Here is a 57017-nt window from a genome sequence, read left to right as displayed (position 1 = left end):
CGTGAAGATGCTGCTCGCCAGCGAGAACGCGAACATCGTCTACGGGGGACTCGTCGAGGTCGTCGACGCCGCCGAGTTCGACGCCACCAGGGAGCGGCACCCCGAGGTGGACCGGCACTTGGGCCTCGCCGATCTCGTCGTGGTCAACAAGGCCGACCGGGTGCCCCCGGAGGAGTACGAGCGCGTGCTCGGTGTCGTCCGCGGGCTCGCGGGCCGCGCGGCCGTCGTCCCCGCCTCCTTCGGCCGTGTCGACGTGGAGCTGTTCTTCGACCGCGCGCCCGTGGGGGAGCGGGTCGGGCAGCTCTCCTTCGACGACCTCCGGGACGACGAGGCGGGCGATGCGGAGGGCGGTTCGCGGGACTGTTCGGACCGAGGGCACCAGGGGCACGGCCACTCCCACGACCACCTGCACTCCGCCTACGAAAGTCTTTCCTTCACCTCCGACGTGCCCCTGGGGCCCCGCCCCTTGATGGCCCTGCTCGACAGCAGGCCCGAAGGGCTCTATCGCATCAAGGGGTACGTCGATTTCGGCCCCGCCGACCCGCGCAACCGCTACGAGGTGCACGCCGTGGGGCGGTTCCTGCGTTTCTACCCGGAGCCGTGGGCGCCCGACGCGCCTCGGCTGACCCAGCTCGTGCTCATCGGGTCGGGCGTGGACGTACCGGCCCTGGAGAAGGAGCTCGCGGCCTGTCGCGACTACGCCCCACAAGCCGATGAACGCGGCATGTGGGGCGTACTGCGGTACGTCCAGGAGCCGGACGTTCAGGAACCGGTGCGGGAGTCGGAGCGGGAGTGGGAGCTGGAGTCTGGCGTTCCGGAGCCGGACGAGAACGCCGGCTCCGGAGACTGAGCCCGGTTACACCGGGCCGGCCACCGCCGCCACCGGCTTGGCCAACGACACGCCCGAGCCGTCCCGGCGCGGGTCGATCTCCGGCAGCTCGGCGGGTGCGCCGTTGCGCTGGGCCGCGTGCGGCGGCGTCGGACCCGTCCAGGCGAAGCTCAGGCAGTCCTCGCCCTTCAGGAACCGTTGGACGCGCACACCACCCGTCGCGCGCCCCTTGCGCGGGTACTGGTCGAACGGTGTGAGCTTCGCCGTCGTCTGCACCGAGTCGTCCAGCGTGCCGCGCGAGCCCGCCACCGTGAAGACGACCGCGTCCACCGCGGGGTCCACCGCCGCGAAGGAGATCACCTTCGCGCCGTCGGTGAGCTTGATGCCCGCCATGCCGCCCGCGGGGCGGCCCTGGGGGCGGACCTGCGACGCCTGGTAGCGCAGCAGCTGTGCGTCGTCCGTGATGAAGACCAGGTCCTCCTCGCCGGTGCGCAGCTCGGCCGCCCCGACGATCCGATCACCGTCCCTGAGGGTGATGACCTCCAGCTCTTCCTTGTTCGACGGATAGTCGGGGACCACGCGCTTGACGACACCCTGCTCGGTGCCGAGCGCGAGCCCCGGGGACGACTCGTCGAGCGTCATCAGGCAGATCAGCTTCTCGTCCTTCTCCAGGGGGAGCAGTTCCGAGACGGGCGCCCCTCCGGAGAGGTTGGGCGCGCCCGCCGTCTCCGGCAGCTGGGGGAGGTCCACTACGGAGAGGCGCAGCAGACGCCCCTCGGAGGTGACCGCGCCCACCTCGCCGCGTGCCGTCGCGGGCACCGCGGAGACGATCGCGTCGTGCTTGACGCGCTTGGCGTCACCGTCGGCGAAAGGCTCGCCGTTGGCCGTGCGCGCCAACAGGCCCGTCGAGGACAGGAGCACCCGGCACGGGTCGTCCGCGACCTGCAGCGAGACCGTGGCGGCCGGTGTGCCGGACGACTCCAGGAGCACCGTGCGCCGGTCCGTGCCGAACTTCTTGGCGACCGCGGCCAGTTCGGCGGAGACCAGCTTGCGCAGCTCCGCGTCCGAGTCCAGGATCCCGGTCAGCTCGTCGATCTCGCCGTTGAGCTTGTCGCGCTCGGACTCCAGCTCGATGCGGTCGTACTTGGTGAGGCGGCGCAGCGGCGTGTCCAGGATGTACTGCGTCTGGATGTCGCTCAGCGAGAAGCGCTCCATCAGGCGCTCCTTGGCCTGCGCGGAGTTGTCGCTGGAACGGATGAGGCGGATGACCTCGTCGATGTCCAGGAGGGCCACCAGGAGGCCCTCGACCAGGTGCAGGCGGTCGCGCTTCTTGCCGCGGCGGAACTCGCTGCGGCGGCGCACCACGGTGAACCGGTGGTCGAGATAGACCTCCAGGAGCTCCTTGAGGCCGAGGGTGAGGGGCTGGCCGTCCACCAGGGCCACGTTGTTGATGCCGAAGGACTCCTCCATCGGCGTCAGCTTGTAGAGCTGCTCCAGGACGGCCTCGGGGACGAAGCCGTTCTTGATCTCGATGACCAGGCGCAGGCCGTGCGCGCGGTCGGTGAGGTCCTTGACGTCGGCGATGCCCTGCAGCTTCTTCGAGCCGACCAGGTCCTTGATCTTGGAGATGACCTTCTCGGGGCCGACCGTGAAGGGCAGTTCGGTGACGACGAGGCCCTTGCGGCGCGCCGTCACGTTCTCCACGGAGACCGTCGCGCGGGTCTTGAAGGTGCCGCGGCCCGTCTCGTAGGCGTCCTTGATGCCGTTCAGGCCGACGATTCGGCCGCCCGTGGGCAGGTCGGGGCCCGGAACGTACTTCATCAGCGTCTCGAGGTCGGCCCCCGGGTGCTTGATCAGGTGCCGGGCGGCGGCGATGACCTCGCCGAGGTTGTGCGGGGGCATGTTCGTCGCCATGCCGACCGCGATGCCCGACGCGCCGTTGACCAGGAGGTTCGGATAGGCCGCCGGGAGGGCGGACGGCTCCGTCTCCTGGCCGTCGTAGTTCGGCTCGAAGTCGACGGTGTTCTCGTCGATCGACTCCGTCATCAGCGAGGTGGCGTCGGCCATCTTGCACTCGGTGTAGCGCATGGCGGCCGGCGGGTCGTCGTTGCCGAGCGAGCCGAAGTTGCCGTGGCCGTCCACCAGCGGCAGGCGCATCGAGAAGGGCTGGGCCATGCGCACCAGGGCGTCGTAGATCGACGCGTCGCCGTGCGGGTGCAACTTACCCATGACCTCGCCGACGACACGGGCACACTTCACGTAGCCGCGGTCGGGGCGCAGGCCCATCTCGTTCATCTGGTAGACGATCCGGCGATGCACCGGCTTCATGCCGTCGCGGGCGTCCGGCAGGGCGCGGGAGTAGATGACCGAATACGCGTACTCGAGGAAGGAGCCCTGCATCTCGTCGACGACGTCGATGTCGAGGATCTTCTCCTCGTACGAGTCGTCGGGCGGCGGGGTCTTCGTGCTGCGGCGGGCCATCGCTGCTGCGGCTCCTTCACCAACAAGTGCGGGATCTGACGCCGACCATTGTGGACTGTCCCACTGACAACGCCGACCACGACCCGTGCGACGGCGGTGTCGCGCGACTACGCCGAGGGCGGAGCGGGAACTTCGTCAGGTGTCTGCACGCTTGCATACAGTGGCAGGACTGGCAGCAATTGTTCTGATCCAGCGATGATCCAGCGATCGAAGGGACGTACATGCCCATGGGTCACACGGCCACAGCCGAGGCCGGCTCCGGCGGCCTGACAGCGACCGAGCACCGGCTGGCCAACGGCCTGCGCGTGGTGCTCTCCGAGGACCACCTGACCCCGGTCGCCGCGGTCTGCCTCTGGTACGACGTCGGCTCGCGCCACGAGGTCAAGGGGCTTACCGGCCTTGCCCACCTTTTCGAGCACCTCATGTTCCAGGGCTCGAAGCAGGTGCACGGGAACGGCCACTTCGAGCTGGTCCAGGGCGCGGGCGGCTCCCTCAACGGCACGACGAGCTTCGAGCGCACCAACTATTTCGAGACCATGCCCGCCCACCAGTTGGAGCTCGCCCTCTGGCTCGAGGCCGACCGGATGGGCTCGCTGCTCTCCGCGCTCGACGACGAGTCCATGGAGAACCAGCGCGACGTCGTCAAGAACGAGCGCCGCCAGCGCTACGACAACGTGCCCTACGGCACGGCGTTCGAGAAGCTGACGGCCCTCTCGTACCCGGAGGGCCACCCCTACCACCACACGCCGATCGGCTCCATGGCCGACCTGGACGCGGCCACCCTGGAGGACGCGCGCGCGTTCTTCCGCACGTACTACGCGCCCAACAACGCCGTCCTGTCGGTCGTCGGCGACATCGACCCGCAGGAGACGCTCGCCTGGGTCGAGAAGTACTTCGGGTCGATCCCCGGGCACGACGGCAAGCAGCCGCCGCGCGACGGCTCCCTGCCCGAGCGCATCGGCAAGGAGCTGCGCGAGGTCATCGAGGAGGACGTGCCGGCCCGCGCCCTGATGGCCGCCTACCGCCTCCCGGAGGACGGCACGCGCGCGTGCGACGCGGCCGACCTCGCCCTCACCGTCCTCGGCAGCGGCGAGTCCTCCCGGCTCTACAACCGCCTCGTGCGCCGGGACCGCACCGCGGTCGCCGCCGGGTTCGGCCTGCTCCGCCTCGCCGGTGCGCCCTCGCTCGGCTGGCTCGACGTGAAGACGTCCGGCGACGTCGAGGTTCCCGTCATCGAGGCCGCCGTCGACGAGGAACTGGCCCGCTTCGCCGCGGAGGGTCCCACTCCGGAGGAGATGGAGCGCGCTCAGGCACAGTTGGAGCGCGAGTGGCTCGACCGGCTCGGCACGGTCGCGGGCCGCGCCGACGAACTGTGCCGGTACGCGGTCCTGTTCGGCGACCCGCAGCTCGCCCTGACCGCCGTCGGGCGGGTCCTCGACGTCACCGCACAGGAGGTGCAGGAGGTCGCCAAGGCCCGTCTGCGCCCCGACAACCGCGCGGTGCTCGTGTACGAGCCCGTGGCTCCCGAAGAGGGCGCCGAGGGCACGGCAACCGCCGAGGACACCGCGGACGCAGACGAAGAGGAGGCGGCGAAGTGACCGAGGCCGCGACGATGCAGTTCCACTCCATGCCGCAGGCCGGCACGGCCAAGCCGTGGGCCTTCCCCGCGCCCGAGCGCGGCACCCTGCCCAACGGCCTCACCGTGCTGCGCTGCCACCGCCCCGGCCAGCAGGTCGTCGCCGTCGAGATCCATCTCGAAGCGCCCCTGGACGCCGAGCCCGAGGGCCTCGACGGCGTCGCCACCATCATGGCGAGGGCCTTCAACGAAGGCACCGACAAGCACTCCGCCGAGGAGTTCGCCGCCGAGCTCGACCGGTGCGGCGCGACGCTCGACGCGCACGCCGACCACCCCGGTGTGCGGGTCTCCCTGGAGGTCCCGGTCTCCCGGCTCCCGAAGGCGATGGGCCTGCTCGCCGACGCCCTGCGGGCCCCCGCCTTCTCGGACAGCGAGATCGAGCGGCTCGTACGCAACCGCCTGGACGAGATCCCGCACGAGGCGGCGAGCCCGGCGCGGCGCGCCGCCAAGGAGCTCTCCAAGCAGCTCTTCCCGCCGACCGCGCGCATGTCCCGGCCGCGTCAGGGCACCGAGGAGACGGTCACGGCCATCGACTCGGCGGCGGTGCGTGCCTTCTATGAGAAGTACGTCCGGCCCGCCACGGCCACCCTCGTCGTGGTCGGCGACCTGACCGGCACCGACCTGGACGCCGTCCTCGCGGACACCGTCGGAGCCTGGACGGGCTCCCCGGGCGAGCCGCGCCCGGTGCCGCAGGTGACCGCGGACGACCACGGCCGTGTCGTCATCGTGGACCGTCCCGGAGCGGTCCAGACGCAGCTGCTGATCGGCCGCGTGGGGGCCGACCGGCACGACCGGGTGTGGCCGGCGCAGGTCCTCGGCACGTACTGCCTGGGAGGCACCCTCACGTCCCGTCTGGACCGTGTCCTGCGGGAGGAGAAGGGTTACACCTACGGCGTACGGGCGTTCAGCCAGGTGCTGCGTTCGGCGCCGGACGGGACGGGCGCCGCGATGCTCGCCATCAGCGGCTCCGTGGACACCCCGAACACCGGACCGGCGCTCGACGACCTCTGGAAGGTCCTGCGCACCCTCGCCGCCGAGGGCCTGACCGACGCCGAGCGCGACGTCGCCGTGCAGAACCTGGTGGGCGTGGCCCCGCTCAAGTACGAGATGGCCGCGTCCGTGGCGGCCACCCTCGCCGACCAGGTCGAGCAGAACCTGCCGGACGACTTCCAGGCGCAGCTGTACCGGCAGCTGGCGGCCACCGGCACCGTGGAGGCCACCGCGGCCGTCGTGAACGCCTTCCCGGAGGACCGCCTGGTGACGGTCCTGGTCGGGGACGCAGCGCAGATCGAGGAGCCCGTCAGGGCGCTCGGGATCGGTGACGTGAGTGTCGTCACGGGCTGAGTGAACGTCAGGACATGAGGGGACCCCGGTGGCCGATGTGGCCACCGGGGTCCCCATATGTCCGAATTCATATGGACGTTGCCCGTCTGCCCTGTGGCGTGCGCTACAAAAGTCGCGTTCTGTTTGTCGATTGAAAGACGCCCCGTTTAGCGTCGGTCCGGCTGTCCGTCACGCAGTACGTCGCATCCGCGGCACCGGGCAGTCATCGCCGAGTCCCCGTACGGCGCGAGCCAGGGGAGCCGGGGACCCACATGTCCCCTGGGGTGAATCGGGCACCTTGCCTTCAGGTGAGGGACCCGTAGGAGACCTTCCTGCTCCGAACCCGTCAGCTAACCCGGTAGGCGAGAAGGAAGGAAAGGAACACCCGCCACATGGCGTTCACCCGTGCCACCGGGAAGCACCGTCGTCCGAGCCGCATCACGCGGACCACCGCGAACGTCGCGGGCGTCGCGGCGCTCACCACCACCGGTGTCATCGGAGGCCTTGCCGCCCCCGCCCTCGCCGCCGCCGACGAAGCGGCCGTCGAGCACACCGGCTTCACCCAGGCCGTCTCCGTAGGCGACTCCCTCGCCGAGAGCATCGACGCCCAGGCCGCCGCGCAGCGCCAGGCCGCCGACGACGCCGCCGCGGCCAAGAAGGCCGAAGAGGCCGCCAAGAAGAAGGCCGCCGAGGAGAAGCGCAAGGCCGAGGCCGAGGCCAAGGCGAAGGCCAAGAAGGAGCGCGAGGCCAAGGAGCGTGCCGCCCGCGAGGCCGAGCGCAAGCGCCTGAACACCTACGTCGCGCCGGTCTCCGGCTCGTACGTCTCCACGGGCTACCAGACCGGCGGCGCCATGTGGTCCTCCGGCAGTCACACCGGCATCGACTTCCACGCCGCGTCCGGCACCTCGGTCCACGCGGTCGGCTCCGGCACCGTCGTCGAGGCCGGCTGGGGCGGCGCCTACGGCAACAACGTGGTCATCAAGATGAACGACGGCACGTACACCCAGTACGGCCACATGTCGTCCCTCGGCGTCACCGTCGGCCAGACGGTCACCCCGGGCCAGCAGATAGGCCTGTCCGGCTCCACCGGCAACTCCAGCGGCCCGCACCTCCACTTCGAGGCCCGCTCCGGCGAGCAGTACGGCTCGGACATGGACCCGATCGCCTACCTGCGCGGCCACGGCGTCAACGTCTGACCCGCCCGGTCCGCGCGGACCCCGCAGCACTTCACCGAAAGCCCCGGCTCACCGCGAGCCGGGGCTTTCGCCGCGCTTGGCCAAAAGATATCCATGGATTCCGGTCCGCCGTCGGAAATTCCCGCGCTCTGCAATAGAGTCACCGAACGAGCGTCGGTCGACCGCGTTTCGCGGGGATTAAGGCGGAGGTCCGATCATGCGCATTCCCGCGCACTCGGTATGCACGGCCATCCGGGACGACATTGTCGCGGGTGTCTACGAAAGGGGCGGCCGGCTCACCGAGGACCTCCTCGCGCGGCGCTACGGCGTCTCGCGCGTCCCCGTGCGCGAGGCCCTGCGCACCTTGGAGGCCGAGGGCTTCGTCGTCACCCGCAGGCACGCGGGCGCGTGCGTGGCCGAGCCGACCGAGCAGGAGGCCGCGGACCTCCTGGAGGTCCGGGCGCTGCTCGAGCCGCTCGCTGCCGCACGGGCCGCACAGCGCCGCACGGACGCGCACCTCAAGGTCCTGCGCGGCCTCGTCAGACTGGGCCAGGAGCGCGTCAGGAACGGCCGGGGGGAGGATGTGCGCTCCCTGGGCGGCTGGTTCCACGAGACGCTCGCCCAGGCGTCCGGCAGCCCGGGCCTCAGTGCGCTGCTCACCCAGCTCCGGCACAAGATCGCCTGGATGTACGTCGTGGACTCCCCGGCGGCGCCCGCCGAGTCCTGGTCCGAGCACGCCGCGATCGTCGACGCGGTGGCCCGCGGGGACGCGGAACGGGCCAGGACGCTCACCGCCGCGCACGCGGAACGGGCGACGGCCGCCCATCGACTGCGCCGGCCGCGGCGGGGCGAGCGCGTGAGGGAATCGCAACATGCCGTAAACACGGTGAGCCTGCGGAATTAACGGAGACGCCGTATACAAAGAGAAGCTATTCCTTGCCCGCCCCCGGGAATTCATGCATTTCTTTTCGGGGTGCGTTCACGCACATACGCCGATGGGGCCACCCGTCATTACGGATGACCCCATCGAGGTACTGCTGTACTGCTGAAGAACGTGTCCCAGAAGGGGAACGTGTCCTAGACCGTCTCCGGGAGCTCCTCGAGCCCCTCCGCGACGAGCTTCGCCAGACGGTCGAGGGCGGCGTCCGCGCCCTCGGCGTCGGAGGCGAGCACGATCTCTTCGCCGCCCTGGGCGCCCAGGCCGAGCACCGCGAGCATCGAGGCGGCGTTGACCGGGTTGCCGTCGGCCTTGGCGATCGTCACGGGGACGCCGGCGGCCGTGGCCGCACGGACGAAGATGGAGGCGGGTCGGGCGTGAAGGCCCTCGGCCCAGCCGACGTTGACGCGGCGCTCAGCCATGTGTTGCTGCCCTTCCAGGTGTCTCACACTTGTCTAGACCAGTGTCTCATGCCGTCACGGGTGCTCTGCCGGACGTACGTCCCGCTCCCGGGCGCCTTTCGACCTGTCCTAGCCTGCCCCGGCCCGGGCGGCCGCGCGACCCGTACCCTGGCCCCATGCAGACCCCGTCGGATCAGCACGATCGGCACGGCTACCCCGCCCACTGGGAGGCCGACGTGGTGCTGCGTGACGGAGGCACCGCCCGGATCAGGCCGATCACGGCCGAGGACGCGGACCGCCTGGTCAGCTTCTACGAGCAGGTCTCGGACGAGTCGAAGTACTACCGCTTCTTCGCGCCCTACCCCCGCCTGTCCGCCAAGGACGTGCACCGTTTCACCCACCACGACCAGGTGGACCGGGTGGGGCTCGCGGTCACCGTGGGCGGCGAGTTCATCGCCACCGTGCGCTACGACCGCATCGACGAGCGCGGCATGGCCGCCAGCGCCCCCGCGGACGAGGCCGAGGTCGCCTTCCTCGTGCAGGACGCCCATCAGGGGAGGGGCGTCGCCTCCACGCTCCTCGAACACATCGCGGCCGTCGCCAGGGAGCGCGGCATCCGGCGCTTCGCGGCCGAGGTGCTGCCCGCCAACACCAAGATGATCAAGGTGTTCACGGACGCGGGCTACCAGCAGAAGCGCAGCTTCGAGGACGGCGTCGTCCGCCTGGAGTTCGACCTGGAGCCGACCGACCGCTCGCTCGCTGTGCAGCGCGCCCGCGAACAGCGCGCCGAGGGGCGGTCCGTGCACCGCCTCCTGACGCCCGGCTCGGTCGCCGTGATCGGCGTGGGCCGCGCCCCCGGAGGCGTCGGCCACAGCGTGCTCGACAACCTCCGGGAGTCCGGTTTCGCCGGGCGCCTGTACGCGGTCAACAGCGCGTTCGACGAGGGCACCGACGCCCCCGAAGGCTCCGGTTGCGCCGCCGTGGACGGGGTACCCGCCCACCGCTCCGTGGCCGCCATCGAGGAGCCCGTGGACCTCGCGGTGGTCGCCGTGCCCGCCGATCGGGTGCCACAGGTCGTCGCCGAGTGCGGCGAGCGCGGTGTGCGCGGCCTCGTGGTGCTCTCCGCCGGCTACGGGGAGAGCGGCGCCGAGGGCCGTGAACGCCAGCGCGAACTGGTCCGCCAGGCGCGGTCGTACGGCATGCGCATCATCGGCCCGAACGCCTTCGGCGTCATCAACACGTCTCCGGAGACGCGGCTCAACGCCTCGCTCGCCCCGCAGTCGCCCGCGCGCGGGCGCATCGGTCTGTTCACCCAGTCCGGCGCGATCGGCATCGCGCTGCTCTCCGGACTGCACCGGCGTGGCGCGGGCCTGTCCACGTTCGTCGGGTCCGGCAACCGCGCGGACGTCTCCGGCAACGACCTCCTCCAGTACTGGTACGAGGACCCGGACACCGACGTCACGCTGATGTACCTGGAGACCATCGGCAACCCGCGCAAGTTCACCCGCCTCGCCCGGCGTTCGGCGACGGCCAAGCCCCTCGTCGTCGTCCAGGGCGCCCGGCACAGCGGCATCGCGCCGACCGGCCACGCCGTACAGGCGACCCGCCTGCCGCACGCCACGGTCTCGGCGCTGTTGCGCCAGGCGGGCGTCATCCGGGTCGACACCGTCACGGAGATGGTCGACGCGGGCCTGCTGCTCGCGGGGCAGCCGCTGCCCGATGGACCCCGGGTGGGCATCCTCGGGAACTCCGAGTCCCTCGGCCTCCTCACCTACGACGCGTGCATCGCCGACGGCCTGCGCCCGCTGCCGCCGCGCGACCTCACGACCGGTGCCGTGCCCGCCGACTTCCGGGCCGCCCTCGCCGAGGCGCTGTCGGACGACGGCTGCGACGCGGTGATCGTCAACGCCATCCCCTGGGTGGGGGAGGACGGGGCCACCACCGACCCCGAGACGCTCGCCACGGAGCTGCGGGCGGCCGCTGCGGGCTGCCCCGCCAAGCCCGTCGCCGTCGTCCACGTCGAGCTCGGCGGCCTCGCCGAAGCCCTGGCCGCGGCCACCAGTACCCGCCCGGACGCCGCCACCCCGGCCTCCGGTACCGGGCCGCACTCCCGCGCGCAACGTCCACCCGCGCGGGACACCTCGCCCGCCCCCGCACCGGAGCCCCCGCAGCCCTCGGACCCGTACCGCATCCCCGCCTACCCCGCCGCCGAGCGCGCCGTGCGTGCCCTCTCCGAAGCGGTCAAGTACGCCCAGTGGCGGCGCGAGGCCGCCGAGCCGGGCAGGGTGCACGAGTACGACGACATCGACGAGAACGGCGCCGCCGCACGCATCGAGGAGCTGCTGGCCAAGGACGCCGACCCGCGCGGCAGCACGCTCGCCCCGGCCGACGCCCACGACCTGCTCGGGCGTTACGGCATCCGCGTACACGAAGCGCTGCCCGCGCCCGATCCGGACGCGGCGGTGGCGGCCGCCCGGGAGCTCGGCTACCCGGTGGCCCTGAAGACGACCGCCCCCCACCTGCGGCACCGCGCCGACCTGGGAGGGGTGCGCCTCGACCTCGCGGACGAGGAGCAACTGCGCCGGGCGTACCAGGAACTGACCGACGCCTTCGGCAAGCCCGCCGAGCTGCGCCCCGCCGTGCAGGGCATGGTGCCGCGCGGTGTCGACACCGTCGTGCGCGCCGTCATCGACCCGGCGGCCGGAGCGGTGCTCTCCTTCGGCCTCGCGGGCGCCGCCTCCGAGCTGCTCGGCGACACCGCCCACCGGCTCGTCCCCGTCACCGACCGCGAGGCGGGCTCCCTGGTGAGGTCCATCCGGACGGCGCCGCTCCTGTTCGGCTGGCGCGGGTCCGCGCCCGTGGACACCCCGGCCCTGGAAGAGCTGCTCCAGCGGGTCTCCCGGCTCGTCGACGACCACCCCGAAGTGGTCGCGGTCGCCCTGGAGCCCGTGGTCGTCGCCGAGCACGGCCTCTCCGTGCTCGGCGCCTCCGTGCGCCTGGCGCCCCCGCCCGCCCGCGACGACCTCGGACCGCGCACCCTTCCCGGGTACTGAGCGCCTTCCGGGGCGCCGAGCGCGCCGAGCGCGTTGAAGCACCCTTTCCGGGTACGTGAGCGCTCCGCCCCCGACCGGAGGCGCCCGCGGGGCACCGTGCGCCCCGCACCGGGCCGTAGGATGGACGGCATGGCAAAGACCGGTACGACGACCCAGGGGCTGCGCGCGGCGATCGAGCGCAGCGGCTACTACCCGGCCCTCGTGGCCGAGGCGGTGGAGGCCGCGATCGGCGGCGAGGCCATCGGGTCGTTCCTGGTCCACCAGGAGACGACGTTCGACGCCAACGAAGTGCGCCGGCACGTCACCGTCCTCGTCCTGACCGGCACGCGCTTCATCGTCAGCCACACCGACGAGCAGGCGGCGGACAGCACGTCCCCGACGCCGTACGCGACGACCTCCACGGAGTCGGTCAAGATCGGCCGCATCTCCTCGGTCGTGGTCAGCCGCGTCGTCGCCAACCCCGAGAAGTACGTCCCCGGGACACCGCCCCGCGAGGTCGTCCTGACCATCGGCTGGGGCGCCGTGTCCCGCATCGACCTGGAGCCCGCGGCCTGCGGCGACCCCAACTGCGAGGCGGACCACGGGTACACGGGCAGCTCCACGGCCGACGACCTGAGCCTGCGCGTCAGCGAGGCCGGCGACGGCCCCGACGCCGTGCGCCAGACCCTCGCCTTCGCCCAGGCGCTGTCCGAGGCGACCGCGGACACCGCCCGCTGATGGCGCTGCCCTCCTGGGACGACGTACAACCGCTCTCCCTCGACACCGCCCCCGTGCCCGCGTACGGCGCGGGATCGCTGGCCGACCTGCTGCCCACGCTCGTCGCCCACCAGGGCGTCGAGGGCTTCGCGCCCGTCATCCCCGAACTCGCCCCGGCCGACCGGAACTGCGTCTTCCTGATCGACGGCCTCGGCTGGGAGCAGCTCAAGGCGCACCCGGCAGAGGCGCCCTTCCTGACCTCGCTGCTGCGGAGCTCGCGGGGCGGCACGGGCCGGCCCATCACCGCCGGTTTCCCCGCCACCACCGCGACCTCGCTCGCCTCGGTCGGCACGGGCCTGCCGCCCGGCACGCACGGCCTGCCCGGCTACACCGTCCGCAACCCCGCCACCGGCGAGCTCATGAACCAGCTGCGCTGGAACCCGTGGACCGATCCCTACGCGTGGCAGCCGCACCCCACCGTCTTCCAGCGAGCCCACGACGCCGGGGTGCACACCGCGCAGGTCTCCGCCCCGACCTTCGAGCACACCCCGCTCACCAAGGTCGCGCTGAGCGGAGGTTCCTTCCGGGGCAGGCTCTCCGGAGAGGACCGCATGGACCTCGCCGCACAGCAACTGGCGGCGGGCGACCGCTCCTTGGTCTACACGTACTACGCGGAAGTGGACGGCAAGGGGCACCGCTTCGGCGTCGACTCCGACGCCTGGCGCGGCCAGCTCATGTACGTGGACCGGCTCGTCCAGCGCCTCGCCGAGCAGCTGCCCCCGCGCAGCGCCCTGTACGTCACCGCGGACCACGGCATGATCGACATCCCCTTCGACGAGGCGTCACGCTACGACTTCGACGAGGACTGGGAGCTGCGCGCCGGGGTCGCCCTGCTCGGCGGCGAGGGCCGCGCCCGGCACGTCTACGCGGTGCCGGGCGCCGCGAACGACGTCCTCGCGGTCTGGCGCGATGTGCTCGGCGAGCAGTTCTGGGTGGCGGGACGCGACGAGGCGATCGCCGCGGGCTGGTTCGGTCCACAGGTTGATCAACGTGTGTACGAGCGCATCGGCGACGTCATCGCGGCGGCCCACGACGACGTGGCGATCATCGCCACCGAGCGCGAGCCCAAGGAGTCCGCCCTGGTCGGCATGCACGGCTCCATGACCCCCGTCGAACAGCTCGTCCCGCTCCTCGAAGTACGCTCCTGACCGCTGCCCCGCCCGACCGCTTCTCCGTCCGACCCGAAAGGTCCTCGACTCCCCATGCCCGAGCTGGTGTTCTTCTCCGGAACGATGGACTGCGGAAAGAGCACGCTGGCTCTGCAGATCGAGCACAACCGGTCCGCCCGCGGGCTCCAGGGGATGATCTTCACTCGGGACGACCGTGCCGGCGAGGGCAAGCTCTCCTCCCGGCTCGGCCTCGTCACCGACGCGATCGAGGCCGCGGACGACTTCGACTTCTACGCGCACCTCGTCGATCACCTCTCGCAGGGCGGCCGCGCGGACTACGTGATCGCGGACGAGGCGCAGTTCCTGGCCCCGGAGCAGATCGACCAGCTCGCCCGGATCGTCGACGACCTGGGCCTGGACGTCTTCGCCTTCGGCATCACCACGGACTTCCGCTCCAAGCTCTTTCCCGGCTCGCAGCGCCTGGTCGAGCTCGCCGACCGCGTCGAGGTGCTCCAGGTCGAGGCGCTGTGCTGGTGCGGGGCCCGCGCCACGCACAACGCGCGCACCATAGACGGTGAGATGGTCGTCGAGGGTGCCCAGGTCGTCGTGGGCGACGTCAACCAGTCGGCGGACGTGGTGGGTTACGAGGTGCTGTGCCGCCGCCATCACCAGCGCAGGGCGACGGCGGCGACCGCGCGCGCGGGCGCCCTGTCGCCCGACGTCCTGCCGGTCGACGCGGCCGCCGCCCGCGCCTGAATCAGCTCTCGGCCCGTGAGCGCACGACGCTGAAGACCGCGCCCTCCGGGTCGGCCACCGTCGCCGTCCGGCCGCGGGGGTCGTCCCAGGCCGGTTTGACGACGTGGCCACCGAGCTCGATGACCCGGCTCACCGCCTCGTCCACGTCGGCGACCTCGAAGTACGTCATCCAGTGCGGGCCCAGGTCGCGAGGCAGCGCCTGGCCCACGCCGTGCACGGACGCCACGGGCCGGCCGTCCACGTGCAGCGTCACGTAGTCGAAGTCGGCCGAGACGACGGCCTCGTCGGTGCAGCCGAAGACCGACTCGTAGAACTTGACGACGCTCGCGCTCTCCCGGGTCACCAGCTCGTTCCAGGCCGGTGCGCCGGGCCTGCCGACCACCGCGATGCCCGGGTGGGCCGCGGCCTGCCAGATGCCGAACACGGCGCCCGAGGGGTCGGAGGCGATGGCCAGCCGGCCGGCCTCGCCCGCGTCGAGCGGGCCCACGCCGACCGTGCCGCCGCAGTGCCGCACCACCTCCGCCGTCTCGCCCGCGTCGTCCGACGCCAGATAGGGCGTCCAGGCGATGGGCAGGTGGCGGTCGGTGGGGAGCCGCCCGATACCCGCCACATCGTTGCCGTCGAGCAGGGCCCGCACGTACGGGCCGAGCTGCTCGGGCCCCGGCCGGAACTCCCAGCCGAAGAGCGCTCCGTAGAACTCCTGGGTCGCGGCCAGATCGTGCGCCATCAGGCTCACCCAGCAGGGTGTACCGGGCGTGGCCCGGCCGCTCCCCGCGCCCGCACGCCACACCTTCCCCAAGGAATCCGACGAGCTCTGTCCAGGGGAGACCCCATTCGCCCGCGCCTCGGTCATCGTCACCCTCTCCTCGGCCTTCGTACCGGCCGCTCAGTTTCCGTTCTGAAATGTCTCGAATGCGCGTGCCATCGCCGCGCGAACTCGCGCCCGTGCAGATGCTCGCACCGCCCGTCGCGCGGCGCCCCCCGACCGCGCCGCACTGTCCGGCATCCCGCGGTAGATGCCCGATTTTCGGTGCATCATCCGTAAACACGTGATGGCCGGGCGGAGACCATCCGCCGTACAGGGCGTGCATGGCTCCGTACGCCCCGTGGTCGGGCGGCACCCGGCGGAGCAGGGTAGCCGGACCTTGGCGGCGCGACCACCCCGTACGCAAGGATGGGGCCATGAATGCCATCATCTCCGCATCCGAACTCGCGAGCGAGCTGGCGGGCGAGAATCCGCCGGTCCTGCTCGACGTCCGCTGGCAGCACGACGGCTCCCTGCGCCAGGCGTACGAGGAAGGGCATATTCCGTCGGCCGTCTTCGTCGATCTGGACGCCGACCTGGCCGGACCCGCCGGTGCCAGGGGCCGTCACCCGCTCCCCGACCTGGACCGTTTTGGTGCCGTGATGCGCACGGCCGGCGTCTCGCAGGACCGGGGTGTCGTCGTGTACGACGGTGGCCAGAACTGGGCGGCCGCCCGCCTGTGGTGGATGCTCCGCTGGACGGGTCACGGCTCCGTCCGCGTCCTGGACGGCGGTATCGGCCAGTGGACGGGCCCCCTGGAGCAGGGCGCGGGCACGGCCCCGGCCGAGGGCTCCTTCGAGCCGGCCCCGAACAGCAAGGACCTGCTGGACGCGGACTCCGCCGCGGCGCTGGCCCGCTCCGGCCTGCTCCTGGACGCCCGCGCGGCCGAGCGCTACCGCGGCGAGGTCGAACCGATCGACAACGTGGCCGGACACATCCCCGGCGCGGTCTCGGCACCGACCACGGAGAACGTCGCGGCGGACGGCCGCTTCAAGCCCGCCGGCGAGCTGGCGGAGCGCTTCAAGGGGCTGGGCGCGTCCGACACCTCGGAGATCGGCGTCTACTGCGGCTCGGGCGTCTCGGGCGCCCATGAGGTGCTGGCCCTCGCGGTGGCGGGCATCCCGGCCTCGCTGTACGTCGGCTCCTGGTCGGAGTGGTCGGCCGATTCCTCGCGTCCCGTGGCGACGGGCCCCGACCCGCGGTAGCGCTGGTCGTCGCTCCACGGATCGGCTGCTACGGAGAGGGGGCCCACACCGACCGGTGTGGGCCCCCTCTCCGTAGCAGCCGATCGCCGGTCTGCGCCTCGGTTACTCCTGCTTCTTGCGGCGCGTGCCGAAGACGATCTCGTCCCAGCTGGGCACCGCGGCGCGGCGGCCGGGGCGGACGCCGTCGGCCTCGGCCTGGCGGTCCGTGGAGCCGACGAGGCGGTCCCGGTGGCTCGCCACCGAGCGGGGCATGAGGACGTCCGCGTAGGCCGCGCCGGCACCGGCCGACGCCGCCGGGGGCTCCTCCGCGTCCGGCTCCTGCTCGGCCTCCTCCTGGGGGGACGGCGGCAGTTCCGCGGCGGGCGTGACCGAGGGGCGCTCGGGCACGATCATGTCGCCTCGGAAGCTCGGCACCGCCTCCAGGAGGCTCGTCAGGGAGTCGCGCTCCTGCTCGGCGACGGCGGAACCCGCGCCCGTGCCCTCCTCCGACGGGTCGACGGGGGCGGGGGGGATGCTCGGCCGGTCCAGCTGGCGGTCCAGGGCGCGGTCGAGCGGCCGGTCCGTGGGGCGGTCCCGGGGGAGCCGGGCGATGCGCGGTACGAACGGGAAGCTGGGCTCGGGCGCGGCGATGTCGTCCGTCTCGCCGATCAGCGAACGGGCCTCGTCGTCCACGGCCTGGACGAGCCGCCGGGGCGGGTCGTACGTCCAGCTCGCGGCGTGCGGTTCGGTCGCCACGCGGTAGACGAGCAGGACCTCCCACGTGCCGTCGTCGCGGCGCCAGGAGTCCCACTGGACGGTGTCCTTGTCGGCGCCCCGCAGCAGCAGGCGCTCCTGCACGGCCTCGCCGAGCTGGGGACCGGTGTTCTCGCCGGGACGGCGTACGGGGGTCTTCCTGGCCCGCTCCGCCATGAAGGCGCGCTCCGCGAGCACGGGGCCTTCGAAGCGGCGGACGCGGTCGACGGGGATGCCGGCGAGCTGGGCCACTTCTTCCGCGCTGGCGCCTGCACGTATCCGTGCCTGGATGTCGCGCGGGCGGAGGTGGCTCTCCACCTCGATCTCGATCTGTCCGAGTCGGGGCCGGTCACCGCGGACGGCCGCACGCAGCCGCTCGTCGATCGGAAGCGTGTACTCCGTGCTGTCCGCAGCTTTCAGCACCAGCCGTGTGCCGTCGTTGCTGACGGCCACGACACGCAGTTCGGGCATGGGGACCTCCCGGGTGGTGCCTGCCGACGTCACGTGCGTCGCTGCTTCCGCTAGTCGAGTGTGGCCTGCCCGGGTGCAGCCTGCCACAACCTTGCCGAGTTGCCCGGCGTGTCGGGCATGGGCCCTGGAGCGCCGTTATGGCACGGTTACCATTTCGCAACGCTAAGTGACGACGTTCGTCACCCTGTGCAGCGAGCCCCCCACCCGGCGGTCCTGGAAGGCCCCGGGCACCCTGGCGGGAGACCGGACCCAGGGCTCGCAACAGTACTCCATTCGGGCCACGCGGGTGGACCGCCGCGCCGCCGAACTTGTCGTGGCGGAAGGGAGTTGACGGCCCCTCCCGCTCCGGCGATCCCGCGCGAGGGTGGCGCACTTCACGGAAAAGTCAGAAACGGAACTAATCACTTCTCCCGTCCGTCCCTTTCTCGTGCAGTCAGTCGTGAAAGGGAGGCAAGGGTCGGAGATGCGTGAAAAGCCGGATTCCGGCAAGGAGTCGAAGGACCAGGAGGAGCCGGGCGAGAAGCGGCGCCTCGATCTGAGCGTTCCGCAGGTGGCCGGGAGTGCCATCGCCGCGGTCGTGGCGGCGAAGCTCGCCTCGAACCTCGGTGTGTACGGGACGATCCTCGGCGCCGGTGTCGTGAGCGCGATCGCGACCTGTGGCGGCACGGTCTTCCAGCACTTCTTCAGGCGCACGGGCGAGCAGATACGTGACGTCACGGTGCAGGCCAAGCCGAGGGCCCGCCAGGTCCCGGTGCCGGGGGCGGTGCCGGTGCCGGTGCCCGAGACGTTCAGGACCGCCGCGTACACCGGAGCCCGGGGGGCCACCGGGCCTGTGACCACGACGTGGGGCAGGCCGCAGGCCGCAGCACCGGACGCCGAGGCCGACGCGACCACGCTGCTGCCCACGGTCGACGACGCGGACCCGACGACCGTGCTGCCCGCCGCGGGAACGGACCCCGCGTCCGTGCCGCCCGCCGCGGGAGACGCGGACGCCACCACGATGCTGCCCTCCGTGGGCACCGGCGCCGACGCCGAGCGGACCCAGTTCCTCGGGGCGGTCGACGCCACCCGCGCGGTGCCCCGCGACGACGCCACGCGCGTGCTGCGCACCGGGGGCTCCGCAGGGCACGCCCCGGTGCCGGACGAGTTCACCGAGGGCACCACGCACCGCGCGCGGATCCGCAGCTGGAAGCGGCCGTTGATCGCGGCGGCCGTCGTCTTCGGTGTCTCCATGGCCGGCATCACCACGTACGAGCTGGTGTCCGGGCATGACCTCAGCGGCGGCAAGGGCACCAGCATCAGCAACGGCTTCTCGGGCAGGAACAGCTCCCAGGACCGGCAGTCCACGCCCTCCGAGGAACCGTCCGAGCAGCCCTCGGACAACGGCACCGCAGGGACGGGCGACGGCTCGCAGCAGGGTGACGGGAACGCGTCGCAGGACCCGAACGGGCCCGGCGACCAGACCCCCGGCAGCGGCACGGGCAACGGCACCGACAAGGGATCGGGCGACGGCACCGGCTCCGGCTCGAAGGACGACCCGGACAAGGGCACCGGCACGGACCCCGACAAGGACAAGGGCGACGACTCCGGGGACGACGGTTCCAAGACGGATCCGACGACCCCGCCCGCCCCGACGCCCACGCCGTCGAACGGAACGGGTACGGGGACCGGCGAGGGTGCCCAGAAGGGCGGGACGCCCACTCCGTAGCGGGCGTCCACGGAGCCGTTCAGTCGCCGAGGACCCGCCGCAGGTAGTCGTTGCCGAACAGGCGGTCGGGGTCGAGGCGGTCGCGCAGGGCCGTGAACTCGGCGAAGCGGGGGTACGCCTTGGAGAAGTACTCCGCGTCGCGCGTGTGCACCTTGCCCCAGTGCGGCCGCCCCTCGTGCGCGGTGAAGATCCGTTCGGCGGCCGTGAAGTACGCCTGGTAGGGCGTGCCCCGGTACATGTGGACGGCGATGTACGCGCTCTCCCGGTCCGATGCCGTGGAGAGCGCGATGTCGTCCGAGGGGGCCGTGCGGACCTCCACGGGGAAGCTGATCCGCAGCCGCGAGCGGTCCACCATCGCCTTCAGCTCGCTCAGGGTCTCCACGAGGGCCTCGCGCGGAACCGCGTACTCCATCTCCATGAACCGCACTCGGCGCGGGCTGGTGAAGACCTTGTAGGGGATGTCCGTGTACGTCCGCGCGGAGAGCGCCCTGCTGGACACCTTGGCGATGCCGGGGATGGCCGCGGGCACGGCACGGCCGAGGGAGTTGACCACCTGGAAGAGGCCGTTGGAGAGCAGTTCGTCCTCGACGAACGCGCTGATCCTGCCGGGCGGGGCCGCAGGGCCGGGGCTGCGGTTGTTGCGCTTGGTGTTGCAGTTCCCGGTGTGCGGGAACCAGTAGAACTCGAAGTGCTCGTTCTCGGTGACGAGCGCGTCGAACTCATCGGTGACCCGGTCGAAGGTCATCGGCTCCTCGCGGGCCGTGAGGTAGAAGACCGGCTCCACGGCGAAGGTGATCGCGGTGATCACGCCGAGCGCGCCGAGCCCGATGCGGGCGGCCGCGAAGACGTCGGGATTCTCGTCCGCGGAGCACGTCAGTACCGTGCCGTCCGCGGTGACCAGCTCAAGCGCCCTGATCTGGGCGGCGATCGAGGCCGAGTCGCGGCCCGTGCCGTGCGTCCCGGTGCTGACGGCACCGGAGACCGTCTGCTCCATGATGTCGCCCATGTTCGTGAGGGACAGGCCCTCACGGGCGAGCGCCGCGTTCAGGCGCTTCAGCGGGGTGCCGGCCTCGACGGTGACCGTGCCCGCCGCGCGGTCGATCCCGCGGATGCCGGTGAGCAGGCCGGGGCGTATGAGCACGCCGTCGGTCGCGGCCGTCGCCGTGAAGGAGTGGCCCGTGCCGACGGGCTTCGCCCTGAGGCCGTCCTCCTTGGCCCGGCGCAGCGCGGCGGCCAGCTCGTCCACCGAGGCGGGAGTGACCTCGCGGACCGGCCGCGCGGCGACGTTGCCCGCCCAGTTACGCCACGTCGGTGTGCTTTTCCCGCTGCCCGTGCGCGTACTCATGGGTCCCTCCCCGTTGTGGAACCGGCCGCTTCAGCCGGCGATACCCAAGGAATCCCACCGCGACCGCGACGGCCCCGGAGACGCCCGGCACCGCGTACCCGGCGTCCGATCCCGCGGCGTCGATGACCCAGCCGGCCGCGGAGGAGCCGAGCGCGACACCGACCGCGAGTCCGGTGCTCACCCACGTCATGCCCTCGGTCAGTTTCGCGCGTGGTACGTGCTGCTCGACGAGGGCCATTGTCGTGATCATCGTCGGTGCGATGGACAGGCCCGCCACGAACAGCGCCACGGCCAGGAACGGAAGGTTCCCGACCAGTTGAAGCGGGATCATACTCACGGCCATCGTGCAGACACCCAGCAGCCACCTGGGGGCCGGTGCCCCCTTGAAGTGCAGCAGCCCGAAGGCCGCGCCGGCCAGGCAGGAGCCCAGCGCGTAGACCGCGAGGACCAGGCTCGCCGCCGACTTGTGGCCCTGGTCCTCCGCGTACGCCACGGTGACCACGTCGATCGACCCGAAGATGGCGCCGGTCGCGACGAAGGTGGCGACGAGCACCTGCAGCCCCACGGAGCGCAACGCCGAGCCCTTGGAGTGGTGTTCGCGCGAGTGCGGCACCGGCTCGGTGGCCCGCTGCGCCGTCAGCCAGAAGACGCCCACGGCGAGGAAGACACCGGCCAGCAGGGGACCGGCCTCCGGGAACCACACGGTGGAGAGCCCGATCGAGATGATCGGCCCGAAGATGAAGCAGACCTCGTCCACCACCGACTCGAAGGAGTACGCGGTGTGGAGCTGCGGGGTGTCGCGGTACAGGACGGCCCAGCGCGACCTGATCATCGAGCCGACGCTCGGCACGCAGCCGACCAGGGCGGCGAAGACGAACAGCGTCCAGTCGGGTGCCTCGAACTTCGCGCAGAGCAGCAGCCCGGCGACCGCCGCCAGGGAGACCAGCGTCGCGGGCCGCAGCACCCGGCGCTGGCCGTGCCGGTCCACCAGGCGCGAGATCTGCGGCCCGATCGCGGCGGCGGACAGCGCGACGGTCGCCGACAGGGCACCCGCCAGGCCGTACCGGCCGGTCAGCTGGGACACCATGGTCACGATGCCGATGCCCATCATCGACAGCGGCATGCGGCCGAGGAACCCGGCGCTGGAGAAGGCCTTCGTGCCGGGGGCGGCGAAGATGGCGCGGTAAGGGCTGGGCACGTGGACTCCGCTGAGGCTCCGGGCGCCGCGGACGGGCGGCAGCTCCGGGTAAGGCGTGAAGGTGGCCGATACAGCTTACGGCTCCGGGGTGGCGGGACGCACCGTGATTTTCCGATCGGCGGAGGCCGTTTTCCGGCTGTCGGTGGCGGGTGGCAGGATCGACTGCATGTCCGATGCGCTGGATCCCACTCCGTACGACGCCCTGCTGCTCCTCTCGTTCGGCGGCCCCGAGGGCCCGGACGACGTCGTCCCGTTCCTGGAGAACGTGACGCGCGGACGCGGCATCCCCAAGGAGCGGCTCAAGGAGGTGGGGCAGCACTACTTCCTGTTCGGCGGGGTCAGCCCGATCAACGACCAGAACCGCGCCCTGCTCGACGCCCTGCGCAAGGACTTCGTGGAGCACGGCCTCGACCTGCCGGTCTACTGGGGCAACCGCAACTGGGCGCCCTACCTGACCGACACCCTGCGCGAGATGGTCACCGACGGCCACCGTCGCATCCTGGTCCTCGCCACCAGCGCGTACGCCTCGTACTCGGGCTGCCGCCAGTACCGCGAGAACCTCGCGGACTCCCTCGCCGTCCTGGAGTCCGAGGGCCTGGAGCCGCCGAAGGTCGACAAGCTCCGGCACTACTTCAACCACCCCGGCTTCGTGCGCCCCATGGTCGACGGCGTCCTGAAGTCCCTCGCCGAGCTCCCCGACGACGTGCGCGAGGGCGCGCACCTGGCCTTCACGACGCACTCCATCCCGAACGCCGCGGCGGACACCTCGGGCCGGACCGAGGACCACGGCGACGGCGGCGCGTACGTCGCCGAGCACCTGGACGTGGCCCGCGTCGTCGCCGATACCGTCCGCGAGGAGACCGGCGTCGAGCACCCCTGGCAGCTCGTCTACCAGTCGCGCAGCGGCGCCCCGCACATCCCGTGGCTCGAACCCGACATCTGCGACCACCTGGCGGAGCGGCACGCGGCCGGGGCGCCCGCGGTCGTCATGGTCCCCATCGGCTTCGTCTCGGACCACATGGAGGTCCTGTACGACCTCGACACCGAGGCCGAGGCCAAGGCGGCGGAGCTCGGCCTTCCGGTGCGCCGTTCGGCGACCGTCGGCGCCGACCCGCGGTTCGCCGCGGCGATCAGGGACCTGGTCCTGGAGCGCGCCGCCGCGGAGAGCGGCACCCCTGTCGCGCCCTGCGTCCTCGGCTCGCTGGGCCCGAGCCACGACCTGTGCCCGGTGGGCTGCTGCCCCGCCCGCACCCCCAAGCCCGCGGCCGCGGGCGCCGACAGCCCGTACGCGTAAGGAACCGACGTGACCGACCTCAAGGCAGAACTCCTCGGTGTCGCCCTGGAGGCCGCGCACCGCGCGGGCACCTTCCTGCGCGAAGGACGCCCCGACGACCTGGGTGTCGCCGCCACCAAGTCCAGCGCCGTCGACGTCGTCACCGAGATGGACATCGCCTCCGAGAAGCTGATCACCGACTTCCTCGCCGAGCGCAGGCCGGCCGACGGCGTGCTCGGCGAGGAGGGCGCGAGCTCCGAGGGCACCAGCGGCGTCCAGTGGGTCATCGACCCCATCGACGGGACCGTGAACTACCTCTACGGCCGCCCCGACTGGTCCGTGTCCATCGCCGCCCGCAAGGACGGTCAGACGCTCGTCGGGGTCGTGCACGCCCCGATGCGCGGCGAGACCTACCGCGCGGTCCTCGGAGAGGGCGCCCACGTCAACGACACACCCACGCGCGTGCGCCCCGCCCCCGCCCTCGAACAGGCCCTGATCGGCACGGGCTTCGGCTACCTCGCCGAGCGCCGCGCCCAGCAGGCCGAGGTGGCACGCCACCTGATCCCCCGGGTGCGGGACATCCGGCGCGCCGGGTCGGCCGCGATCGACCTGTGCGACGTCGCGACGGGCCGGCTCGACGCGTACTACGAGCGGGGCCTGAACCCCTGGGACTTCGCGGCCGGTGACCTCGTCGCCCGGGAGGCGGGCGCGCTGACCGGTGGCCGCCCCGGAGAGCCCCTGTCGGGCGAGCTGGCCGTCGCGGCCCCGCCCGCCCTCTTCGAGACGCTCCAGGGCATCCTGGAGGACCTCGGCGCCTGGCGCGACTGACCCCGCCGGGGTGTCGGCGTACGCGAAAGGGCCCGCACACCTTCGTCAAGGGGTGTGCGGGCCCTTTCGCGTAGGTCTTGCAGGAGGGTCGGTCAGGCGTGGAGCACGCCCACCTCGACACCGTGCTCGGCGGCCAGGCGGTGGAGATCTTCCAGTTCCGCCAGCTCGACCTCGGCAAGGAAGTCGTCTCCCGTCTCACGGGCCATCGTGAGGTCGGACTCCGTGGCCTTTATGCGCTGCAGCAGGCCTGCTGTGAATGCGTCCATGGTTGCGCCCCCTCGGCTGGGTCGTGGGTCGATGGCACGGGGGTGTGCCCTCAAGGAAGGGGCGATCACGTCCAAGCCGCTCCATCCGACTCCGTGGCGTGGAGCGCCTCCACCGGGGGTGGTCGGGCGACGGGTGGGCGCGGTTCGTGGCGTGCCACATACAAAGCGTGATCGCGGGTGTAAGGCCGTCCTCCCCTGGCTCCCTTCCGCAGAAACCTCAACCGCCGGAGAAAATCAGGCATTCCCGCGCCCCGAGAACCTCGACAGGCCGTCTTACAGCCGGTTTATGGCCGAAAGGGGCAGGATGGAGGCCTACCCCACGACAGACCTGCCCGCAGGGGCACAGAGGAAGGACAGCGACGTGCGCGTACTCGTCGTCGAGGACGAGCAGCTGCTCGCCGATGCGGTGGCCACCGGACTGCGCCGGGAGGCCATGGCCGTCGACGTCGTGTACGACGGAGCGGCCGCCCTGGAGCGCATCGGTGTCAACGACTACGACGTCGTGGTGCTCGACCGGGACCTCCCGCTCGTCCACGGCGACGACGTCTGCCGCAAGATCGTCGAACTCGGCATGCCGACCCGCGTCCTGATGCTCACCGCGTCGGGCGACGTCAGCGACCGCGTCGAGGGCCTGGAGATCGGCGCCGACGACTATCTCCCCAAGCCCTTCGCGTTCAGCGAGCTCACGGCACGCGTGCGTGCGCTGGGACGGCGTACCAGCGTGCCGCTGCCGCCCGTCCTGGAGCGCGCCGGGATCAAGCTCGACCCCAACCGCCGCGAGGTCTTCCGCGAGGGCAAGGAGATCCAGCTGGCCCCCAAGGAGTTCGCCGTCCTGGAAGTGCTGCTGCGCAGCGAGGGCGCGGTGGTCTCCGCGGAGCAGCTCCTGGAGAAGGCCTGGGACGAGAACACGGACCCGTTCACGAACGTCGTCCGGGTGACCGTCATGACCCTGCGCCGCAAGCTCGGTGAGCCCGCCGTCATCGTGACGGTGCCCGGCTCCGGCTACCGGATCTGATCCGCGGTGGCCGCGACCCCGGCGCCACCAGCCGCGCCCCCGAAGCCGACCTGGGACCCCAGGAAGGTCGAACCGCCCTTCCCGTGGCTGCGCCCCACGATCCGCATACGCCTCACGCTGCTGTACGGCGGGATGTTCCTGATCGCGGGCATCCTGTTGCTCTCGATCATCTACCTGCTCGCCGCGCAGGCCCTGAACGTGGGCAGTGACCTGCCCTTCAGGGTCACCGGCAAGTCCACGGTGAGCAGCAGCACCTGCGCCAACTTCCAGGGGCTCCCCGAGCACCCGAGCGAGACGGAGCTCAACCACGCGCTGAACGAGTGCGTCAACCAGGTGCGCCAGAACGCCCTGGACAACCTCCTCAGCCGTTCGCTGCTGGCCCTGCTCGGCCTCGCCGTGATCGCCTTCGCGTTCGGCTACGCGATGGCGGGACGGGTCCTCTCGCCGCTCGGACGCATCACGCGCACCGCGCGCAGGGTCGCCGGCACGGACCTGACCCGGCGCATCGAACTGGACGGACCCGACGACGAGTTGAAGGAGCTCTCGGACACCTTCGACGAGATGCTGGACCGCCTCGAGCGGGCCTTCACCGCCCAGCAGCGCTTCGTCGGCAACGCCTCGCACGAGCTGCGCACGCCCCTGGCGATCAACCGCACGCTCCTGGAGGTGCACCTCTCCGACCCCGGGGCGCCACCCGAACTCCACCAGCTCGGCAAGACGCTGCTCGCCACCAACGAGCGCAGCGAGCAGCTCGTGGAGGGCCTGCTGCTGCTCGCCCGCAGCGACAACCAGATCGTGGAGCGCAAACCGGTCGACCTCGCCGAGGTCGCCAACCGCGCCGTCGACCAGGTGCGGGCCGAGGCCGACGCGAAGGGCGTGGAGATCCGCGGGGAGCGGGGTCTGGCGGTCGTGCAGGGCAACGGCGTCCTCCTGGAGCGGATCGCCCTGAACCTCGTCCAGAACGCCGTCAGGTACAACGTGGCGGACGACGGCTGGGTCCAGGTCACCACGGAGGCCCAGCACGGTCAGGCGGTCCTGGTGGTGTCGAACACGGGACCGGTGGTCCCCGCGTACGAGATCGACAACCTCTTCGAGCCGTTCAGGCGGCTGCGGACCGAGCGCACGGGCAGCGACAAGGGGGTCGGACTCGGCCTGTCGATCGCCCGGTCGGTGGCGCGGGCCCACGGGGGCCGTATCATCGCGGAGCCGCGTGAGGGGGGTGGCCTCGTGATGCGAGTCACCTTGCCTCTCTGAGATGCTGCCGCGGGCAGTTGATGTGTTCGCTTTGCGCTGAATTTTCGGGGGTTCCCCCCGAGGAGGATGTGTGCGATCGATCACAGAGGCGATTTTTCGGCCATCTACTCTCTGTGATCGTGAAAGTCGTCGGAAAGCCGGGAAAATCCGGGTTTTCGGGGGTCTTGATCACGGGAAGTACACGGGGTGGCGCCCGTGAAGTGCGACATTCGGACCGTGTACGGTCCGATCGCCATCCAACCTGATCACCTCTTCAGGGGTGCGGTTGGGTGTCGATTGAGTAACAGACCTTGATGTGAGGCAAAATCTCCGCCTCGGGTCGGGCACAAGTCCGGCCTCTCACGCGTTACGTGCGCTGGAGACACCGCAGACACCCAGAGGGGGAGAGCGACATGGCAACGGACTACGACACCCCACGTAAGACCGACGATGACGTCAACGAGGACAGCATCGAGGAACTCAAGGCACGGCGGAACGACAAGTCGACCTCGTCGGTCGACGTCGACGAGTTCGAGGCCGCAGAGGGCCTCGAACTGCCCGGCGCCGACCTTTCCAACGAGGAGCTCGCCGTGCGCGTGCTCCCGAAGCAGCAGGACGAGTTCACCTGCATGAGCTGCTTCCTGGTCCACCACCGCAGCCAGCTGGCCCGCGAGAAGAACGGCCAGCCGATCTGCCGCGACTGCGACTGAGGCGGGGTCGGCCGTGACTGGCTCGACCCCGTCCAGGAAGCGCCGCTTCCGCAGGTGGGGAGCGGACCAAGCCGGCGTCCAGGACGCCGGCGCGCATGACGACGGGCGAGGCTCTTCCGCAAGCGGAGAAGCCTCGCTCGAACCGGCGAACGCCCTGGAGGCGCGGCCGGACGAGACGGCGGTGGACAAGGCACCCAGGGCCTCTGGGACCGGCAAGGCCGGGTCCAGGGTCAGCCGCGTTGCCGCCGTCACGGTCGGAGTGAAGGAAGGCGTGCGCAAGGGCGGGCGCGGCGCCAAGGCCGGCATCGGTTTTCTCGCCGACCGGCTCATCGAGAACGCCCCGCGGATCCCGGTCCGGGATCTGGCGACCCTCCGCAAGCAGTTCCCGGGCCTTGGCCCCGAGCAGCTCGCGGACAAACTCGTCGCGGGCGCGGCCAACGCCACGTCCACGGTGGGCGCGGGAGTGGGGGCCGCGGCGATGCTGCCGGTGCCGCCCGCGATGCCCGCCGAGCTCGCGGCGGAGATCACCGGCGTCGCCGCCATCGAGCTGAAGCTGATCGCCGAGCTGCACGAGGTCTACGGCATGCGCCCGGACGGCACGCTCGGGCAGCGCAGCACCGCGTATCTGAACTCGTGGTCCGAGGAGCGCGGCATCGACGTCGCGAAGCCCGCGACCCTCAACGCCGCGCTGGGCGGCCAGATGAAGCGCGAGCTGCGCCAGCAGATCATGAAGCGGATGGTCCGCAACCTGCCGAACCTCATGCCCTTCATGGTGGGCGCCGCGGTCGGCGCGGTCATGAATCGCAGGGACACCAAGAAGCTGGCCGCACAGATCCGCCAGGACCTGCGCAAGAACCAGGTGCCGTGGGACGCGCTGCCGGAACTGCCGCCCCTGGAGAAGCCGGACAACCCCCTGCGGATGGGGGAGATCCCCAAGGAACTGGGGCGCTGAGCCCGCCGCCGCCTACGCGGCGCTCTCCCGCACCGACTTCAGCGCGGCCGCCAGCTCTTCCGGGTGCCTCGTCGAGACGTACACGTACGGCGTCGGGTCGTCGGGGTCCGTGATCGTCACGCGCAGCGCCGTGGGGATGTAGGCGCGCAGCAGCATGTAGGCGCGCGGGTCGGCCTTGTAGGTGCGCCAGGCGCGGGTCTCCTCGCCCGTCAGGACCTCCGCGTCACCCAGGGCGGAGACCGGGATCTTCGCGTCTCCCGCGACCAGCGAGCCCGCCACCACACGGATCCGCACCGCGCCGTACGCGCTGGTGACGACCGCCGCCACGGCCGTGCCGCCGACCAGGCCGCCGAGGAGCGGCAGCGTGCCGAACGGCAGCAGGATCAGGGCCATCGCGACGCCCACCAGGACCGAGGTGAACCACCACGAACGGGGCGCGGTCAGGCGTTCTTCGTAAGGCTGCATGGAACCAAGCTTGGCACGGTGCGGTTGCCGCGCTGACGCGGAGGTAAGGTCTGCGCCTGTGAGTGGTACATCTGCAGCTCTGACGCCCCCGGCCGACGCCATAGCGCCCGTCCGCCACCCCGACGCGCCCGCCCCCGGTGAGCTCATCGGCGCCCACTACGAGCACTGTTTCGGCTGTGGCGAGGGGCAGGCGCACGGACTGCACCTGGAGTCGCGGGCCGGTGAGGGCGTGGCGATCACCGCCGAGTTCACCGTGCGCGAGGCGCACCAGGGCGCCCCGGGCCTGGCCCACGGCGGTGTTCTCGCCACCGCTCTCGACGAGACGCTCGGCTCGCTGAACTGGCTGCTGCGCGTGATCGCCGTGACCGGACGGCTGGAGACGGACTTCGTGCGGCCGGTGCCGCTGGGCACCGTGCTCTTCCTGGAGGCCGAGGTCACCGCCGTCGCCGGGCGGAAGATCTACTCGACCGCCACCGGGCGGCTCGGCGGCCCCGACGGACCCGTGGCGGTCCGCGCCGACGCCCTCTTCATCGAGGTGAAGGTCGACCACTTCATCGACAACGGCAGGCCGGAGGAGATCCAGGCCGCCATGAGCAACCCGGACCAGGTCCGGCGCGCCCGCGCTTTCGAGGTGAACCCGTGATGCCCTCCACCCCCCTGACCGGCTCGACCGAGCTGAACGTACTGATCAGGCGCGTCGACCCCGAGGTGCCGCTGCCGGCGTACGCGCAGCCCGGCGACGCGGGCGCCGATCTGCGGACCACACAGACGTGCGAACTCGCCCCCGGCGAGCGGGCGGTCCTGCCCACCGGGGTGTCCATCGCGCTCCCCGAGGGGTACGCGGCCTTCGTGCACCCCCGTTCGGGCCTCGCCGCCCGCTGTGGTGTCGCTCTGGTGAATGCCCCGGGGACGGTGGATGCCGGGTACCGTGGAGAGATCAAGGTGATCGTGGTGAATCTCGACCCGCGCGAGAGCGTGCGGTTCGAGCGTTTCGACCGGATTGCCCAACTGGTCGTCCAGCAGGTCGAGAAGGTCCGCTTCCACGAGGTGGCGGAGCTTCCCGAATCGGCGCGGGCCGAGGGGGGCTTCGGGTCCACCGGCGGCCATGCCGCCGTGGGCATCGGCTCGGGCGTGAGCTCGGCCGAACAAACGGGTGGGAATCGATACGCATCGGTCGTATCCGACCGGGAAGGACAGTGACGTGTTCGGACGTCGCAAGAAGGACAGTGCCGCCGAGGACGCGGCGGGCGCGGACGAGCAGGTCGTCGACGGCGTGGACGGTGCTGACCGGTCCGACGTCGCGCCCTCGCGCGTGAGGCTCGAGCCCGAGCCCCGTCCCGACGGCCCCTGGGACCTCGCCGAGGTCCGGGAGCCCGGCGAGGGCCGCGTGGACCTCGGTGGGCTCTTCGTGCCGGGCGTCGAGGGCATGGAGCTGCGGGTGGAGGTCGCGGGCGACGCGATCGTCGCGGCCACCGTCGTGCTCCAGGACAGCGCCATCCAGCTGCAGGGCTTCGCCGCCCCCAAGAAGGAGGGCATCTGGGGCGAGGTCCGCGAGGAGATCGCCTCGGGCATCACCCAGCAGGGCGGCGTCATCGACGAGGTCGAGGGTGCCCTCGGCTGGGAGCTGCGCGCCCAGGTGCCGGTGCAGCTGCCGGACGGCACGGGCGGCGTGCAGGTCGTGCGCTTCATCGGCGTCGACGGCCCGCGCTGGTTCCTGCGCGGCGTGATCTCCGGACAGGGCGCGGTGCAGCCGCAGGCCGCCGGCCTCCTCGAGCAGATCTTCCGGGACACCGTCGTGGTGCGGGGCGAGGGTCCGATGGCGCCGCGCGACCCGATCGTCCTGAAGCTGCCGGAGGACGCCCAGATGGTCGCCGAGGGCGTGCAGCAGGAGCGGCAGGAGGGCTCGCGCTTCTCCGGCGGCATGGGACAGCTGCAGCGCGGTCCCGAGATCACCGAGGTGCGCTGACCTCCGCCAGGGGGCGACGACTTCTCAGCTGTTGAGTGGCCCGTGAGGGTTCCGGCTCGTCCGGATCCGTCGCGGGCCACTTTTTTGTGCGTGGGATGAAGGTCTTTGGAGTGGTCGTTCACGTGGCTGGACGGAGCGGGGTGGCCATGAGGTCGCCGGAGGGGGCGGGTCCGGCGACTTCGGGTGAGGTCTCTTGCTTCACGCCTTGACGGAAGGCAGGTCCGTACCTATGGTCACGGGCCAACACGCGTGTTCAGAAAGGCGCTTGCCGTTCATATACGAGAACACAAGACCTCGCAGAGAGAACGGATGGTCCCCTCCATGCCGTACGCCCCCACCTCCGCACGCCCCCGCCGCCGTCGCAGAGTGCGCCTCTCCCTGGGAGCCGCGGTCGGCTCCGTGGCGGCCGCCCTCGTCGCCGGACTCGTGGCCTGGCCCGGTGCCGGCAAGGCCGAGGCGGCGCCCGCGGCCTTCGTCCACCCCGGCGTCACCGTCTCCCGCGGCCAGCTGGACTTCACCCGCGAGAAGGTCACGGCCGGCGCCCAGCCCTGGAAGTCCGCCTACGACCAGATGATGGCCAGCAAGTACGCCTCCCTCTCCCGCACCGCCAAGCCCCGCGCGGTCGTGGAGTGCGGCTCCTACTCCGACCCCAACTACGGGTGCACCGACGAGCGCGAGGACGCGATAGCCGCGTACACCACCGCCCTGGCCTGGTACATCACGCGTGACGAGCGCTACGCGAAGAAGTCCATCGAGCTCATGGACGCCTGGTCGGGCACGATCAAGGACCACACCAACAGCAACGCCCCGCTGCAGACCGGCTGGGCGGGATCGAGCTGGCCGCGCGCCGCGGAGATCATCAAGTACACGTACGCCGGGAGCTGGGCGAACTCCGGCCGCTTCGCGACGATGCTGCGCACCGTCTACCTCCCGGAGATCATCAACGGCTCCAACTCCAACGGCAATTGGGAGCTGTCGATGATGGAGGCGGCCGTCGGCATCTCCGTCTTCCTCGAGGACAAGGCGTCGTACGACAAGGCGATGGCGACGTTCCGCACGCGGACGGCCGCGTACGTCTACCTCGCCTCCGACGGGGCGCTGCCGAAGACCGTGCCCAGCCAGCACCTCGACACCCGCGACAAGATCGTCAAGTACTGGCAGGGCCAGGGGACCTTCACCCCCGGGCTCACCCAGGAGACCTGCCGCGACTTCACCCACACCGGCTACGGCCTCTCCGCGATCTCCCACGTCGCCGAGACCAGCCGTATCCAGGGCCAGGACCTGTACGGGACGGACGTCGGCGAGCGGCTGCGCCAGGGCCTCGGCTTCCAGGCCAAGTACGAGCTGGGCGAGGCGCCCCCCGCCTCGCTCTGCAAGGGCACGGTCCACCGCGGCCTCGGCCCCGTCACCGAGGTCGGCTACAACGCCCTCGCGGGGCGCCTCGGCCATGCCATGACCAACACCCAGAAACTCACCGAGCAGAACCGTCCCGCCGGTTCCAACAACCTCTTCGTCGCCTGGGAAACCCTGACGCACGCGGGCAATCCGCGCTGATCGGTCCCTCGGCGGCCTTGCCTCGGCGGCTTTGCCAGGACTTGTCCGGCTTTATCGGGCCTTGTCGGGCCGGACGCGCGGTGACGATACTGGCGCCCCGCCCCTGCGCACCCAGGGGCGTACCGGGGGAGTGAGCGGTGGCAGTGGGCGCGGACGACATGGTCGTCGTTGAGGACCTTCATCGGCCCCCTGCGCGCGCGAGGAGCGCGTCGCCCTCCTCCTCGCCCTGGTGGGCCTCGCCGGCCACGCGCGGCAGCGGCCCGGCGAGCTCTCCGGAGGGCAGCAGCAGCGCGTGGCCATCGCCCGTGCCCTGGCCAACAAGCCCGCCCTCCTGATCACCGGCGAACCCACCGGCCGGCCCGACGCGGGAACCGGGCTCGCCGTGATGGAGCTGCTGCGCGCCGTCGTCCGCAGCGAGGGCGTCACCGCCCTGGCCGCCACGCACGACGCCACGCTGCTCGACCTGGCCGACCGGGTCCTCGAGCCGCGCGACGGCGAGGTCGTCGCGCTCTGACCTCCGAGGAGGCCGCGGGCGACGGTGCGGCGCGCACCCGCGCGCATCAGGGTTGTGTCAAGGACGGCACCCCCGTACCGCCTCGTCCCTATTGCCGGAATTGTTGGCCGTAAGGTCGACGCTGCGTACACAGCAGTTTCAGGAAGACAATGGGGCCATGGCACGCGGCAAGCTTCGGATCTACCTCGGTGCGGCACCGGGCGTCGGCAAGACGTACGCCATGCTCTCCGAGGCGCACCGCCGTATCGAGCGCGGCACCGACTGCGTGATCGCCTTCGTGGAGCACCACGACAGGCCGCGCACCGAGGTGATGCTGCACGGCCTGGAACAGGTCACCCGCAAGGACCTGGAGTACCGGGGCACGGCCTTCACCGAGATGGACGTGGACGCGGTCCTGGCGCGCGCCCCCGCCGTCGCCCTGGTCGACGAGCTCGCCCACACCAACGTCCCCGGCTCGCGCAACGCCAAGCGCTGGCAGGACGTCGAGGAGCTCCTGGCGGCCGGCATCGACGTCGTCTCGACGGTGAACATCCAGCACCTGGAGTCCCTCGGTGACGTCGTCGAGTCGATCACCGGCGTGCGCCAGCGCGAGACCGTGCCGGACGAGGTGGTGCGCAGGGCCGACCAGATCGAGCTGGTCGACATGTCGCCCCAGGCGCTGCGCCGCCGCATGGCCCACGGCAACATCTACAAGTCCGACCGCATCGACGCGTCCCTGTCCAACTACTTCCGGCCGGGCAACCTCACCGCGCTGCGCGAGCTCGCGCTGCTGTGGGTCGCCGACCGCGTCGACGAATACCTCCAGCAGTACCGGGGCGAGCACAACATCCGCTCCACCTGGCAGGCCCGTGAGCGCATCGTCGTCGGCCTGACCGGCGGCCCCGAGGGCCGCACGCTGATCAGACGCGCCTCCCGGATGGCCGCCAAGGGCTCCGGCAGCGAGATCCTCGCCGTCTACATCGCCCGCAGCGACGGCCTGACCGGCGCGTCCCCCAAGGAACTCGCCGTCCAGCGCACCCTCGTCGAAGACCTCGGCGGCACCTTCCACCACGTCATAGGCGACGACATACCGGCCGCGCTCCTCGACTTCGCGCGTGGCGTCAACGCCACCCAGATCGTCCTCGGCTCCTCGCGCCGCAAGACCTGGCAGTACATCTTCGGACCCGGCGTCGGCGCGACCGTCGCCCGCGAATCGGGCCCGGACCTGGACGTGCACATCGTCACGCACGGCGAGGTCGCCAAGGGGCGCGGCCTGCCCGTCGCCCGCGGGGCGCGCCTCGGCCGCTCCCGCGCCATCTGGGGCTGGCTGGTCGGCGTCGCGGGGCCCGCGCTCCTGACGCTGCTGCTCACCCATGTCGACGCCGACCTCGGCCTGGCCAACGACATGCTGCTGTTCCTGACGCTGACGGTCGCCGCCGCGCTGGTGGGCGGGCTGCTCCCGGCGCTCGCCTCCGCGGCCTTCGGCTCGCTGCTGCTCAACTACTACTTCACGCCGCCCCTGCACCTGTGGACGGTCTCCGACAACAACAACATCGTCGCGATCGCGGTGTTCGTGGGCGTCGCCGTGTCGGTGGCTTCGGTCGTGGACCTCGCCGCCCGGCGCACCCACCAGGCCGCCCGGCTGCGGGCCGAGGCGGAGATACTCTCCTTCCTCGCCGGCAGCGTGCTGCGCGGCGAGACCAGCCTGGAGGCCCTCCTGGAGCGCGTCAGGGAGACCTTCGCCATGGAGTCCGTGGCCCTGCTGGAACGGGCGGGCGACACCGACCCCTGGACCTGCGCGGGACGCGTCGGCGACGGCCGTCCGCTGGGACGCCCCGAGGACGCCGACGTCGACATGCCCGTCGGCGACCACATGGCCCTCGCCCTGTCGGGCCGGGTCCTGCCCGCCGCCGACCGCCGCGTGCTGGCCGCGTTCGCCGCGCAGGCCGCCGTCGTCCTGGACCGCCAGCGCCTGCAGTCCGAGGCCGACCAGGCCCGCACGCTCGCCGAGGGCAACCGCATCCGCACCGCCCTGCTCGCCGCCGTCAGCCACGACCTGCGCACCCCGCTCGCCGGCATCAAGGCCGCCGTGTCCTCGCTGCGCTCCGACGACGTGGAGTGGTCCGAGGAGGACGAGGCGGAGCTCCTGGAGGGCATCGAGGCGGGCGCCGACCGCCTCGAACACCTGGTCGGCAACCTCCTCGACATGTCCCGGCTGCAGACCGGCACGGTCGCCCCGCTGATCCGCGAGATCGACCTCGACGAAGTCGTGCCGATGGCGCTCGGCGGCGTACCCGACGGCAGCGCGGAGCTGGACATCCCCGAGACCCTGCCGATGGTCGCCGTCGACAAGGGCCTCCTGGAGCGGGCGGTCGCCAACATCGTCGAGAACGCGGTGAAGTACGCCCCCGAGGGCGCGGCCGTGAAGGTCTCCGCCAGCGCGCTCGGCGAGCGCGTCGAGATCCGCGTCGTGGACCGCGGCCCCGGCGTCCCCGACAGCGCCAAGGACCGCATCTTCGCGCCCTTCCAGCGATACGGTGACGCTCCGCGGGGCGCAGGTGTGGGCCTCGGCCTCGCGGTCGCCCGCGGCTTCGTCGAGGCCATGGGCGGCACCCTCGCCGCCGAGGACACCCCCGGCGGCGGCCTCACCATGGTCCTCACGCTGCGGGCGGCGGCCGGACGCCCGCCCCTCAGCCCCGAGCTCTCGGCCCGGGTCACGTCGTGATCCAGGACCGCACGGGTCGCCTCACGACCCCGAACCGCCCCGGTCACGCAGTGACCCCGAACCAGAAGCCGGAAAGGCAGGCAAGCATGACCCGGGTGCTCGTGGTCGACGACGAGCCGCAGATCGTACGCGCCCTCGTGATCAACCTGAAGGCGCGCAAGTACGAGGTGGACGCGGCCCCCGACGGCGCCACCGCGCTGCAGGTCGCCGCCGCCCGCCACCCCGACGTGATCGTGCTCGACCTCGGTCTGCCCGACATGGACGGCGTGGAGGTCATCAGGGGACTGCGCGGCTGGACGCGCGTCCCGATCCTGGTCCTCTCCGCCCGGCACAGCTCGGACGAGAAGGTCGAGGCGCTGGACGCGGGTGCCGACGACTACGTGACCAAGCCGTTCGGCATGGACGAGCTCCTCGCCCGGCTGCGCGCCGCCGTCCGCAGGGCGGAGCCCACCGGGGCGGGCGACGACGACGTCATGGTCGACACCGGGGACTTCTCCGTCGACCTGGCCGCCAAGAAGGTCCACCGCGGGGGCCGCGACGTACGTCTGACGCCCACGGAGTGGCACCTCCTGGAGGTCCTGGTGCGCAACACCGGCCGCCTGGTCAGCCAGAAGCAGCTGCTCCAGGAGGTCTGGGGGCCCTCGTACGGCACGGAGACGAACTACCTCCGGGTCTACATGGCGCAGTTGCGCCGCAAGCTGGAGACGGACCCGGCGCATCCGCGCCACTTCATCACCGAACCCGGAATGGGATACCGGTTCGAGAAGTGACCGGATCGGTTGCTTCAGTCGGCCTCCGAACGGGTAGTGAGCGGACATAAGCACAGATGAGCGCACCCCTTTCGGTACTGTCGTCACCCCCCGGTACGCTTCTTGCATGAGTGCTGTTCCTGGTTCCGAAAAGCCGGCGGGCCGCTTCCGGCGCATGCTCGACCGGCTCTCCTCCTCCCAGGAGGATCTGGAGTCGGAGGAGCTGCGGGAGGACGCGGAGACAGCGGGCTGTGTCCGTATCGGCGACTGCCACGACCGCCAGATCGTCACCGTTACTGGTACCTTGCGCACGGTCACTCTGCGACCACGCGCCGGGGTTCCCGCCCTGGAGGCCGAGCTGTTCGACGGCTCGGCGGCACTGGACGTGGTGTGGCTCGGCAGGCGCTCCATCGTCGGGATCGAACCGGGGCGCAGGCTGATCGCATCGGGCCGGATCTCGATGAGCCGGGGCCGCCGGGTGCTCTTCAACCCGAAATACGAACTCAGACCCCTCGGACGGGAGTAGCCGGTGACGTCCCTCGACAAGCCGACGGACCAAGGGAAGACGGATCAGGACGCCGATTCCCGGGCCGTGACCGAGGCAGCGCTCTTCGAAGCCTTCGGCGGCGTGCGGGGCATGGTGGAGACGGTCGTCCCCGGCCTGCTCTTCGTGACCATCTTCACGATCAACAAGGACCTGCACATGTCGGCCATCGCGGCCCTCGCGGTGTCCCTGGTGCTCGTCGTGGTCCGCCTGGTCATGAAGGACACCGTCAAGCACGCCTTCAGCGGTGTCTTCGGCGTCGCCTTCGGCGTGGTCTTCGCGATGATGACCGGCAACGCGAAGGACTTCTACCTGCCGGGCATGCTCTACACCCTGGGCCTCGCCCTGGCGTACATCATCACGACCCTCGCGGGCGTCCCGTTGATCGGCCTCATCCTCGGCCCGGTCTTCAAGGAGAACCTTTCCTGGCGCACCCGCAACCCGGGCCGCAAGAAGGCGTACGCGAAGGCCAGTTGGGCCTGGGGCCTGATCCTCCTCGCCAAGTGCGCGGTCCTCTTCCCCCTGTACTGGTGGGGCGACACGACCCAGTTCGGCTGGGTCCTGGTCGCCCTCAAGATCCCTCCGTTCCTGCTCGCCGTCTACCTGACCTGGGTCTTCCTCGCGAAGGCCCCGCCGCCGATCGACGTCTTCGCGGAGATGGAAGCGGCAGAAAAGGCAGAGGAGGACCGCAAGGCGGAGAGGGAACGGGAACGCCGCGACGCATAGAGCGGTCTGGCGTCCGGCGTCCGGCGTCCGGCGTCCGCTCAGGCCTGCCGGCCCGGCTGGCGCGGCAGCCCTCGTGGGCGCGGACGGCAAGGGCGCCGCTCGGCGCCCGCCCCCGGGGCGCGAGGAACTGCGCCCCCGAGCCAGGGCGGTCCGCAGCCGCCCGACGGTGATCGCGGCAGCCTCCTGGGCTCTCGGCACTGAAGCGACAGTGACGGCAGACGCCCTGCCCAGGGGCGCGGGGAGCTGCGCGCCCGGCTACGGTCGGCCGGCAGTCGCCCGGCGGGGGGTTGTGGCGGCCTCGTGGGCGCGGGCGGGTAGGGCTCCGGCGGGCGCTGTCTGGGGGGCACGGGGAACTGCGCGCCCGGCTACGGTCGGCCCGCAGTCGCCCGGCGGGGGGTCGTGGCGGCCTCGTGGGCGCGGACGGCATGGGCTCCGGCGGGCGCTGTCTGAGGGGCGCGGGGAACTGCGCGCCCGGCCAGGGACGGCCCCGCAGTCGCCCGACGGGAAGCCGCAGCAGCACCCCACGGCGCCCGGCCCGGCGCCGAACCCAGCAGCGCCGGCAGCGCCGACAACGTCGGCAACAGCTGAGGGGCACCCGGAAGTCTCCGGGTGCCCCTCAGCCACGTTCGCCGGGGCGGCCTCAGCCCACCGCATCCTCACGCCGCACCGAAAGCAGATCCTCCAGCTGCTCCTCGCGCGCCTGCGCGGCCACGAAGAGGAGCTCGTCACCCGCCTCCAGGGAGTCGTCCGCGGTCGGCGCGAGCACGCGCGTACCGCGGATGATCGTGACCAGCGAGGTGTCCTCGGGCCACTGGACGTCGCCGACCTGCGTGCCCGCGAGGGCGGACTCGGGCGGCAGCGTCAGCTCGACGAGGTTCGCGTCGCCGTGGCTGAAGCGGAGCAGGCGCACGAGGTCGCCGACGCTGACCGCCTCCTCGACGAGCGCGGACATCAGACGCGGCGTGGAGACCGCGACGTCGACGCCCCAGGACTCGTTGAAGAGCCACTCGTTCTTCGGGTTGTTGACGCGAGCGACGACCCGCGGGACGCCGTACTCGGTCTTGGCGAGCAGCGAGACGACGAGGTTGACCTTGTCGTCACCGGTCGCGGCGATCACCACATTGCAGCGCTGCAGCGCCGCCTCGTCCAGCGAAGTGATCTCGCAGGCGTCGGCGAGCAGCCACTCGGCCTGCGGGACGCGCTCGACCGAGATGGCGGTCGGCGCCTTGTCGATGAGAAGGACCTCGTGGCCGTTCTCCAGGAGCTCACCGGCGATGGAACGACCCACCGCACCGGCTCCGGCAATGGCGACCCTCATCAGTGACCGCCCTCCTCGGGGCCTTCGGCGAACGCCGCTTCGACCTTGTCGACCTGATCGGTGCGCATCATCACGTGCACCAGGTCGCCTTCCTGCAGGACCGTCTGCGAGGTCGGCAGGACCGCCTCGCCCAGCCGGGTGAGGAAGGCGACGCGGACGCCGGTCTCCTCCTGCAGCTGGCTGATCTTGTGCCCGATCCACGCGGGGGACGCGTGCACCTCGGCGAGCTGCACACCGCCGGTGGGATCGCGCCACAGCGGCTCGGCACCGGACGGCAGGAGCCGGCGCAGCATCTGGTCGGCGGTCCAGCGGACCGTGGCGACCGTCGGGATGCCCAGGCGCTGGTAGACCTCGGCGCGGCGCGGGTCGTAGATGCGGGCCGCGACGTTCTCGATGCCGAACATCTCGCGGGCCACGCGGGCGGCGATGATGTTCGAGTTGTCGCCGCTGGAGACGGCGGCGAAGGCGCCCGCCTCCTCGATGCCGGCCTCGCGCAGGGTGTCCTGGTCGAAGCCGACGCCGGTGACGCGGCGGCCGCCGAAGCCGGAGCCGAGGCGGCGGAAGGCCGTGGGGTCCTGGTCGACGACGGCGACGGTGTGCCCCTGTTGTTCCAGGTTCTGTGCGAGAGCGGACCCGACTCTCCCGCAGCCCATGATGACGATGTGCACCTGTCTTTTACCCCGCACTCCTGGTCATCCCGCTGACCTGCGAAAACATCGTGCTCACTCTTCTCTCTCAGTCTGCTGGCAACAACGGGGCAACAGCGTGCGGCGTTGCCAAGAGACGAGCTTAAGCCGCAACCGGTCCCTTGCACTCACTCGTGTGGACGCGAGAGCGGACGCGGGAGGAGCCAGGGTTCCGTGGGTTCAGTCCACGCTGCGGAGCAGGCCCTCGACCTTCTCCAGGCGGTGGCCGAGCTCGACGAGCTGCAGACGGTTCGCCTCCTGCTCCGACCTGGCCCGCTCCACGGCCTCGCGGTAGCCGTGCATGGCCTCGGCGTACTGGCGGTCGCGCTCGCGGTTGCGCTGCGACTGGAAGTAGGCGACGGCGACGATGGCGCCGGCGAGTATCAGGAAAAAGGCGACCGGGATGATCACGTCGTCCACTAGGACGTCCCCCTTGATGAGTGCTGTTCGTCCTCGCCCGCCTGGTCCTGGTGGAGGGCGGCGACGATCGTATCCACGTTCAACCGCACGTCGAACGGCGCCAGTTCGAAGTACTTGAGCGCCTTGCCGTCGTCCGACAGCTCCAGGCGGCCGACGACGAGGCCGGCCTTCTCCATGCGTTCGAGATGCATGTAGAGGAGGGGACGGGACACCCCGAGCCGCCGGGCGAGTTCGCTGACGTACAGCTGTCCCGCGGAGAGCTCGTTGATGATCCGGATGCGCTGCGCGTGGCCGACCGCCGCGAGAAAAGCCAGTAGCTCCTCGCTGTCCATGGCCCGCCTTCGTGCTGGTCCCGAAACCTGTCAGTCAAGGCTTACGCATGACGGGTTCCGCTGTCAATCCGCCTCCGGCCGCCCATGTCGGGTCTACGAATGACAGTTGACGGCTCAATCCTTCACCTGTCAGTCTCCGCTTACACATGAAGTACTGAAGCACTGAGGCGCTGAGGCGCTGAGGCGCTGAAGCGCGAAGAGGGTGCGACGGACGTGCCACGGGATGGGGGAGAGATGAGACAGCGATCGGTCACGGTGCGCGTGGCCCGATGGAGCGCACTGCATCCGGGGCGGGCGATCGTCGGATGGCTGGTGTTCGTGGCGCTCTGCCTAGGGGGCGGGATCGCCGCGGGGATGAACAGCGCGACCTCGCAGGACTTCCGCGTCGGCGAGGCGGGCCGGGCCGAGGCCCTGGCGACCGAGGGCGGCGTGCAGCTGCGCTCCACGGAGCAGGTCCTGATCCGCGCCGCGTCGGGCCCGCTGGACGAGGCGGCGGCCGCGGCGGCGGTCAAGGACGTCACCGCGCGGATGAAGGCGCTGCCCGAGGTCGCCGCGGTGGCGGCGCCGGTACGCTCCGCGGACGGCCGGGTCCTGCGGGTCCAGGTGGAGCTGAACGGCTCCGAGCAGGACGACCAGGAGCACGTGCCGCCGCTGCAGGCCCAGACCGAGAAGGTGGCCAAGGCCCACCCGGACCTGGTGATCGAGGAGACCGGCGACGCCTCCGTGAGCAAGGGCGTCGGCGACCAGCGCAACAAGGACCTGCAGTTCTCCGAGGCGATCACGCTGCCCATCACGCTGCTCACGCTGGCCGTGGTCTTCGGCTCGGTCGTCATGGTCGGCGTACCGCTGTTGCTCGCCGTCACCTCGATCATGGCGTCCATGGGCCTGGCGATGCTCGTCTCGCACCTGCTGCCCGACACCGGCGTCGGGATGAGCATGATCCTGCTCATCGGCATGGCCGTGGGCGTCGACTACACGCTCTTCTACCTCAAGCGCGAACGGGAGGAGCGGGCCCGCGCGGGCGGCCGGCTCACCTCCGAGGCGCTCGTCGAGGCCGCCGCGGCGACCGCGGGTCGCGCGATCGTCGTCTCTGGCATCGCGGTGATCGTCTCCACCACCGCGCTCTTCCTCGCCGGTGACGTCATCTTCGACTCGCTCGCCAGCGGCACCATCCTGGTCGTCGCGGTGGCCGTGGCCAGCTCCGTCACGGTGCTCCCCGCGCTCCTGGTCAAGCTCGGCCGCCGGGCCGAACGCCGTGCGGCCAAACGCCTCGCCCGGGGCAAGACGGTCCGTACGTACGGTATGTACGGCACGCCCACGCCCGACACGGCTGGCACGCCCACCACGCCCGGCACACGCGACATGCCCAGCGCGCACGACACGTACGGCGAGAAGAAGCCCGGCCGCGTCTGGAACGCCCTGCTCGCCCCCGCCCGCAAGCACCCCGCGCTGACCCTGTGCCTCGCGGTCCTCGCCATGCTGGGGCTCGCGGTGCCCGCGCTGGACATGAACCTGAAGAACCCGGCGCGGGACAGCTTCTCGCGCGACATCGAGGCGATGCAGGGGTACGACAGGCTGCTCGACGCCTTCCCGGAGCAGCGCGTCCGGCACCTGGTCGTGGTGCGGGCCGAGGCGTCGCACGCCGGTGACGTGCGCGAGGCCCTGACCGCGCTCGACCGCCGGGCCGCGTCCGACCCCCTCTTCTCGCACCCCTCAGGTGCTCCGCTCATCCGCTCCTCGGAAGACCGGAGGACCACCACTCTGGAGCTGAACGCCCCGCACCCCACGTACTCGAAGAAGGCGGAGGACTCGCTCGACCACCTCCGCGACGACTATCTCCCCGCGACCGTCGGCAAGCTGTCCGGCGTCGAGACGGCCGTCACCGGCGAGGTGCCGCGCGGCACGGACTACGTCGAGCACCAGAACGAGAAGCTGCCGCTCGTGCTCGGCTTCCTGCTCCTGATGACCTTCGTCATGACGGTGTTCGCCTTCCGCTCGGTCGTCCTGGGGCTGCTCGGCGCCGTCCTGAACATGCTCTCCGTCGCCTCCGCCCTCGGACTGCTCGTCCTCGTCTTCCAGGGCGACTGGGCCGAGGAACTGCTGTCCTTCGTCTCGCTCGGCGGCATCTCCTCGCGCGTCCCGCTCTTCCTCTTCGTGATCCTCTTCGGGCTGTCGATGGACTACCAGGTCTTCGTGGTCAGCCGGATCCGCGAGGCCGCCCTGAACGGCGTGCCGACGCGCCAGGCGGTCCTCGAGGGCATCGCGTCCTCCGCCAAGGTCGTCACCAGCGCGGCGATCGTCATGGTCACAGTCTTCGCGAGCTTCGTGATGCTGCACATCCTGGAGATGAAGCAGATGGGCTTCGTCCTCGCGGCGGCCGTCCTGCTCGACGCGTTCGTGATCCGCGTCATGATCCTGCCCGCGGCGCTGCTCCTCCTCGGGCGCGCCACCTGGTGGCCGTCCCGCGCGATCCACAGGGCGCAGGCGTTGGCCTCGCGGCGGTACGGCGGCCCGGTGACGGAGGAATCCCGTCCGCTCAGCGGACAGTACTGAAGGATCAGTGGACGACGCCTAAAAGTCCGGCCGGACGCCGGAAAACGGGCCCTCGCGGCCGCCCTGCGCCCCTCTTCCAGGCCTGATGCCGGAAATGAAGAGGGGCGCAGGATCGCACAAGGCCGAGAACGGGTGCAGATGGGGGTGGTGGGTGGGCGCGCCCCCATTCGAACGCTTACGATCCTCTGCGTGTCCAAACTGACCGACGTGCCCAAACGGATCCTCATCGGGCGCGCACTGCGCAGTGATCGGCTCGGAGAAACGCTCCTGCCGAAGCGCATCGCACTCCCCGTCTTCGCGTCCGACCCGCTCTCGTCTGTGGCGTACGCGCCGGGAGAGGTCCTTCTCGTCCTCTCCATCGCGGGTGTGTCGGCCTACCACTTCAGCCCGTGGATCGCCGTCGCGGTCGTCGTGCTGATGTTCACGGTCGTGGCGTCCTACCGCCAGAACGTGCGCGAGTACCCGAGCGGCGGCGGTGACTACGAGGTCGCCAACACCAACCTCGGCCCCCGCGCCGGACTCACCGTCGCGAGCGCCCTGCTCGTCGACTACGTCCTGACCGTGGCCGTGTCGATCTCCTCGGGCATCGAGAACCTCGGCTCCGCCGTCCCGTTCGTGGTCGAGCACAAGGTGCTCTGCGCGGTCGCCGTGATCGTGCTCCTCACCGTGATGAACCTGCGCGGCGTGCGGGAGTCCGGGAAGCTCTTCGCCATCCCGACGTACGTCTTCGTGGCCGGCGTCTTCATCATGATCGTGTGGGGCGCCTTCCGGGGCATCGTCCTCGGCGACACGATGAAGGCACCCACCGCCGACTACGAGATCAAGCCGGAGCACCAGGGCCTGGCCGGTTTCGCCCTCGTCTTCCTGCTCCTGCGGGCCTTCTCCTCGGGCTGCGCGGCGCTCACCGGCGTCGAGGCGATCAGCAACGGCGTCCCGGCCTTCCGCAAGCCGAAGTCGAAGAACGCCGCGACGACGCTCGCGCTCATGGGCGGCCTGGCCGTCACCATGTTCTGCGGCATCATCGGCCTCGCCATGGCGACCAACGTCCACATGGCCGAGAAACCGGCGCACGATCTGATCCACAACGGCGTCGCCGTCGGCAGCGACTACGTCCAGAACCCGGTGATCTCCCAGGTCGCCGAGGCGGTCTTCGGCAACGGCAGCTTCCTGTTCATCGTGCTCGCCGCGGCCACCGCGCTCGTCCTCTTCCTCGCGGCCAACACCGCGTACAACGGCTTCCCGCTGCTCGGCTCGATCCTGGCCCAGGACCGCTACCTGCCGCGCCAGCTGCACACCCGGGGCGACCGCCTCGCGTTCTCCAACGGCATCGTGCTGCTCGCGGGCGCCGCGGCGCTGCTCGTCGTCATCTACGGCGCGGACTCGACCCGCCTCATCCAGCTCTACATCGTCGGCGTCTTCGTCTCCTTCACCCTCAGCCAGATCGGCATGGTCCGGCACTGGAACCGCCACCTGGCCAAGGAGAAGGACCCGAACAAGCGCCGCCACATGATCCGCTCCCGCGCGATCAACACCTTCGGCGCCTTCTTCACGGGCCTGGTCCTGGTCGTCGTCCTGGTCACCAAGTTCACCCACGGCGCCTGGGTCGCGCTGCTCGGCATGTGCATCTTCTACGCGACGATGTCGGCGATCCGTCGCCACTACGACCGCGTGGCCGAGGAGATCGCCGCCCCGGAGACCCCGAACGACGACAGCGTGCGCCCCTCGCGGGTCCACTCGATCGTCCTGGTCTCCAAGATCCACCGCCCGACGCTGCGCGCCCTGGCCTACGCGAAGCTGATGCGTTCCCACACCCTGGAAGCCCTCAGCATCAACGTCGACCCGGTGGAGACCAAGGCCCTCAAGGAGGAGTGGGAGCGACGCGGCATCACCGTGCCGCTAAAGGTCCTCGACTCCCCGTACCGCGAGATCACCCGGCCGATCATCGAGTACGTGAAGAACCTGCGCCGCGAGAGCCCGCGCGACGTCGTCAGCGTGATCATCCCCGAGTACGTGGTGGGCCACTGGTACGAGCACCTGCTCCACAACCAGAGCGCGCTGCGCCTCAAGGGCCGCCTGCTCTTCACGCCCGGCGTGATGGTCACCTCGGTCCCGTACCAGCTCGACTCCTCCGAGGCCGCCAAGAAGCGGGCCCGCAGGCGCTCGGAGTGGAACGCGCCGGGTGCGGTGCGGCGGGGCCCGGTGGAGAAGCCGAGGCGCACCAAGGAGCAGAACAAGAAGGAACCGACGAAGAAGGCCTGACCCTGGCGGGCACCCTCCTTGGAGGCCTGACCCTGGCGGGCACCCTCCTTGAAGGCCTGACCCCGGCGGGGCACCCTCCTTGAAAGCCTGACCCCGGCGGGGCACCCTCCTTGAAGGCCTGACCCCGGCGGGGCACCCTCCTTCGACCGGCTCGTGGCGAGCGGCCGGACGACACCCACGTAGACTGGTGGGCTGTTGTCCGGCCGTTCCCCTTTTACGTTGTGGAGTCACCCCGCCATGCAGGCAGAACCGAAGAAGTCGCAGGCGGGGAACGCCCGGGCGGGTGCCGCCGAGCCGGGCGTCCCGCTGGTCGGGCAGGAGTACGAGGTCGAGATCGGCCCCGTCGCCCACGGCGGCCACTGCATTGCCCGTACGGACGAGGGCCAGGTGCTCTTCGTACGGCACGCGCTGCCCGGCGAGAAGGTCATCGCGCGCGTGACCGAGGGCGAGGAGGGCGCGCGGTTCCTGCGGGCCGACGCCGTGACGATCCTCGACCCCTCCAAGGACCGTGTCGAGGCCCCCTGCCCCTACGCGGGCCCCGGCCGCTGCGGCGGCTGCGACTGGCAGCACGCCAAGCCGGGCGCCCAGCGCCGCCTCAAGGGCGAGGTCATCGCCGAGCAGCTCCAGCGCCTCGCGGGCCTGACCCCCGAGGAGGCCGGCTGGGACGGCACGGTCATGCCCGCGGAGGGCGACAAGCTGCCGCCCGGTGAGGTCCCCGCCTGGCGCACGCGCGTCCAGTACGCGGTCGACCCCGACGGCAACGCGGGCCTGCGCCGCCACCGCTCGCACGAGGTCGAGCCCGTCGAGCACTGCATGATCGCCGCGACCGGCGTCTCCGAGCTGGGCATCGAGAAGCACGACTGGTCCGGCATGGCGTCGGTCGAGGCGATCGCGGCGAGCGGCTCCCAGGACCGTCAGGTGATCCTCGCCCCGAAGCCGGGCGCGCGCCTGCCCCTGGTCGAGCTGGACAAGCCGGTCTCGGTCCTGCGCGTCGCCGAACAGGACGGCGGCGTCCACCGCGTCCACGGCCGCCCCTTCGTCCGCGAACGCGCCGACGGCCGCACGTACCGGGTCGGCAACGGCGGCTTCTGGCAGGTCCACCCGAAGGCGGCCGAGACGCTGATGCTCGCCGTCATGCAGGGCCTGACCCCGCGCAAGGGCGACACGGCCCTCGACCTCTACTGCGGCGTCGGCCTCTTCGCCGGCGCCCTCGCGGACCGCGTCGGCGAGAAGGGCGCGGTGCTCGGCATCGAGTCCGGCAAGCGCGCGGTGGAGGACGCCCGCCACAACCTCGCGGCCTTCGACCGCGTCCGCATCGAACAGGGCAAGGTCGAGGCGGTCCTCCCGCGCACGGGCATCACGGAGGCCGACCTGATCGTCCTGGACCCCCCGCGCGCGGGCGCGGGCAAGCAGACGGTGAAGCACCTGGTGGGCCTGGGCGCCCGCCGCATCGCGTACGTGGCGTGCGATCCGGCCGCGCTGGCGCGGGACATCGGGTACTTCAGGGAGGGGGGGTATCGGGTGCGGACGCTGAGGGCGTTTGATCTGTTTCCGATGACGCATCATGTGGAGTGCGTGGCGATTTTGGAGCCGGCCGCGAAGGGCTCCTGATCTGCGGTTTCGTGCGTGCGCATTATGTGCGATGTGGGCGTTACGGGCGATATCTTGACGCATGAGTGACGCACGCGGAGCCCTCGTGACGCACGTTTGACGCACCTTCTGATGGGGCGTCAGGCGTGCGTCCTCGCAGATGGCAGGTATCGGGCGTGAAGTCCTGCGGCCCCGTCTTTGCCGTTTCTTGGTGCGCCCCTGTCGGTTATGGCCTCATTTGCGAATGAGGGGAAGTGCGGTTTGCAAACGCCTTCTGGGCGAGGAGCGGTGCGAGATCGGCGCTGCTGGGTGTTGGCGGCGTGGGCAGTGTCGGCGTCGTGGCGGTGTCGATGAGCTCTTGAAGGTGGGCTTCGGCGAATGTGAGCCACTCCTTGATCTCAGTCCGTTCGTGTCCGGGGGGGGGAGGGGTGTGGCGCGTTCGCGTACCGCTGTGACGTACTCGGCCAGACGCTTGGCTTCGTGCCAGGTTGCTGTCTGTTCTTCGAGGCGCTTGACGCGGTAGGCGTGGGCGTACGCGGCGTGGGCGTTGCGCCGGGCGTTTTCCTGATGCTGCAGTGCCGCTTCCTCGGCCTGCGCCTCTGCTCGGCGGTTGCGTTCGGCGGCTTCGCCGCGGAGGTTGACTTCTTGGATGATTTCGGGGAGTTGGTCTTCCAGCGGCCGGCTGTCGAGGTCGGCCCATTCGGTTCCGCGGTGTGGGGTGCCGCCTCGGAGGGTGAATCGCAGTCTGTTGGCGGGGGTGTAGTCGAAGCGGGGGACGCACATCCATGTGTGCTTTGCGGCGTCGGCGCGTTCTTTGTCGGTGGGGATGTGTTTGTGGTGGTCGAGTTCCTGGAGGATGGGGACGTCGAGGCGCTCACCCTGGGCGGTGATGGTGAAGTGCGGTGCTGCGTGCCGGCGGTGACGGGACGGGGGAGTGCTCGGTACAGGGCTTGGTGCTGTTGTGTGGCCGTGTGATTCGGTGGCTGTAACGAGCGCTTGGGTGAGGCGCAGGGCTCGGTTGAATACGGCTTTGGTCAGTCCCATGTGGCGTGGGTGTTGTTAGAGTGCGGCGACCACGCGGTGGGGTCGGATGAGTTTGGTCGGGACGGTGATGGGGGTGAGATCGATGAGCTGCCAGGCGGGGATGTCGGTCAGCCTGATTTCGTAGCCGTAGTCAGTTTGCTTTCCACGGAGCTGCTGCGTGTGGGGGATTTTGCCGGATTTACGTGCGGCGCTGACCCGCGATGACCAATTCACCGAGCGTGGACCGGATTCGACTGGTTTGACGGGGTAGTTGTTGTTGGCTCTCAGCTCTTCGAGGAGCTGGTCGGTGTAGTTCGTGCGTGCCTCGGGCGCGGCGCCGAGATGCGGTGGATTGTCGGCGAGAGCTCGCCGTCCCTTGTCGGTGAGCGCGGCGTTCCAATGCCCACGCCGCTTGGTGATTCTGATCAGTCCTCGGCTCTGCAGGGCCTGAGCGCTGACCTTGTGGGTGCTGTCCGGCCAGATTCCGTCGGGACAGCCCTGGCCAACCCAGCTGAGGACATGATGTTGTCGCTCGTTGAGGTCGCCGTGCATGCGGTCCTCCCGTGGCCCCGGTGTGCTCCTCGGGAGGGACAGTTCCCGCCGCTTCCGTAGTAATTCCGAACGCGGTGAGGGGACCTTCGTTCGGACGGGACGTACTGCACGGTCTACGTACGGAGACGGTGGCGCTTATCGGGAGCTCGCTCTGTCGACGTGTCAGTGACTCCCGGTATGAATCAGGGTGCATGTGGCTGAGTGCCGAGGCCACAGCTCACTGAAAGGGGCAGGGCGTGACGGATCAGCCGGTGTTCTTGCTGGGGCAAGGGCTGCAGGCGCTGGAAGTCGCCGGGTTCGAGACAGAAGCAGAGTTCCAGGAGTTGCTGGCGCGGCATCCTCGGGTGCTGGACTTCGGCACGTTGGGGGACGGACGTCCGTTGCGTCTTGTGCTGGTGGCGCGGGAGATGGGAGTGGCCACGAGCGCGGACGGCGGTTCCGCGTACTGGCTGGACCACCTCTTCGTCGATGCCGAAGGCGTACCGACGCTCGTGGAGGTCAAACGAGCCACCGACACCCGGATCCGCCGCGCGGTGGTGGGGCAGATGCTCGACTACGCCGCCAACGGAGCCCGCTACTGGCCGGCGGCCCTGCTGCAGCGCTCTTTCGAAGAGACCTGCAGGGCTGATGGCCGTGATCTGGCTGAGGTGTACGGGGAGTTGCTGGATGAACGCTCCCCGGACGACTTCTGGGCACTTGTGGAGGAGAGGCTGGCAGCTGGACAAATGCGTCTGCTGTTCGTCGCCGACAGAATCCCACTGGAGCTCCGCGCGATCGTGGAGTTTCTCAATCGCCAGATGCGCCACACCGACGTGTACGCAGTGGAACTGACCCAGTACCGCGGTGCTGGTGAGCTGAAGGTTCTGGTGCCCCGTGTCTACGGTGAAGTCGCTACAGCCGCGAAGTCCCCCTCGGGCCAGCAGCGCAGTGCACCTCGCACGCGTGAGGAACTGGAAGCCGCCCTCGACAGGCGCTGCACGCCCGAGGTGCGTCGTGTCGCCAACGCCTTGTTGGACCACGCACAGGAGCGGGGGCGACTCGTGGGAGGCACCGCCAGGTATCCGAGCATGAATCTCCACTACCAGGCTTCAGGTCAGTGGGTGCCGGTCGGGACCTTGTCGCTGTACGACGGAGACGCGGCCGGAGAACTTGCCTTCAGCTTCGGCTCCATCACCAAGCGGTTGGGACGTGAAGCTGTGGCCGGATTCGCGGATGCGTTACCGCCCGTGGGCGAGTTGGGGAAGAAGCTGGCCGCGCAGCGGGAGTCGGGCTTCAACGGCTGGCCAGGCGCCTCTCTGTCAGCCCTTGCGGCCAACCCGGGAACCGTACAGCACATCATCCAAGCGATTGATCAGCTCCTGGACCGGTAGCCGACGAGACCACGATGCGCTGGTCAGGCCGTGTCTGGCAGGCGGCCGACTCTTGTCCGGCGAACGGAGGGGGCTGCCCCTTCGCTGACTGGCCTCGATCGCTCCGCTACACCGGCAGAAACGGACTCGGCTGCCCGTGCCAGGAGATGCGCAGCGCGTCGCGGGCCCGAGTGGTGGCGACGAAGAGCTGGTTGCGGGCCTTCTTGAGTTCGCGTTCGTAGCGGTTCGGGTCGCTCGTCGCATATTTCTCGATGATGGAGGTACGCGGCACGACGCCGTCGCCGACTCCGATGACCGCGAGCTTCTGGTATTCGAGGCCCTTGAAACGGTGCATGGTGCCAATGTGGACCTCCCCGTCGCCTTGCGGACCGTCCTTGGTGAGCGTGGCAGTGGTGATGTCGTGCCTCTGATAAAGGTCGGCTGCGACGCGGCCGGCCATGTCGCCGTCGGCGACGCATACGGCGATGGCACCGCTGGGGTCGCGTACGGTGCCGTCCTCGGCAGGGCGTGTGATTTCCTGGCGCCAGATCTTGAGGGCCTTGGCGAGCTGGCTGATCTCGTCGGCCCAGTCTGCGCAGGCGATCATCTCCGGTACGGGGCCGCGGAGCAGGGAGTGGTAGCCGGTCAGGGTGTCGGTGCCGTCGTCGAGGTCGTCATAGCCGGTGGTGGAGACGACCTTGGCCGCTTGGTCGAGGATCTCCTGGGTCGTGCGGTAGCTGAGGGTGAGCTTCGAGGAGCGGCCGCGGATGTTGATGCCGACGGTGGACAGGGTGACCTGGCGGTCGTAGATCCGCTGGTGGGTGTCGCCCGCGATGCACAGGTCGTTCGGGCCCTCCGCGACCATTGCGCGGAGCATCTTCCAGTGGGCGGGACTGAGGTCCTGGGCCTCGTCGACGACGATGTGGCGGTAGCGGTGGCTGAGGTAGCGCTGGGCGGAAGAAGTGGCGTCCCGATGGATGAGGTCGCCACCGCCGATGGCTTCCTTGAGTTCACCGCGCGCCTGAATTTTGCGGGCGCGCTCCATTTCCAGGCGGGCGGCGCGCTCCGCTGCCTGGGCCCAGGTTTCCCGGCCCATGCCGAGGCGCAGGGTGAACTGGTCGATGAGCTTCCACAGGGCGGCGCGTTCGGGGCGGGTCAGGGGGCGTCCCATGCCGGCGCGACGGGCCTTGAAGTAGTCCTGGCGGGTGGCGATCGACTGGCCGAGGATGACCTGCTCCCACTCGTCGAGCAGGAACTCGGCGCTCCAGCGCCGCTCGTCGTGCTCGAAGAGGACTTCGGTCAGCAGTTCCAGAGCGCGTTCCTGCGGGAGCAGGCTGCGCTGGGCGCCGGGGGCGATGTTGTCGTTGAGGACGCTCTGGGCGAGCTGGTCGATGTGCTTGATGTCGACTCGGGCGAGCAACTCCTGGCCGATCAGCGACGTGAGCCTGGAGCGGAGGTCCGCGGTGAGGTTCTTGGTGTAGGTGGTGAGCAGGATGGGCTTGGAGTGGCCGGGCGGGAGTGCTTGGGCGAGGCGTGCGACGCGGTGCAGGGCGACGATGGTCTTGCCGGTGCCGGGACCGCCGCTGACTCGGGCCGGACCGCTGTAGTTCCGCTCGACGATCTTGCGCTGGGTGGGGTGGAGATAGACCTTCCAGGCACGGAAGTTGCCCTCGGCCAGGACGTTGCGGATGTCGTCGTCGACAGTGGTGACCGCGGTCCGCACGAGGGCGGCGGCCATGTCGTCCTCGAAGCCGGGTTCGAGTTCGGCGGCCGCGGGCCGGGTGATCTCGCGCTCGACTTCATCGAAGCTGAGACCTGCGCCGAGGCCGGTGAGCACCTCTGCGGTGAGCCGGGGTGCGCCGGAGATGAGCTCGTCCAGTTCCTCATCGGTGGTGACGGTGAGGGCGAGCTCGATGAGGGCTTCGGCCACGCCGAGCGTACGCAGTTGCTCTGCGGTGCATCCGGCGAGCACAGGTGCGGCCGGGGCTGGGGACGGCGGTTCGGGAACCGGGGCGCCTGCAGGCTGGGGGCTGTCTCCGCTTGCCTTGCCTTGTGCATCGTCGCGGTCGTCGCCATGTTCATCTGGCGCCGGGGTGAGTTGAACCCCCGCGCGTTGCAGCACGCTCTGCCCGACCACGCCCAGGTCGACGAACTCGATCTCACCGGTGATCCGGTTGATCGCGACGGTGAGTTCCTCGTAGACGTGCTTGCGGTGGCGCACGGCCACGATCAGCCACTGCTCGACGCCGTCCTTGCCGATGCCTGTCTTAGACAGGAGCGCCCGGTAGGACCTGTCGATCTTGGCGCGGAAGATCCGGCCATCGCCCTTGAGCGGTTTGAGGTCAAGGCTGGGATGGTCGGGGTCGAGACGGAACTGGTGGCAGAAGTCGTAGAACTTCGTCTTGACCGAGGAGTCCATCTTGTACAGCTCGTTCTCGGCCTTCTGGTACAGGCTCAGGCGTGCGGTCATCGGTCGGCACTCGGTTCTTCGTCGGGGCCTCCGGACCAGGTCCGGAGGCCGGGGCGTCAGGCGCGGTGGTCGGTGGTGTCGGGCAGCAGAGCGAGAAGCCCGTCGAGGTGGTCCAGCCACTCGTCGGCGGTGCGGACCGTGAACCCCGCATCGCGGTAGGCCCGCCAGGTCTTGTCGCTCTCCTCGTCGTCCGTCTGGTGCGGCTCGGCCATCACGGCGATCCGCAATCCCTCGACGTTCCAGGCGAAGTCGGCGACCCAGCCGCGCTCGCCGAGCTCATGTCCGAACGCGGGAGCGGACTTCCCCGCATCGGCCAGCGCGTGTCCGAGGCGGCCCAACGGAGAGTCGGGTTCGTCCTCGTCGAGGAATTCGAGGAACTCCGTGTCCCAGAGCAGATCCCGCAGCGCGGCCTCGACTGCTGTGACCTCCGCCGATACGGGAAGTTTGGGCGCTGTCCCGTGTCGCAGAACGAGCGTCTCGAGTTCACCGATGCCGCCGAGAGCCTTTAGCGTCCCGGGATCGAAATCGGCGGCGGTGGAGGTAGTGAGCTGCACGCCGTCGCCGCCGTGGTGGGCGAGAAACTGCAGGACGTTCGACCACTGCAGCCAGGCACGCCATCGCAGCTTGTGCTCGGCGGACCCGGTGCCGTCGGTGCCGGCGCGGGTGTCGTCGAGACAGGCGAGAGCGGACCAGTGGCCGGTGGCCGCGTCGACGTAGAAGGCGAGCGATAGACCGGCCTGGTCGGTTCCCTGGAAGAGGTTGAGCGCGCCGCTGCCTTGGACGGGAGCGGGATCGATGCCGTCGTGGGAGGGACCGGGAGCAGTGGGAGCTGATGCGCGGACCGCGGTGGCCCGGTACCAGTCCGGTTTCTGCGGGCACAACTCAGGCGCGCAGGTGCGCCCGGACGAGGACTCGTGCGGCGGTGACGCGGTCGAGTCCTTGTTGGTGGCTTCGGTGCGGGAGACGCCGTGTAGGCGTTGCTTCCCCGGTCCTGCCGGTCGGAGAAGATTAGGCGGGTGCCAGTCCTTCGTGCCCACGACGACGAGGACCTTCGGGGTCATCCCCTCGAAGGCGGTCGTGGCGAGCGGTGCGTAGGGCTGGGCCGCCGGGCCGTTTGACGGGCATGCTCGCCGTAGCTCGGGTCGGTGATCGCCGACGGGTTCACGAACTGGCCGACGCGCGCGGGCCGTCGGCCGGCGAACCGCTCGGCGAAGAAGGAGGGCATCCTTTCGCCCTCCGATTGCCGAGCAGCCGTGGAGAACCGTGCGGCGCACGTCGGCGGCGAACGGCCCGTCGTAGGAGGCATGGCCGTGCGGCTCCGTGGCCGATGCCGCGGAGTCGCACGGTGGTTACCGTCAGAAGCCGACGCTCGGATCGTCCGTGTCCTCTTCCGGGTCCACGCTGTACAGCGGGCGGTCCTCGATCCCCAGGGCGCGCATCAGCTCGTTGGTCGGAATCCTGTACCTGCGTCCGATGCGGAGGACGGGGCAGGGGAACTCGTCCTCGCGGATCAGCCGGTACGCGGTCGTCGAGCCGATTCCGAGTGCTCGGGCCGCCGTTCGCAGGTCCACCGCGACGGGCAGGTCGAACATCTCCGCGAAACTGAGGCGGCCCTCTGCCGGGTCCTTCACCCCCGCCTCCCCGCAGGGCGGACCGGCCGGGTGTCCGCGCGGCGCCCGGGCCGTCGCCTCTTCCCGGGGCTGTGACCCGCCGGGCGGTCCTGCGACCCGCCGTCGGTGTCGATGAAGATTCCCTGTCGGCGCAGATGCTCCGGGTGCACCCGGAAACGCAGCGGTGCGCACAGCCCGTCCGGGCCGTCCGGACGGTCGACCCGTACGTCCAGGCCCTCCGCTGCCGGAGCGTCCGCCTCCTCGCCGGACGCAATGAGAGCATGCTCCTCGGTGATGCGTTCGATCTGGGTGGAGGGAAGCTCCCGCAGCCCTTCCCGGGCGAGATGCCAGGCCCTGGCGCGCGCCGCGTGCAGCAGGGAGGAGTCGGTGAGACAGCTCGCGCCGTCCCGATCCGCCAGCTTCTCCAGGAGAGCCAGGACCATCTCGGCCTCTATGTCTGACCGGTCGGCCCGCAGGCGCGTACAGACCCGGTGGACCGTCCCGGTCAACCGGGGCAGGGCCAGCCAGATCGCCAGGAGTTTCCCCGAGCTGTCTGGAGTCAGGTCGCTCTGCGCCGTGCGGATGACCTCCTTCCAGACCGCGGTGGCGAACTGCGGGTCGGAGTCGGAGCCGTACAAGGCATCGTGCGTCTCGGCGGCGGTCAGCCGGACCGGATCAGCCCCATCGGCGTCCGTGGGGACGAGCACGAAGACCGCGTCACTGGTCCGGGGATCGTCGAAGTGCCGCCTCACCGAGGCGAACGCACTGCTGCGCGGTGGATACATCAGGAAATATCCTTTCTTCGGACTGAGGGAACCTGAGTCCAGAGGTGCTGGAGATGCCGAGATGCTGGACGAGGTGGGTCCTGTGGTGGGGGCGTACCGCCTCGTATCCGCGTCAAGCGGAGATGAGGCCCACCAGCCTCGCTTTGACGCGTGAGTATGCGGTAGTGGTCTTCTCGACCCGGTAACGCCGCCTTTGACCACGAGCGCGTGACGAGTGCTGCAGCCAGGCCGCGAGCTCGCCGGTGACGGAATTCGCGAGGCGGGTGGGTGCCCGTTCAGAACGGGCACCCACGAAGTGTTGCGCTCAGGCGGTCTCGGAGGACGAGGTGTCCGGCGTCTCGTTGGGCGGGGTCGCCGGGGTGGTGTCCTCGGTCCGGACGGCCGCCCGCCGGCGGCGGCTCGGCGGCCAGTCGGGGGACTGGCGCAGACGGGCTGCCCGGCGGTTGCGCTGACGGCTGTTCATCGGGTTCGCGGTTCCTCTCTGATGGGTCGATGGATGACTAAGCCGCCGTTTCGTGCTTCTGCGAGCGGCTGGTGCCATCGTGCCCGGGGGAGAAGCGGGGCCGCAGAGCCATAACTGAGGGATAACTGAGTCCTCCGGGGGGCGTGAAGAAGCAAGCGCGTGTGAAGCGGCACAGCGCGGCGCACAGATGAAGGAGCGCCGACGCGGGGCCGGATCACTGACTGCGGCGCGGTGAGGGGGAGTGCGATGGAGGGGTACGTGCTGGGCCCGGTGCGAGCAGAAGGGGACGGCGGCAGAAGGGTGGTCGAAGGGTCGAAGGTGGCGGCCCTGTTCGCTCTCCTAGTGACCTCACCAGGCTGCCGGTGTACCAGGAAGGACATAGCCGAGGTCCTGTGGGAGGGCGACGAGAATGTCGGCGTCCGGGTTGACCGTGCCGTCGCCGACCTGCGAAAGCGGCTGGGCCAGGAGTCCGTGCCCCATAGCGGCAAGTCGGGTTACTGCACACTCCGTGTCCCGGTGGGAGACGTCGACCTGCTCCGTTTTCGCGAAAGGGTGAAGCAGGCTGAGGGACTGACCTGCAAAGCGCAGTTCGAGCTGCTCGGCGCGGCCTTGGAGGAGTGGAACGGCGAGGACGAACCACTGCACGGACTGTCCGAGACCGGCTTCGACTTGCGTCGGGAGGAGCTACGGGCCGAGTTGATGGCCGCCGTGTACGCGCGGCTGGACGCAGCCTACAAGTCCAGGGAGGTCAAATGGCTGCGCGAGGAGACGGAGAAATGGTTCGAGCGTGCGCCGGAACTGCCCCAGATCTTCCGGTTCTACCTGCTCGCTCACGCAGACCTGCCGGAGTCCCAACTTGAGCGGCTCATCAAGAAGTGGGAGAAGCGCAACGGAAAAGCGGATGTCGATGTACAGAGCGCCATAGACCAGGTCCGGGGAGAGAGCCACCGGCCGGGCGGGGTGCTCCTGCCCCCCGTTCCCGACCAGTTGCCCGGCGGCAGGCCCACGCCGATCGGGCAGGACAAGCTGATCGGCGACCTCTTCGAGGCAGTGTGCGAGGAACAGGATGCCGGCAATCTGGCGCTGGTCCTGATCAGCGGCATGGCGGGTGTCGGGAAGACCACGGTGGCCGAGAACCTCGCCGGTCGGCTGCGGGAGCGGTTTCCCGACGGGGTGCTGCACGGCGAACTGAACGGATTCGCCGACGGAGACGTGCGGCCCGCCAAACCGGACGAGGTCCTGGACGGCTTTCTGGCCGCGCTGCCGCCCTACACCACGGTGACCGGAACGGAGAGCAAGAGCAACGCGCTGCGGTCGGCGCTGGCCCACCGGTCGATGCTCATCGTCCTCGATGACGCGCTCAGCGCCCAGCAGGTGCTGCCGCTGCTTCCCGGAGATGGTACCTGCGCCGTGATCGTCACCAGTCGTAACGACCTCTTGCGACTGCAGTCCGAGAGAAAGGTGCTGTTCCGCAAGATGGAGCCGCTGCACGAGGCGGACGCCTTGGAGGTACTCCAGGAGAAAGTGTCAGCCGAGGACCGGGCCAAGCACGCCGTGCCCTTCAGCAAGCTGGTCCACCTCTGCGGTCGGCTGCCGTTGGCCCTCGTGGTGGTGGCCCGGCTCCTGGAGGGCGGTGCGCGTCCGCTGCACACCCTCCCTGCCCTGGTGCGGGAGATGGAGAAGGAGCTGGAGCGGGCGAAGCTGGACACCCTGGACCTGCCCGAGCACGAAATGTCGGTCCGCGCCGCGCTCAACTGCTCCGTGCGCGTGCTGAATGAGGAAGCCCGGCTGCTGCTGTGGCAGCTCGCCGTCCACCCCGGGCCCAGCGCTTCCTGGGAGGCGGTGATGGATCTGGGACGGGCAGTGGACGAAGGGACGCGTACCGACCGGGCCCTGGTGGACCTCGTGGCGGCGAACCTGGTGGAACATCACGGCGACCGCTACGGGCTGCACGACCTCGTGCGGGCCTTCGCCCTTCGGCACGTGCGGCCGGTGCCGGACGGAGTGAACGCGGAGATCGAGAGGGCGACCGTACGACAGGTGCTGGAACACCAACTGCACAACGTCCGTGCCTGCGACCGGGTGCTCGACCGCGAACGCACCTTGCCCACCGGTGAGCCCGGAGCGGTCAGGGTCACCGACCCCGCGGACCTCGCGGAGGCGATGGCGTTCCTGGACGAGGAGTACG

50 protein-coding genes, 1 pseudogene and 1 riboswitch (2 of these 52 cut by a window edge) are annotated in these 57017 nt (G+C 70.6%); of the genes and pseudogenes, 31 read left to right on the top strand and 20 right to left on the bottom strand.

Annotated elements, in window-relative coordinates:
• Window positions 1-850 carry the 3' portion of a CobW family GTP-binding protein gene (locus ACZ592_RS17615; protein ID WP_471582431.1) on the top strand. 335 nt of this gene lie to the left of the window's left edge, so only the last 850 of its 1185 coding nucleotides appear in the window; its start codon lies off the left edge, out of view; the stop codon is at window positions 848-850.
• Window positions 851-856: 6 nt separating this feature from the next.
• Here the strand turns inward: ACZ592_RS17615 and ACZ592_RS17610 are convergent, their stop codons facing one another.
• Entirely contained in the window at window positions 857-3310 is a 2454-nt protein-coding gene (locus ACZ592_RS17610; RefSeq protein ID WP_471582430.1) for a DNA gyrase/topoisomerase IV subunit A, read from the bottom strand.
• A 227-nt stretch (window positions 3311-3537) separates the two neighbouring features.
• Here ACZ592_RS17610 and ACZ592_RS17605 point away from each other — a divergent pair, with 227 nt between their 5' ends.
• The 4 genes from ACZ592_RS17605 (at window position 3538) to ACZ592_RS17590 (ending at window position 8348) form a co-directional block, all read left to right on the top strand.
• Window positions 3538-4908 (top strand): M16 family metallopeptidase, encoded by a 1371-nt coding sequence (locus ACZ592_RS17605; protein WP_471582429.1) that lies wholly within the window; start codon window positions 3538-3540, stop codon window positions 4906-4908.
• Entirely contained in the window at window positions 4905-6290 is a 1386-nt protein-coding gene (locus ACZ592_RS17600) for a M16 family metallopeptidase (protein WP_471582428.1), read from the top strand. Before ACZ592_RS17605 ends, ACZ592_RS17600 begins: the two co-directional genes overlap by 4 nt.
• A 196-nt stretch (window positions 6291-6486) precedes the next feature.
• A riboswitch (cyclic di-AMP (ydaO/yuaA leader) is annotated at window positions 6487-6649 on the top strand.
• 12 nt (window positions 6650-6661) lie between these two features.
• Window positions 6662-7465 carry a M23 family metallopeptidase gene (locus ACZ592_RS17595; RefSeq protein ID WP_471582427.1) on the top strand — a complete coding sequence of 268 codons (804 nt, stop codon included), beginning with the start codon at window positions 6662-6664 and terminating at the stop codon, window positions 7463-7465.
• A gap of 196 nt (window positions 7466-7661) precedes the next feature.
• On the top strand, window positions 7662-8348 hold the full coding sequence (locus tag ACZ592_RS17590; protein ID WP_471582426.1) for a GntR family transcriptional regulator: 687 nt from the start codon (window positions 7662-7664) through the stop codon (window positions 8346-8348).
• Window positions 8349-8521: 173 nt separating this feature from the next.
• Here ACZ592_RS17590 and ACZ592_RS17585 read toward each other — a convergent pair whose 3' ends face one another.
• Window positions 8522-8803: an HPr family phosphocarrier protein gene (locus ACZ592_RS17585; protein ID WP_030021209.1), complete on the bottom strand. Its 282-nt coding sequence runs from the start codon at window positions 8801-8803 to the stop codon at window positions 8522-8524.
• A gap of 155 nt (window positions 8804-8958) precedes the next feature.
• Here ACZ592_RS17585 and ACZ592_RS17580 point away from each other — a divergent pair, with 155 nt between their 5' ends.
• From ACZ592_RS17580 to ACZ592_RS17565, 4 genes are all read left to right on the top strand, one after another.
• Window positions 8959-11835, top strand: coding sequence for a bifunctional acetate--CoA ligase family protein/GNAT family N-acetyltransferase (locus tag ACZ592_RS17580; RefSeq protein ID WP_471582425.1), 2877 nt, complete (start codon window positions 8959-8961; stop codon window positions 11833-11835).
• 129 nt (window positions 11836-11964) lie between these two features.
• Entirely contained in the window at window positions 11965-12552 is a 588-nt protein-coding gene (locus ACZ592_RS17575; RefSeq protein ID WP_389724312.1) for a DUF5998 family protein, read from the top strand.
• The gene (locus ACZ592_RS17570) at window positions 12552-13739 is read left to right on the top strand and encodes an alkaline phosphatase family protein (RefSeq protein WP_471582424.1); all 1188 of its coding nucleotides are present in this window, start codon (window positions 12552-12554) and stop codon (window positions 13737-13739) included. The genes ACZ592_RS17575 and ACZ592_RS17570 overlap by 1 nt, the downstream gene beginning before the upstream one ends.
• 54 nt (window positions 13740-13793) lie before the next feature.
• A complete protein-coding gene (locus ACZ592_RS17565; protein ID WP_471582423.1) occupies window positions 13794-14456 on the top strand; it encodes a thymidine kinase in 663 nt (220 codons plus the stop codon).
• A gap of 1 nt (window position 14457) precedes the next feature.
• On the opposite strand, the gene ACZ592_RS17560 is transcribed toward ACZ592_RS17565, so the two are convergent.
• Window positions 14458-15183: a VOC family protein gene (locus ACZ592_RS17560; RefSeq protein WP_471582422.1), complete on the bottom strand. Its 726-nt coding sequence runs from the start codon at window positions 15181-15183 to the stop codon at window positions 14458-14460.
• 455 nt (window positions 15184-15638) lie between these two features.
• Here ACZ592_RS17560 and ACZ592_RS17555 point away from each other — a divergent pair, with 455 nt between their 5' ends.
• Window positions 15639-16466, top strand: coding sequence for a sulfurtransferase (locus tag ACZ592_RS17555; RefSeq protein WP_471582421.1), 828 nt, complete (start codon window positions 15639-15641; stop codon window positions 16464-16466).
• A gap of 102 nt (window positions 16467-16568) precedes the next feature.
• On the opposite strand, the gene sepH is transcribed toward ACZ592_RS17555, so the two are convergent.
• Window positions 16569-17669: a septation protein SepH gene (gene sepH / locus ACZ592_RS17550; protein WP_471582420.1), complete on the bottom strand. Its 1101-nt coding sequence runs from the start codon at window positions 17667-17669 to the stop codon at window positions 16569-16571.
• Window positions 17670-18132: 463 nt separating this feature from the next.
• Here sepH and ACZ592_RS17545 point away from each other — a divergent pair, with 463 nt between their 5' ends.
• Window positions 18133-19377 (top strand): hypothetical protein, encoded by a 1245-nt coding sequence (locus ACZ592_RS17545; protein ID WP_471582419.1) that lies wholly within the window; start codon window positions 18133-18135, stop codon window positions 19375-19377.
• A 19-nt stretch (window positions 19378-19396) separates the two neighbouring features.
• Here the strand turns inward: ACZ592_RS17545 and ACZ592_RS17540 are convergent, their stop codons facing one another.
• Window positions 19397-20722, bottom strand: a complete 1326-nt coding sequence (locus ACZ592_RS17540) for a D-arabinono-1,4-lactone oxidase (protein ID WP_471582418.1) — start codon at window positions 20720-20722, stop codon at window positions 19397-19399.
• Window positions 20676-21920 carry an MFS transporter gene (locus ACZ592_RS17535; RefSeq protein WP_471582417.1) on the bottom strand — a complete coding sequence of 415 codons (1245 nt, stop codon included), beginning with the start codon at window positions 21918-21920 and terminating at the stop codon, window positions 20676-20678. The genes ACZ592_RS17540 and ACZ592_RS17535 overlap by 47 nt, the downstream gene beginning before the upstream one ends.
• Before the next feature lie 166 nt (window positions 21921-22086).
• Between ACZ592_RS17535 and ACZ592_RS17530 the strand changes: the two genes are divergently transcribed.
• Window positions 22087-23214, top strand: coding sequence for a ferrochelatase (locus tag ACZ592_RS17530; protein WP_471582416.1), 1128 nt, complete (start codon window positions 22087-22089; stop codon window positions 23212-23214).
• Between the two features lie 9 nt (window positions 23215-23223).
• A complete protein-coding gene (locus tag ACZ592_RS17525) occupies window positions 23224-24021 on the top strand; it encodes an inositol monophosphatase family protein (protein WP_471582415.1) in 798 nt (265 codons plus the stop codon).
• 92 nt (window positions 24022-24113) lie between these two features.
• On the opposite strand, the gene ACZ592_RS17520 is transcribed toward ACZ592_RS17525, so the two are convergent.
• On the bottom strand, window positions 24114-24287 hold the full coding sequence (locus ACZ592_RS17520; RefSeq protein ID WP_471582414.1) for a hypothetical protein: 174 nt from the start codon (window positions 24285-24287) through the stop codon (window positions 24114-24116).
• 361 nt (window positions 24288-24648) lie between these two features.
• On the opposite strand from ACZ592_RS17520, the gene ACZ592_RS17515 reads away from it, so the two are divergent.
• The 4 genes from ACZ592_RS17515 to ACZ592_RS17500 all read left to right on the top strand — a co-directional run bounded on the left by ACZ592_RS17515 (window position 24649) and on the right by ACZ592_RS17500 (window position 28197).
• The gene (locus ACZ592_RS17515) at window positions 24649-25302 is read left to right on the top strand and encodes a response regulator transcription factor (protein WP_055563081.1); all 654 of its coding nucleotides are present in this window, start codon (window positions 24649-24651) and stop codon (window positions 25300-25302) included.
• Between the two features lie 6 nt (window positions 25303-25308).
• A complete protein-coding gene (locus tag ACZ592_RS17510) occupies window positions 25309-26556 on the top strand; it encodes a sensor histidine kinase (RefSeq protein ID WP_471582413.1) in 1248 nt (415 codons plus the stop codon).
• A gap of 392 nt (window positions 26557-26948) precedes the next feature.
• Entirely contained in the window at window positions 26949-27245 is a 297-nt protein-coding gene (locus tag ACZ592_RS17505; RefSeq protein WP_030357326.1) for a DUF4193 domain-containing protein, read from the top strand.
• 13 nt (window positions 27246-27258) lie between these two features.
• Window positions 27259-28197 carry a hypothetical protein gene (locus tag ACZ592_RS17500; protein WP_471582412.1) on the top strand — a complete coding sequence of 313 codons (939 nt, stop codon included), beginning with the start codon at window positions 27259-27261 and terminating at the stop codon, window positions 28195-28197.
• A gap of 12 nt (window positions 28198-28209) precedes the next feature.
• Here the strand turns inward: ACZ592_RS17500 and ACZ592_RS17495 are convergent, their stop codons facing one another.
• The gene (locus ACZ592_RS17495) at window positions 28210-28662 is read right to left on the bottom strand and encodes a DUF3093 domain-containing protein (protein ID WP_471582411.1); all 453 of its coding nucleotides are present in this window, start codon (window positions 28660-28662) and stop codon (window positions 28210-28212) included.
• 58 nt (window positions 28663-28720) lie between these two features.
• Between ACZ592_RS17495 and ACZ592_RS17490 the strand changes: the two genes are divergently transcribed.
• From ACZ592_RS17490 to ACZ592_RS17450, 9 genes and pseudogenes are all read left to right on the top strand, one after another.
• Window positions 28721-29305, top strand: a complete 585-nt coding sequence (locus ACZ592_RS17490; protein ID WP_471582410.1) for a PaaI family thioesterase — start codon at window positions 28721-28723, stop codon at window positions 29303-29305.
• Window positions 29305-29862 (top strand): dUTP diphosphatase, encoded by a 558-nt coding sequence (gene dut, locus ACZ592_RS17485; protein ID WP_471582409.1) that lies wholly within the window; start codon window positions 29305-29307, stop codon window positions 29860-29862. Before ACZ592_RS17490 ends, dut begins: the two co-directional genes overlap by 1 nt.
• Before the next feature lies 1 nt (window position 29863).
• On the top strand, window positions 29864-30628 hold the full coding sequence (locus ACZ592_RS17480) for a DUF3710 domain-containing protein (protein WP_471582408.1): 765 nt from the start codon (window positions 29864-29866) through the stop codon (window positions 30626-30628).
• A 321-nt stretch (window positions 30629-30949) separates the two neighbouring features.
• Window positions 30950-32182 (top strand): alginate lyase family protein, encoded by a 1233-nt coding sequence (locus tag ACZ592_RS17475; RefSeq protein WP_471582407.1) that lies wholly within the window; start codon window positions 30950-30952, stop codon window positions 32180-32182.
• Window positions 32183-32369: 187 nt separating this feature from the next.
• A pseudogene (locus ACZ592_RS17470) lies at window positions 32370-32696 on the top strand (ATP-binding cassette domain-containing protein); the annotation flags it as partial.
• A 157-nt stretch (window positions 32697-32853) separates the two neighbouring features.
• A complete protein-coding gene (locus ACZ592_RS17465; RefSeq protein ID WP_471582406.1) occupies window positions 32854-35400 on the top strand; it encodes an ATP-binding protein in 2547 nt (848 codons plus the stop codon).
• An 86-nt stretch (window positions 35401-35486) separates the two neighbouring features.
• Window positions 35487-36170: a response regulator gene (locus tag ACZ592_RS17460; RefSeq protein WP_471582405.1), complete on the top strand. Its 684-nt coding sequence runs from the start codon at window positions 35487-35489 to the stop codon at window positions 36168-36170.
• A gap of 106 nt (window positions 36171-36276) precedes the next feature.
• The gene (locus tag ACZ592_RS17455) at window positions 36277-36675 is read left to right on the top strand and encodes an OB-fold nucleic acid binding domain-containing protein (RefSeq protein ID WP_471582404.1); all 399 of its coding nucleotides are present in this window, start codon (window positions 36277-36279) and stop codon (window positions 36673-36675) included.
• Window positions 36676-36678: 3 nt separating this feature from the next.
• Complete coding sequence (locus ACZ592_RS17450) at window positions 36679-37419, top strand: DUF3159 domain-containing protein (protein WP_471582403.1); 741 nt, start codon at window positions 36679-36681, stop codon at window positions 37417-37419.
• A gap of 640 nt (window positions 37420-38059) precedes the next feature.
• On the opposite strand, the gene ACZ592_RS17445 is transcribed toward ACZ592_RS17450, so the two are convergent.
• From ACZ592_RS17445 to ACZ592_RS17430, 4 genes are all read right to left on the bottom strand, one after another.
• Complete coding sequence (locus ACZ592_RS17445) at window positions 38060-38737, bottom strand: potassium channel family protein (RefSeq protein WP_062770899.1); 678 nt, start codon at window positions 38735-38737, stop codon at window positions 38060-38062.
• A complete protein-coding gene (locus tag ACZ592_RS17440) occupies window positions 38737-39405 on the bottom strand; it encodes a potassium channel family protein (RefSeq protein ID WP_389316060.1) in 669 nt (222 codons plus the stop codon). The genes ACZ592_RS17445 and ACZ592_RS17440 overlap by 1 nt, the downstream gene beginning before the upstream one ends.
• Window positions 39406-39603: 198 nt before the next feature.
• The gene (locus tag ACZ592_RS17435) at window positions 39604-39843 is read right to left on the bottom strand and encodes a hypothetical protein (protein WP_471582402.1); all 240 of its coding nucleotides are present in this window, start codon (window positions 39841-39843) and stop codon (window positions 39604-39606) included.
• Entirely contained in the window at window positions 39843-40175 is a 333-nt protein-coding gene (locus ACZ592_RS17430) for an ArsR/SmtB family transcription factor (RefSeq protein ID WP_471582401.1), read from the bottom strand. The genes ACZ592_RS17435 and ACZ592_RS17430 overlap by 1 nt, the downstream gene beginning before the upstream one ends.
• A 234-nt stretch (window positions 40176-40409) precedes the next feature.
• Between ACZ592_RS17430 and ACZ592_RS17425 the strand changes: the two genes are divergently transcribed.
• From ACZ592_RS17425 to ACZ592_RS17415, 3 genes are all read left to right on the top strand, one after another.
• Window positions 40410-42728, top strand: coding sequence for an MMPL family transporter (locus tag ACZ592_RS17425; protein WP_471582400.1), 2319 nt, complete (start codon window positions 40410-40412; stop codon window positions 42726-42728).
• Between the two features lie 189 nt (window positions 42729-42917).
• Window positions 42918-44987 carry an APC family permease gene (locus ACZ592_RS17420; protein ID WP_471582399.1) on the top strand — a complete coding sequence of 690 codons (2070 nt, stop codon included), beginning with the start codon at window positions 42918-42920 and terminating at the stop codon, window positions 44985-44987.
• A gap of 237 nt (window positions 44988-45224) precedes the next feature.
• Entirely contained in the window at window positions 45225-46598 is a 1374-nt protein-coding gene (locus ACZ592_RS17415; protein ID WP_471582398.1) for a class I SAM-dependent RNA methyltransferase, read from the top strand.
• A gap of 213 nt (window positions 46599-46811) precedes the next feature.
• On the opposite strand, the gene ACZ592_RS17410 is transcribed toward ACZ592_RS17415, so the two are convergent.
• Entirely contained in the window at window positions 46812-47621 is an 810-nt protein-coding gene (locus ACZ592_RS17410) for a hypothetical protein (RefSeq protein WP_471582397.1), read from the bottom strand.
• Window positions 47622-47636: 15 nt separating this feature from the next.
• The gene (locus ACZ592_RS17405; RefSeq protein WP_471582396.1) at window positions 47637-48152 is read right to left on the bottom strand and encodes a hypothetical protein; all 516 of its coding nucleotides are present in this window, start codon (window positions 48150-48152) and stop codon (window positions 47637-47639) included.
• A 236-nt stretch (window positions 48153-48388) separates the two neighbouring features.
• Between ACZ592_RS17405 and ACZ592_RS17400 the strand changes: the two genes are divergently transcribed.
• Complete coding sequence (locus ACZ592_RS17400) at window positions 48389-49522, top strand: hypothetical protein (protein WP_471582395.1); 1134 nt, start codon at window positions 48389-48391, stop codon at window positions 49520-49522.
• Between the two features lie 106 nt (window positions 49523-49628).
• On the opposite strand, the gene ACZ592_RS17395 is transcribed toward ACZ592_RS17400, so the two are convergent.
• From ACZ592_RS17395 to ACZ592_RS17370, 6 genes are all read right to left on the bottom strand, one after another.
• Window positions 49629-51971: a UvrD-helicase domain-containing protein gene (locus tag ACZ592_RS17395; protein ID WP_471582394.1), complete on the bottom strand. Its 2343-nt coding sequence runs from the start codon at window positions 51969-51971 to the stop codon at window positions 49629-49631.
• A gap of 56 nt (window positions 51972-52027) precedes the next feature.
• On the bottom strand, window positions 52028-53032 hold the full coding sequence (locus tag ACZ592_RS17390; protein ID WP_471582393.1) for a hypothetical protein: 1005 nt from the start codon (window positions 53030-53032) through the stop codon (window positions 52028-52030).
• A gap of 294 nt (window positions 53033-53326) precedes the next feature.
• Window positions 53327-53563: a helix-turn-helix domain-containing protein gene (locus ACZ592_RS17385; protein WP_471582479.1), complete on the bottom strand. Its 237-nt coding sequence runs from the start codon at window positions 53561-53563 to the stop codon at window positions 53327-53329.
• 35 nt (window positions 53564-53598) lie between these two features.
• A complete protein-coding gene (locus ACZ592_RS17380; RefSeq protein ID WP_471582392.1) occupies window positions 53599-54366 on the bottom strand; it encodes a hypothetical protein in 768 nt (255 codons plus the stop codon).
• A gap of 304 nt (window positions 54367-54670) precedes the next feature.
• A complete protein-coding gene (locus ACZ592_RS17375; RefSeq protein WP_351245510.1) occupies window positions 54671-54829 on the bottom strand; it encodes a hypothetical protein in 159 nt (52 codons plus the stop codon).
• Between the two features lie 348 nt (window positions 54830-55177).
• Window positions 55178-55309 (bottom strand): hypothetical protein, encoded by a 132-nt coding sequence (locus ACZ592_RS17370; RefSeq protein ID WP_471582391.1) that lies wholly within the window; start codon window positions 55307-55309, stop codon window positions 55178-55180.
• A 36-nt stretch (window positions 55310-55345) separates the two neighbouring features.
• On the opposite strand from ACZ592_RS17370, the gene ACZ592_RS17365 reads away from it, so the two are divergent.
• Window positions 55346-57017, top strand: the 5' portion of a protein-coding gene (locus ACZ592_RS17365) for a tetratricopeptide repeat protein (protein WP_471582390.1). It continues 818 nt past the right edge of the window; only the first 1672 of its 2490 coding nucleotides appear in the window; it begins with the start codon at window positions 55346-55348; its stop codon lies beyond the right edge, outside the window.

Source organism: Streptomyces sp. NPDC040622 (assembly GCF_055593965.1).
This window is presented reverse-complemented; position numbering and strand designations above follow the sequence as displayed.

Bases quoted from the DNA above. Each gene is read 5' to 3' on its own strand.
- ACZ592_RS17520 (WP_471582414.1), bottom strand. From the start codon at position 24,287: ATGGACGCATTCACAGCAGGCCTGCTGCAGCGCATAAAGGCCACGGAG.
- ACZ592_RS17395 (WP_471582394.1), bottom strand. From the start codon at position 51,971: ATGACCGCACGCCTGAGCCTGTACCAGAAGGCCGAGAACGAGCTGTAC.
- ACZ592_RS17390 (WP_471582393.1), bottom strand. From the start codon at position 53,032: ATGACCCCGAAGGTCCTCGTCGTCGTGGGCACGAAGGACTGGCACCCG.
- ACZ592_RS17610 (WP_471582430.1), bottom strand. From the start codon at position 3,310: ATGGCCCGCCGCAGCACGAAGACCCCGCCGCCCGACGACTCGTACGAG.
- ACZ592_RS17585 (WP_030021209.1), bottom strand. From the start codon at position 8,803: ATGGCTGAGCGCCGCGTCAACGTCGGCTGGGCCGAGGGCCTTCACGCC.
- dut (WP_471582409.1), top strand. From the start codon at position 29,305: ATGCCCTCCACCCCCCTGACCGGCTCGACCGAGCTGAACGTACTGATC.
- ACZ592_RS17370 (WP_471582391.1), bottom strand. From the start codon at position 55,309: ATGGGGCACGGACTCCTGGCCCAGCCGCTTTCGCAGGTCGGCGACGGC.
- ACZ592_RS17575 (WP_389724312.1), top strand. From the start codon at position 11,965: ATGGCAAAGACCGGTACGACGACCCAGGGGCTGCGCGCGGCGATCGAG.
- ACZ592_RS17560 (WP_471582422.1), bottom strand. From the start codon at position 15,183: ATGGCGCACGATCTGGCCGCGACCCAGGAGTTCTACGGAGCGCTCTTC.
- ACZ592_RS17430 (WP_471582401.1), bottom strand. From the start codon at position 40,175: ATGGACAGCGAGGAGCTACTGGCTTTTCTCGCGGCGGTCGGCCACGCG.
- ACZ592_RS17545 (WP_471582419.1), top strand. From the start codon at position 18,133: ATGCGTGAAAAGCCGGATTCCGGCAAGGAGTCGAAGGACCAGGAGGAG.
- ACZ592_RS17425 (WP_471582400.1), top strand. From the start codon at position 40,410: ATGAGACAGCGATCGGTCACGGTGCGCGTGGCCCGATGGAGCGCACTG.
- ACZ592_RS17410 (WP_471582397.1), bottom strand. From the start codon at position 47,621: ATGGGACTGACCAAAGCCGTATTCAACCGAGCCCTGCGCCTCACCCAA.
- ACZ592_RS17405 (WP_471582396.1), bottom strand. From the start codon at position 48,152: ATGCACGGCGACCTCAACGAGCGACAACATCATGTCCTCAGCTGGGTT.
- ACZ592_RS17465 (WP_471582406.1), top strand. From the start codon at position 32,854: ATGGCACGCGGCAAGCTTCGGATCTACCTCGGTGCGGCACCGGGCGTC.
- ACZ592_RS17555 (WP_471582421.1), top strand. From the start codon at position 15,639: ATGAATGCCATCATCTCCGCATCCGAACTCGCGAGCGAGCTGGCGGGC.
- ACZ592_RS17415 (WP_471582398.1), top strand. From the start codon at position 45,225: ATGCAGGCAGAACCGAAGAAGTCGCAGGCGGGGAACGCCCGGGCGGGT.
- ACZ592_RS17540 (WP_471582418.1), bottom strand. From the start codon at position 20,722: ATGAGTACGCGCACGGGCAGCGGGAAAAGCACACCGACGTGGCGTAAC.
- ACZ592_RS17455 (WP_471582404.1), top strand. From the start codon at position 36,277: ATGAGTGCTGTTCCTGGTTCCGAAAAGCCGGCGGGCCGCTTCCGGCGC.
- ACZ592_RS17605 (WP_471582429.1), top strand. From the start codon at position 3,538: ATGGGTCACACGGCCACAGCCGAGGCCGGCTCCGGCGGCCTGACAGCG.
- ACZ592_RS17375 (WP_351245510.1), bottom strand. From the start codon at position 54,829: ATGAACAGCCGTCAGCGCAACCGCCGGGCAGCCCGTCTGCGCCAGTCC.
- ACZ592_RS17380 (WP_471582392.1), bottom strand. From the start codon at position 54,366: ATGTATCCACCGCGCAGCAGTGCGTTCGCCTCGGTGAGGCGGCACTTC.
- ACZ592_RS17505 (WP_030357326.1), top strand. From the start codon at position 26,949: ATGGCAACGGACTACGACACCCCACGTAAGACCGACGATGACGTCAAC.
- sepH (WP_471582420.1), bottom strand. From the start codon at position 17,669: ATGCCCGAACTGCGTGTCGTGGCCGTCAGCAACGACGGCACACGGCTG.
- ACZ592_RS17475 (WP_471582407.1), top strand. From the start codon at position 30,950: ATGCCGTACGCCCCCACCTCCGCACGCCCCCGCCGCCGTCGCAGAGTG.
- ACZ592_RS17580 (WP_471582425.1), top strand. From the start codon at position 8,959: ATGCAGACCCCGTCGGATCAGCACGATCGGCACGGCTACCCCGCCCAC.
- ACZ592_RS17385 (WP_471582479.1), bottom strand. From the start codon at position 53,563: ATGTTCGACCTGCCCGTCGCGGTGGACCTGCGAACGGCGGCCCGAGCA.
- ACZ592_RS17460 (WP_471582405.1), top strand. From the start codon at position 35,487: ATGACCCGGGTGCTCGTGGTCGACGACGAGCCGCAGATCGTACGCGCC.
- ACZ592_RS17565 (WP_471582423.1), top strand. From the start codon at position 13,794: ATGCCCGAGCTGGTGTTCTTCTCCGGAACGATGGACTGCGGAAAGAGC.
- ACZ592_RS17590 (WP_471582426.1), top strand. From the start codon at position 7,662: ATGCGCATTCCCGCGCACTCGGTATGCACGGCCATCCGGGACGACATT.
- ACZ592_RS17495 (WP_471582411.1), bottom strand. From the start codon at position 28,662: ATGCAGCCTTACGAAGAACGCCTGACCGCGCCCCGTTCGTGGTGGTTC.
- ACZ592_RS17595 (WP_471582427.1), top strand. From the start codon at position 6,662: ATGGCGTTCACCCGTGCCACCGGGAAGCACCGTCGTCCGAGCCGCATC.
- ACZ592_RS17445 (WP_062770899.1), bottom strand. From the start codon at position 38,737: ATGAGGGTCGCCATTGCCGGAGCCGGTGCGGTGGGTCGTTCCATCGCC.
- ACZ592_RS17570 (WP_471582424.1), top strand. From the start codon at position 12,552: ATGGCGCTGCCCTCCTGGGACGACGTACAACCGCTCTCCCTCGACACC.
- ACZ592_RS17530 (WP_471582416.1), top strand. From the start codon at position 22,087: ATGTCCGATGCGCTGGATCCCACTCCGTACGACGCCCTGCTGCTCCTC.